Genomic DNA, 41366 nt, shown 5'->3' with positions numbered 1-41366 from the left:
AATACCCACATTATCTTCCTTCCTTAGAATATTCTTCTAGGAAGGATAACGTTTAAAGGCGGAGTATCAAAAACAATTAGCTTAGCTTGACGGCTATGGGGACAGGTACCTCGTCCCACTAAAGAAGTAAGCGTCAAAAATAATACCCACCTTCTTTGGAAGATGGGTATCCATTATGATTTAAGTAGTTTTGACTGAAGATAACATTCCGATGGCAGTTCTTTGGACCAGGTGAGTATTGCGGAACGAAAAAGCCACTTGTGCAATGTTTTGAGCCACTAATTGCGGAGAATAAAGCCAGTTAATGCAAAGAAGAGAGCCACCGGTTAGACGGCTATGGGGACAGGTACCTCGTCCCAATCAGTGAAGTAGGACAAGAAAATGATCCACTTGATTACGGCCAGTGAAATATACCACTAATGACAGTCTATTTACCACCTAGTGACAAGAAATGTATCAGCAAATGCCAAGCTGTTTACCACTATGCCTAAGTATTGCGGAACGAAAAAGCCACTTGTGCGGAATTATGAGCCATCAATTGCGGAGAATGGAGCCAGTGAATGCATAGAAGAGAGCCACTAAATTTCACCAGAGACTCTCTTCTTTAATATGGTCAACGAGGAGCGACGGGCATGGGGAAATAGGCACCTGTCCCTACGTCCCTTTACTTCAAGGTTATTAACCATTCTGCAAGTTTAGATGCATCTTCTTCAGAGATTAATCCACCTGGCATGCCGCTCCCCTTGCCATTAACAATTATTTCTTGAATTTCTTCTTGTGAATACTTACCTCCAATATTCAATAAACGAGGTCCCACAGCGCCTTCTAAGTTACTTCCGTGACAACTTATACAGCTTTGTTGAAGGATATAGCTTGCTTCTTCGTATATATCAGAAGGAGAAGGTTCCTCATAAGAATAGATCTCTTCACTCGTTGTAACTTCAAATGGCTGAGCATCTTCAAACTTTCCATTTATAGAATCGACATATTCCAGTCCCTCTTCCCCGAACTGATAAATATCTACAGCAGGAAGACGGCCTCCTGTTTCATATAAGAATTCTACCCATCCATCTTGATCTATATCATAGATAAAAAGAGAAGCATTAGATTCTGCATCAACGGAAATACCAGTTTCTTGATCATTAATCTCTATTTTAATCTCTACTTGTTCATTTAGATATTCATCATCTCTCATAGGTCCGCCCTTAAACGTAATGGTATCCATTGTACCGTCACCGTTCAAATCTATCTCCTTATTCAAGGAGAAGTCCCAAATACTCTGGGGAGATAGGGTGAAAACGTCTGAAGTTATGGTTTCACTCACGTTATCAGACTCATTGGTCGCGTCTAGATATTCAATCGATTCTACCTCGCTCTTAAGAAATTTCCACTGGCCGTTTTGCTTTTTTAGAGTATGTATGAGGATGCTCTTATTGTCTCTGAAATCAGCCCCCTCTAACAATGTGGTAGTTTGAGTTAGGCGAACCTTTGCTTCATTTTCATTAATAGATAAAAACGTCATCCCAGTTACTTCTTGATTTAAGTCAAATTCATCAAACATGGTACTTAGCAATTCCAAGGTTTGATTGTAATCATCTTCAGAGGAGCTGTCTTTGTATATCGTACTCATATAGGAGTCGATATCTTCATCTTGTAGGGCTTGAATATTATGGTCAATCAGTTTAGAGATATCAACTTTATTCATTTCCACACCATTAGAAGGTGAGGATATGTCTAACTTTGTGTTAGCATTCGTTTGTTCTTGACCTGGTAAGGTAAGAGGAGGTATATAGGTTAGGATTAATACACTTATTATTCCATAGGCCACCATCATTCCTACTGAAATCAAAAGAGACCTCCAACTTCTACCACCTTTAGTCCGGATATCATCTATTAAATTGTTAATGGTTGCGTTCCTTGCCTTAAGTTGTTTGATTCGCTTCAGGGCAAACTTTTTATAGGTGTAATTTCCTGAAACCCCTAATGAAAAAGCTATACCCCATGATAATGCAGCATCTATACGCCACCCATCTATACCCGATAAAGCCACAATAACGTCGATCAAGATAAACAATGCTGCGATTATGAGAATAGTAGAATACATTTTTCGATAGCCTAACCAAAAAAGTCCTCCGAAGAAAGCTGCCCAATTCCAAGATTTTTTTCCTTTCTTCCATTTCTCCAAATAATAATCCTGTTTTTCTTCACCAACAAAATACAGTAATAATTCTTCATCTTCAATCGTTTCTTGATTAGAAAAATCTGTTTCTAAAGGAGAGTTGTTTATTTCTTGTTTGTTGCTTAGAGTGGGATGTTCGATACGATTCCCACAAGAAGAGCAAAATTGACTTCCATCTTGCAACTGTTGTCCACAATTGGCACAGAACATGTACTCACCTCTTGTATAGTTATATATTACTATTATACAGTTAAAAAAAGGAAAAAGAACGCAATTTTTTATATAACTTTAGTACTATTTTAGTCTATTTCGGTTCATTAAGAGTTTTAAAGAGAAAAGACTATTTTTTCTGGAATTAGGGGAAGGACCCTTTCATTCACTTTAAGTTATATAAATTTAATATATATATTTGGGTAACAATTTTTTAATTAGTTGATCTGCTTTTCTTTTTTCGTGTAAGCGAGTGCATTAGAAGACCCTCCTGATGATTCCCTCTCAAATAAAGTGTATATGAAAATAATTAAAGGTTATTCCGGTATTGTATGGAATTTTTATTATAGGAAAATAGACCCCCGAATAAAAGAGTTGCGATAATAATTAAATGGGGGTTATCAAAATATATTAATGAAATGGGGGATTTAACATCTATCGTTCTTTATAATGAACGATGTTCAATAGAGATAAAATAGTCTATAGGTAATGGAGGGGTTACGAAATGGAAACTGGATGGAGAATGAACAACGAACAATATCAGAAGTTATTATCTTATATAGGGTGTGGAAATTTCCCTGAAGCGGATATAATTTTTTTCGGAAACGAAGAAGGGACTGGAGGAAATACTGTAGAAGCGAATGTTGAGGCAAGGTGTCAGTATTATGGTAGAGATGAAGATGAAAATTACTTGAATTGTATTGACCGTGAAGACTGGACAAAAGGCTTCTGGGAACCTTCTGCAAGTAAAGGTGCTGCCAAAGTTAATAAATACTTAAATGAACATGGGAAAGAGGTTAATGAAAATGATTTTACCAAAGGAACATTTTTACCAACTATAGCCAGGATGTGTCTTGCCATTGAGGGTAATGAATCTATAGACTATTGGTTTCCTAAGGATGGAGATGAAAAGGCTGGTGCAAGAGATATAATCAAAAGCTATATTGTGGAGAGCCTATTCGAGCCGAAGGAAGGAGTACAAACAGCCCTAGCTGATTGGCGCCCTCTTCCTCGACCGAATGAAGGGTGGTGGGGGAAAGAGTACTGGAATATTTATCATGACGCATCTAATAGAAATCCATATTTAAAGGCTTTTAATCAAAAGAATATGAGAAATGAATGTTCTAATCACTTTAGTGATTACAAAATAGATGCTGAAGTAAGGAGTAACATTCTACAAAATGCATTTACCACATTTCCAGCCAAAATTATTATTGGGCTAGGGGGAGTTGAGTACAAAAGAGGGATATTTGAAAAGATATTTCCCGGAATCGAGTTTCTAGAAATACCAGGTCTTGAAGAAATAACTGATATGAAAAATTTTAAAGGTGAAATTACTATTAATCACAAAACGGTACATATATTTTTATTACCATATCCAGGTACGGGGTATGGTTTTGATAATAATATTAATATGTATAAGTTCTTTTCTAGAGTTATAGAAGAACATATCAATCCAATAGTATCTAAAGGGAAAAATGTAGAGACTGACTTGCAAATGGCATACAATTTAGCTTCTAAAAGTGAGAATGAAATGATTTCTGACTCCTTTAGGTTCATCGAGTCAAAAGAAGCAATCGAAATATGTAGGGCTATAATGATAAGGACACTTAATAATCACACAGATTCTGTAAAGGAAACTGAATATGTTAAAGGATATAATCTTAATGTTAAGTACCCAGCATTAGATTTTGGGATTAGTTGCAGCCATGTAGATCAAAAGTGGTGGAATCGACTTTGGTTTGAAGATCCACAAGAAAATGGAAATGTATATTGTGAGTTTAATATAGGCTTTGAAGGGTTAAGGCAACAAGCATGTTTTGCTGAACGAGAAGGGCAATTGTTTTTACTTCACCGGGGTACCAAAGTTGCAGGAATGAATATAATTGAACGTTATCCAGAAGAAGATACAATGATTATAAGGGGAGCAAAAAGAATAGTAATAGGTGAAATCACATCCAATCATTTCCCAATTCAAATAGCAAAATTTATAGGGAACGTGAGAAGACTGAGGGATTAATTTATCGTTCGTAATTCAATAAATTAGAAAAAGGAATGGATAATCAAAGAAATGGATAATCAAAGAAATACTAGAAAAATAATTATTTGTTCAGTTGGTTTCTCTGTTTTATGTAAGCAATTGAATCAGCAGAACCGTCCCGGTGATTCAAAAGCGAATGTGGATTCACTTAAAGAGCAGGATGAAGCGATCACAAGATCTTAAAGAAGGGGTAGTCATTATAAGTGAAAGTCTATGAATCTTCAACCTTATTTGAAACGATGTCGACAAGAAAAAGGGAATACGAGACGCTACGAGAACAGTTGCTCACCCTTCAAAAGGCTTTTCAAAGTATCGTAGAACTTGATGAAGCCCTTAAAGGCAAAGGTGCTGTAGCGATTAAAGGGTTTTATCAGGCTCAACTTGATGTGTTAAGTTTATGGCTTCAGCTTGTTGATCGAAATATCTCTTTTTTTAGTGAGATTCCTGAAAGGGCTGCGTCAAAAAATCTTGAAAATGAAACCGTTGAGCTGCCTTTTTTAGAAGAGGAGCTATCGAATAGCGAAAGTAGAGCGAGAGAGATGATTGCTGATCAGCAGGAAGATTTGCAACGGATTTTCGATCGCATCAGCGATATTCAACCACTACATGTTTTTTCTCGAAACGAAGTCGATCAACAACTTGATGAAGCAAAGATGAAACGAGAAAAGACGATTGAGAGCGTTGAACAATTTGATGAAGAATTAACGAGTAAGTACACGATGTTGGAAAGTGATGAGCAGGTCCTAACCGCTTTGTTCAGTGAACTAATGAATGCCTCCACTCAGGGGAGTCAGGTTTCATCGATCTACTATGATGCGGCATCTTTTCATTCGAGTGATATTTATTCGGCGATTGCTGCGAGCCAAGCAGAAGCGGCTAGCGTGAAGAAAGAGCACACTTCACAGGAAGTTAAGTCGGCTATGGAGGAAAATGAGAATCCTTTTATTAAATCGGTTAATAGTTTTAAAGAGATTGGTACTGATTTTTGGGCTGGCTTTCAAGAGCGTGGCGAAAAGAAAATGGATTCTCTCTATGACTTTGGTAACTACCTTACCTCCGGATTGTTCGACGGCGTAAGAGGTGCTGTTAGTGCAATGGACGAACGATCTGATAAAGCTATGGATTCACCTTATGACTTTGTGAACTACTTGACGAGTGGTGGAGCGGATCTTGTGAAAGGTGCAGTAAATCCTGAAGACGATTTTTCGAAAGAGCATTGGTTGAGTAGTTTTGGGCTGGCATCGATGGTTGCTGGGGCGAAGGTTGGTGTTCCTAAAATGGACACTATGAAGATGAATAGTGTCAAGCATACGCTTCACCCTGATGTTAAAAAGAGTGCCATAAAAAAGACCTACCAAAAAGTAGTGCAGGGGCCACTATTTAACACGCGAGTGGATATGAAAAAGATTGTGCGAAAGGTTCTCGATTATAAGCTTCCGTTGCGAACGAATTATGCTTTTGCAGGAATTGGTGATGTTCCAAATGGTACTGTGAGAGATTTTTTGGAGAATACTAGGGAAACGGTTCATTTTAGTGTTGGAAAGAGAGAGGTAGTTAGTGACGAGAAACGTATAGCTAATGAAATAACAAAATTAACTGTTGATGATATACCAACTGCGAAGAGTGGGAACTTCAATAAGTTTTTCAACTCCCTGAGGAGCCATGGGGACAGGTTCCTCGTCCCACTAAAGAAGAATATGGATCAGACTCACCTCTGTCATCTTTTTGATCTATGTAGGACAAGAAAATGATCCACTCGTGCCATAAGTGAGCCACTATCAAAAAATGATAGTGGCTTTAATCTTCATTTTGCAGCTAGTGAGGTTGGAGAGACAGACTCCGTGTCCCAGTTATAAACGCTAGAATTATTGTCAGGACGGCTATGGGGACAGGTACCTCGTCCCAACCACTGAAGAAGAACATAGGTTAGACCCACCTCAGCCATCTTTTGATCCACTTAGGACAAGAGAATGAACCACACGTGCCATAAGTGAGCCACTATCATAAATGATAGTGGCTTTGTATTTGGCAAGAGTTTGTAGCCACTTCCTAACGTCCCACTTTTACTTTTGTCTAGAAAATATAGATTCTCTTAAACGCCCACTATCTCTTTTAAAAAGGACGAGATGAGAGTGATGAATCAACAGATCTACCACGGCCTCAGTTAAAATAGGGTCACCAAAAACGTGATTCCATTCACCAAATTGAAGATTTGTCGTGAATCACGGGGACGGTTCTCGTGATTCCTTTTTTTAACTAGATAAATAATATTAAGTCAATCCATATAAAGAAGGTGACTGAATTATGAATATGGTTTGTTCCCCTTCTTTTTGATCTTTTACTTTAATGAATCAACAGAACCGTTCCGGTGATTCTAGTGTTTCTTCATCTCCTTATCTATCTTTAAGTGAAACAAATTCGCTATTGTGCTCATATATCCGTAGGGTAGAGGTATAATCAAAAATTGGTGTTGGCAACTTTGTTTCTAGCTTATAAACTAATTTATCCTGCTTTCCAATCCAATAAGTGATTTCTAAATTCTTTACTAATGCACCTGTAAGAGAGGTGGATAACTTTCCGGCAGGTCCGGCGAAAAAGGAGAAAAGTGGGGAGATTTCAGACATCATTTGATCTGCATTTGTTTCAACATAGATACCGACACAATCTACCCCATCGATTGTTTCTTGACCGATTACGTCTAACTTGGTATCAATTTTCGATTCGAAATACTGATTCATTGAATTGGAAGGATTTAATGAGGTTGAAAATAAATCAATGAGTAGTTGTTCTTCAGGAAGATAACCAGTCAAATCCCAAGAATCTGTAGACTGATCATAAATACCGTACTCGGAGGTACTAAAATAAATCTGTTCTGTGGAAGGTTGTATTCCTGTTCCCTCAGCAGCAATGGTCATATAGGCTTCAATAATGATACCTTCATCCATCTTCGCCTGAGAATCATTCGTAGCGTTGTAAGTATAAGGAATTCCTGCAAGGTTACCTTCGAAATTTATCTTCCCCTCCGTTTTCATAGATTCAATCTCCATCATATTCTCTTGTGCCTCTTTCATGAGTTTCTCTGGATCGATAAACTGATTACTAACAAATGATGGCATGCTACACCCACTTACAATGAACAGACATAGAATGAGCATCTTCCCCCGCATTTGTCCATCTCCCCCTTATACATGACGTTTATACGTTGACTTGCACCAATCATTGTCAACCCTCTTAACGTATTTTAGAGAGCGTTTCTTTAGAACGTACTACTCTCTTAAATTCCATTCATCCATAAAATAAGGTATATATTTACTGTTTGATAATTATAAATAAATTATTGATTTATTTTTTTACGAGAAAACGAGAGAGGGGCTGAGGTCATGTATTGTGAAACTTGTAAAGTAATTCAAAGCGGGGGAGGGAAATATTGTGGAAAGTGTGGTACCCCCTTGGTTACTGTAGGTATTGAAGGGGAGAGTAGGTCAACTTATGAAATTGCAAATAACCAAATAACCCCATCCGGAGTGAACGTTAATCTTAGCAATATAAAGAACACTTCAAGTTCTTATTTTGCTCTATTTAAAAAGGTGTTGAAAAAACCTTATGGAGAAGCTCAATACGTTGGAGCTGAACAAATTCTTAATGCAATGATAACCGTGTGTTTATATGCTTTATTTTTACCTTTAATGGTTTACTTTGGGGCTAAAGAATACACAGAGTATATCGAAAATCCATTTTTAAATGTTGTTCTTAAACCTGCATTTGGGTATGCTATTTTTATTTTATTAGTAGGCACTTATACATTTGTGTCTATCAAACTTGGAAAAGGAAACGCGAGCTATAAAGAAGTTATATCCAGGTTCGGTGTATTTCTTATTCCATTTTTGGGTCTATTTGTAGTAGCATTTGTTATGGCAGTTTTGCAAATAAAGTTTTTTGCCGTTGTATTACTACTAGGATTTTTAGGTTCCCTCTTAACCGTTCCACCAATGGTCATCACAACGTTTAGCAAAAATACAATGTCAGGATTGGATTTGGTTTATTGTACGCTTGCCACCTATTTAGCAATGTTGATTACGCTGGGGATAATGGCCAATGTCCTTTTTTCTGCATTGGAAGAGATGCTCCAGAATTTCATGCTTTTCTAAACTTGAATCACGGTGAATCACGGGGACGGTTCTCGTGATTCATTTTCCGAGAGCCATTGGGACAGGTTCCTCGTCCCAATCAGTGAAGTAGGACAAGAAAATGGTCCACTTGATTACGGCCAGTGAAATATACCACTAATGACAGTCTATTTACCACCTAGTGACAAGAAATGTATCAGCAAATGCCAAGCTGTTTACCACTATGCCTGAGTATTGCGGAACGAAAAAGCCACTTGTGCGAAGTTTTGAGCCATCAATTGCGGGAGGGACTGGGGACAGGTACCTCGTCCCACTGGATCTGTTCAAGCAAGCGAAAATATTATACGCTGAAGAAGTAATGAAGGAAACCCGCTGAGTTAGCTGATGCAGCCGCTTGGTGGGCATTTTTGTTGTAATGAAATGTTTTATTTTGGGACAAGACGTGTCCCCACAGGAATTACCGAGCTGAAACATGACTATTAAGTTTAATCAGTACATGATTCCCCTACTATTAGCTCATTTTTTATGAAAAATTATTGATTGGAAATAAATTGAATTGGGTAAATGGTAAGATAGATATCGGGATAAATCCTTTTATGAAGAGGATTTCATATTGAAGGTATTGAGGTGAAGGCATGGGGATTTATGGTGAGTTAAGTAGTCTTCAAGGACTGTTAAATGGAAAATCGAGTGAAATAGCTGATAACTTGCGCAGGCTACGAGAAGCGAGAGCTGAAATTAATCGTGAACAAAATTTGTTACTTGGGGAAATTCGGAATTTGCGACGACCTGATTTATCAGATCAATGGGTGGGACCACTCTCCGATAAATATGATGCTAATCGAGAGGCTTCCTATCAATTCATGGTTCAGATAGGGAATGAGCAGTACGATCTGTACCAAAGGGTCATAGACTCTCGGATTCACACTCTTGAAGCGCAGCAAAGTCACTATAGCTTTCTGGGGAGTCTCGCACACGAAGCAGAATCTTTGTTACATAAAGGTGGAGATTATGCGGAAGATTTATCAGCAAAAATCAATCATATAAAAGGGAGGATTTTCTGATGTATAAAGCCGTTTCAGGCGGAGGATCTTCTACGGAGATTAAACTCAATTATTCAGAAGTGATGACGAAATTGGAAGAAGCGAAAAATGCCGTTCAACATCTCACGTTACCAGAGCCTTCAGCAGGTCAACTGGGGCGTAACAAAATGAACTATACAGATGCCTGGATTAATCGTGAACAAAACCTCCAAAGTTTAATGAAGGATTATATGACGGTTGTCCAAAAAAACTTAGAGGATACGAAAGCGAATGTGGATTCACTTAAAGAGCAGGATGAAGCGATCACAAGATCTTAAAGAAGGGGTAGTCGTTATAAGTGAAAGTCTATGAAGCTTCAACCTTATTTGATACGATGTCGACAAGAAAAAGGGAATACGAGACGCTACGAGAACAGTTGCTCACCCTTCAAAAGGCTTTTCAAAGCATCGTTGAACTTGATGAAGCCCTTAAAGGCAAAGGTGCCGATGCGATTAAAGGGTTTTATCAGGCTCAACTTGATGTGTTAAGTTTATGGCTTCAGCTTGTTGATCGAAATATCGCTTTCTTTAGTGAGATTCCTGAAGGGGCTGCGGCAAGAAATCTTGAAAACGAAACCGTTGAGCTGCCTTTTCTAGAAGATGAGCTATCGAATAGTGAAAGTAGAGCGAGAGAAATGGTTGCAGAGCAGCAGGAAGATCTGCAGCGGATTTTCGATCGCATCAGCGACATTCAACCACTACAAGTATTCTCAAGAAATAAAGTCGATCAACATCTTGATGAAGCAAAGGTGAAACGAGAAAAGACGATCGAGAGCGTTGAACAATTTGATGAAGAATTAACGAGTAAGTACACGATGTTGGAAAGCGATGAGCAAGTCCTAACCGCTTTGTTCAATGAATTAATGAATGCATCGAGTCAAAGGAATCAGGTTTCATCGATCTACTACGACGCCGCATCTTTTCATTCGAGTGATATTTATTCGGCGATTGCTGCGAGCCAAGCGGAAGCGGCTAGCGTGAAGAAAGAGCAAACTTCACAGGAAGTTAAGTCGACTGTGGAGGAAAACGAGAATCCTTTTATTGAATCGGTTAATAGTTTTAAAGAGATTGGTACTGATTTTTGGGCTGGCTTTCAAGAGCGTGGGGATAAGAAAATGGATTCTCTTTACGACTTCGGGAATTACCTCACCTCCGGATTGTTCGATGGCGTAACAGGTACTGTTAGTGCAATGGACGAACGATCTGATAAAGCTATGGATTCACCTTATGATTTTGTGAATTACTTGACGAGTGGTGGAGCGGATCTGGTGAAAGGTGCTGTGAACCCAGAAGACGATTTTTCGAAAGAGCATTGGTTGAGTAGTTTTGGGCTGGCTTCGATGGTAGCAGGGGCAAAGGTGAGTGTACCTAAAAGCGGCACCGCAAAAATGAGCAATATCAAGCATACGGTTCATCCGGATGGAACAAGGAAAGTTATGAAAGAGACTTACCAAAAAGTGGTGCGTGGGCCACTGATTAATACGCGAGTGGATATGAAAGAGATTGTGCGAAAGGTCCTCGATTATAAGGTTCCGTTTCGTACGAAGTATTCATTTGCGGGAGTTGATGATGTTTCTGATTTTGCAGTGAGAGATATGTTGAACGATGCTAAAGAAACACTTCACTTTAGTAGTGGGAAGAGGAAGGGAAGTACTGAAGGGTCTAATAAAACTATCACTGGGACAAGTGGGATTAAGACATTGGTTAAAAGTGGAGAACAGTTTACCAATGGTAGGAAAAATAGATTAAAATCCCATATTAGGTATATTACTGGGGAATATGATTATATTTATGAAACTGATAATGCCGGTAGGATTGTAAGTTTTGCAACCGAAAATTTACAATTAACATCAAGAACAGAGAGACTATCACACAGCAAAAATACTCTTGGTAAAGTAAAAGGGCAAGATCACGCCGGGCATTTAGCGGGTGATAGATTTGGAGGGTCACCTAAAATAGATAATTTGGTATCACAATTGAGTGAGGTTAACTTAATACAATATAAGAAAATAGAAGAAGAATGGGCTACAGCTTTGAAAGAGGTTCCTCCTAAAAAAGTAACGACTGATGTGGAAATTATTTACGATGGGAATGATGTGCGACCTCAGAAGTTTATTGTTAATTATACAATTGATGGTGAGTGGTACTTTAAAATTATTAAAAATACTAAGGAGTGAAAATTATTTATGAAAGAATTTGAAGATAAGTTCAGTGAATTGCAAGCAGATATGATATCAATTTGCATGGAATATGTGGAAGATAGAGCGGATAAAGTATATGTATATGCTTCGCGAGAGGAAGGGATTATTTCAAGTAAGTTTTTTTACTTGGTTAATAATAAGTATGTAAAGCCCCATAATTTAAACGATGCATTAGAAGCCGGGGATAAAAAATTTGATGTATCACCAAAGAAAGGTTTCATGGTATTACGTATAATAAGTGAAGATATTGAAAAGATTGAAGAATTGTGTAGGGAGTATAATCGAGATATACCAACAGAGATGAAGTTAATCTATGACGTTAAGAGTAGAAACTTTAAAGCAGATTATAAGTATGAATTAGTATATACGCACGATGATGTTAAAACGGCAGATCATGTTGCTGAAGAGTGGTTTGAAGAGTTAAAGAATGATCTATGAATTATATTTTCACTGACGGCTATGGGGACAGGTTCCTCGTCCCACTAAAAAAGGACATAGGTTAGACCCACCTCTGCCATCTATTTGATCCACTTAGGAGGGACACGGGGACAGGTTTAATGTCCCACTCAAGAAGGACATGTGTTACCCACGTCTGCCAACTATTTGAGCCACTTAGGGCAAGAAAATGATCCACTCGTGTCATTAGTGAGCCATTATCACAAATAATAGTGGCTCTGATCCTAGTTTTGCAGGTAGTGAAGTTGGAGAGACAGACTAGAATAGAATTGTCAGTATTTGATGAATTGAATTTACTTCTCTCATTTAACTTATGTCATAATGAAGAAAACGCAAAACGTAAGAATATTATGAACTAATTAAGGGAGATCGTTATGAAAAAGTGTGATCGTTGTGGGAATAGTAAAGCTACCATTATTTTAACTGATGTTTGGCAGGAGCGGCTATGCGATAGTTGTTTTAACGATGTGGTTGCCGATGAAGTAGGAGTTAAGTTAGATACCATACCTGAAGAATTAGAAGTGACCGATTACTCTGGAACTAGTAGGATGTTTACAGTTCAACAGCGCCTTCATCCAGAGGGTCTATTCTTGGAGGCTACTGAGAATATAGAATATGGCTACGAGTTTGCTGTGCATGGTGAGCTAGAGTGCAATCAAACTGAATTATATGAGAGACTTTTAGATAAAGTGAAGCGTGGTGTATCAAAACAGTTTACAGAGGTAGGAGTATTTCCGGATGGTCAAAAATATCAATCCATCATTGATGATGAGGTAGTTGGACGTATAGATCACGATGAGATGAGCCCTTCTTTCCCTATGGTTTTGATAGATGGACAACCTTATACATGGGAACAATTCGGTGAGATGGTGAAAAGCTTTGAAGGATTTCAAATTCAAATGAAATTTTTTGATATGACAGACGATGTGGAGTAGGTTCATAACAGAGGTACAAAGTCTTGTCCTTTGCCACAAAAGTGTTGGCGGGACACAGGCATACTCCCGCTGTCATCCTTCTTTTCATTTTATCGCAATTTAAAATTGATTTTGTTGAAGGATTCTTTGTATTCGTGTCTAATTAATAAAAGTGCTTCCGTTTAGTGATTACACAAGACACCTCTTTTCCCCTTTTGTAGAAGTACCCTCCAGTATCCAGCCACCACATTTTTTTAACTCTTAATTCCTTTTCACTATTTCCTTCCTTAGAATTCCAAACTTATTTTCAATTCTGTTCTATTTAACAGACCTATAAGAGGTGATGTAACTCTGCCAAGAAAAGCTAGATTGAAAAGTAGCTCAGGGGTCTATCATGTTGTCTTTAGAGGGATCAATCGTCAGACGATTTTTGAAGATGAGGAGGACAAGGAAAAATTTTTAGAAGTTCTTGCCCGATACAAAGTGAAAAGTGGCATTGAATTATACGCCTACTGCTTAATGGATAATCATGTTCATCTGTTAGTAAAGGAGACAGAGGAGAGTCTTTCAATGTTTATGAAGAGGCTAAGCTCAAGTTATGTGTACTGGTACAATTTGAAATACGGAAGATGTGGTCATCTCTTTCAAGAGAGATTTAATAGTGAGAATGTGGAGAGTGATGCTTACTTTGTGACGGTGTTGAGGTATATTCATCAGAATCCCCTTAAGGCAAAGTTGGTCAGAAGTGTATGGGACAGTAAGTGGACAAGTATCCATGAGTATGTACGTATCGTGAACATTGTTGATATTGACAGGGGGTTACGTTTATTCTCTAAAGATAGAAAAATGGCTCGTCGACGTTTTATCCTTTTTATGCAAGAGATCAATGAAGATCAATGCTTGGATATCAATGAGAAAATAAAGCTTTCAGATGACCAGGTCAGGGACTATCTTCGTACAATTGGTATCATGAGCAACAGTATGCTCCAGCAAATGGATAGGGAAGATCGAAATGTTGTTTTGGCAAAAATGAAAAGAATAAAAGGGGTATCCATCCGTCAGATCTCCAGGGTGACTGGTATCTCCAAAAGCGTGATTGATCGACTAAAGTGAAGGTTGGACATGTGTTTGTAACTATATTATATATCGTCTTTAGTATTTCTAATGAAATCCTCATTCGGAGCAATTTGTCAAAAAATCATTCTCTATCATACGCATAAGGAGGAATTGGTTTGTCTTCGAACGTTACCAGTATAGGACTAAGAGGTTTGGAAGGGTATCGGGTCAGAGTGGAAGTCCAAGCAATTGATGGAATGGATGCTATCGTTATTGTGGGGTTGCCCGATGCTTCTGTGAAAGAATCAAAGGAGAGAGTAGCCGCAGCTCTTCATTCCATGAATCATTCACTTACCGACCAAAAAATTATTATCAATCTGTCTCCTGCCGAGCAGAAGAAAAACGGGCCATTATTTGACCTGCCGATGGCATTAGGCGTACTCCTCAGTTTGAAGGAAATTCAAGTTAAGCTCTCAGAAGACTTTGCGTTTATCGGCGCCCTTTCGCTTGATGGTGGCATTCAGCCGGTAGAGGGAATGTTGCCTGCCATATTGGCGGCGAAGAGGCTTGGTCTTAAGAGGTTATATATGCCTTTTGATGAGGCATTACCCCAACTGGAATTTATGGGTTTGGATATTATCTATGTTTCTTCTGTCAATGAAGTGATTCAGCACCTGTCTGGCCAGACGATTCTTTCATTTAGTCCACCAAAGATTCAAGAAGAAGCGATCATCGAGAGCACGGTTAATTTTTCTAAAATCATCGGCCACTCTTACGCGAAGCGAGCACTAGAAATTGCGGCGGCGGGAGAGCATCATTTATTCATGTCAGGTCCTCCGGGGTGTGGGAAAAGCATGCTTGCGGAAGCCTTCCCATCTATCCTTCCCCGATTGACAGAAGAAGCTCGACTTGAGGTAATGAGTTTGTATCAGCTGAATACCAGTAGTCCCGCATCTTCCCGCGAGCCACCCTTCCGAAATCCCCATCATTCTGCATCTGGTGTATCTATTATAGGAGGAGGACAGAATCCGAAGCCTGGTGAAGTCTCCCTTGCCCATAAAGGAGTCCTTTTTTTAGATGAAATAGCTGAATTCACTAAAAAGACCCTCGATATGCTAAGGCAACCCCTTGAAAGCGGAAAGGTGACGATCAGCCGTGCGCATTCAACCGTCAATTATCCCGCTCAATTTATTCTGATAGGTGCGATGAACCCATGCCCCTGTGGCTTCCTTCATTCGCTCACACATTATTGCACCTGCACTCCAAAGCAAATCATCGCCTATCAAAATCGCCTTTCAGGTCCAATCCGGGACCGGTTTGACATTCACCTCTCCCTAAAACCAGTAGATCTGCAAGCAGAGCAGGAAAACGAAAAGGAAAATTCAGATTTCATCCGAAAACGAGTAACAGAAGCAAGACAAAGGCAGTACGACCGCTATGGAGAACAAATCTGCAATGGCAGAGTCTCTTACGACCGATTAACAAAAAACAATATCATCTCAAGCAGCCAGCACCAAATGATTCGTCAGCTGTCCTTAAAGCACCACTTAAGCAACCGGGCACAGATTAAAATTATCAGACTGGCTCGAACCATTGCTGACCTACAACAGGTTAGTTCTATTGCTGATGGACATATTTGGGAGGCAGTTAAGCTACAGAAGAGAGGGGAGGAGAATGTACATAGATTAAGAGTAAGGAAGGGGTTGAATTGAAAGAGAGGGAAGGGGAATTGTGCTGTCTACTTAAGAGGGGGGAAGTACCATAATAAATTATTATTGGGACGAGGTACCTGTCCCTGCGTCCTATTAGAGAAGAAAATGAACGTCACATATTTTCAAACGCTAGTGGAGATACACTTATGGTTGAATCTGCAAATGGAGATATTGTGCTTTTCTTTAACCAATAGAGTTTTGTGAACCGCTCCCACCAAACCAGATTTGGTAGTGGGGTCATTTAGCTTCATAGACGATAGCATTTAAAAAGCTACGAAGTAGGAATTTCCTACAACGCAGCTTTTTTCAATAATAATATTAGATAGTAAATGAAAGGACAAAATACCAACTACTACTCCGACAACCATTGTGGTAGTACTACCAATAGCTAGCGTTTGTATACTTTTTCTTGAGAAGCGCATTCGTGATCAGATAGGCAAAAAAGGCAACAATTGCTATCAAGAAAATAGAAAGGGAGAGACTAAAGATGGCTTTGATGATTAATGCTCCCATTAGTGATAGGAAAGCAAATTGAATTATTTCTCCTGCTGTTTTCATAATAACTCCTTCTACTATTACCTCGCTTAATTGATGTCACTGTATTCCCAGCTGTAACCATCCGAAGCTCTCACTTTATCAAGAGTGCCGGAAACATAGATATCAGAAACACTGCTACCCTGTCCGCCAGAGTAAAGAGTGTGGGAAGTCTCGAATCACGGGGACGGTTCTTATGTTTCACTTCCGAGTTTAATTAAATATCTTTGATTACAGCCATAGAATTGAACCAGGTCAGCCATCTTTTTCATCTTTTATTCTAATGAATCAGCAGAACCGTCCCGGTGATTCCCGGTGATTCCCGGTGATTCAAGGGCTCTTTTGCTATACGGAGAGACATTTAGTACTCTCTAAAAAGCTCGACTTTATAAATTAATTACTTTTCCCTGTTTTCAGAAGGTCTTCTTGATTCATTCCGATGTCCGTAAAAGTAAGCGTCAAATGATCTGACAAATTGACGCTTACTATAGTAATAAAATTGAATTACTTAGTTTTTGTTCGGTAAGACAACTAAGCTTTGCTAATATAACTCCACTTCAAAAAGGATTGCAATGCTACAAAAAGAGAATCTTTCACCTTTTTGAGTGTTCAAGAAAGCAAAAAAACTAGATAATATTACTAAGAATAAAAGCCACAGGGAGAAATAAATTTGAATTTATTATTTATGAATAATATGGATATGGGCATGATGAATTATTCCCACTTACCTTAAAGTCCTTACTTATAAATAACCCAGTAAGAAATGACATGTTCTCCCATGAGTCATGCCAGTATAGTAGACAATGACTGTCGCCTCCATATGTAGAAATATATATAGCATGACTGGGAGTATTGTCATGAGAGCCACTAATTGAATAAGAACCATCTTTATAAAGAGAACTCCTATAGTCATAATCTATTGGAGGTGAGACAGCCTTAGTTTCTACTTGCCCCCTAATCACAAATTTTTGCATAGGATTTGATACGGAATGATGGGTATCAAAACTAATTTTATCAGAGTATTTATTTATACTATGGGGATACACATCAGACATCGAAGCATGATCAACATCTATCCCTCCACCAATACGATAACCATAAGAGGTTCCAGCTTTAGTAACTGGCATAGAATAACTTATATTACTTCCTCCATAAAACTTAGCTGTTGATACAACTTTTGTTCTATAATCATCTTGGAATAAATACGGAGTATTTCTTCCGTCACCCCCGTATGCATAATATATTGGCCATAAGGGAAGATCTACTTTACTATCTTTTATCCATGTATAGTGTGTAAGAGCATAAGAAGGTACATATTGGTAACTAGAAGACGCAGATTGGCTTTGAGAAGAACTTAGAGACAACGATTTTGAACTTATTTTTTTAAATGTATTAACATTTTTCTGCAAATCTGTTTTTAAAGAGAGTACATTATGAACTAAAGAATACTCATCGTATTCCAATTTTCTTATTATATCCTCACTTAATTTAGATGAATTTTGAGCTTTTTTCAATTCACTAATTTTATTTTTAAGTTCGTCTGGATGTATTTTCACCTTTCCCTTTATTTCATATCGATATGTTTCCTCATTATTGATGTTTGAGTCAATATATTTAAAGCCATTAACCTCTTTTATAAATTCACCATTCCTATATACTTCATAAGTAGTATTATCGTTAGGGATTTTAGTCCAATCTAAAACAATTTCATCTTTAGAAACGATACTTTGAATGTACGATTCATTTATTGCCTGCTTTGAAGCTATTTTTTCACTCGTATTGTCAATATAATTTAAAGAAGTATTAATTTGTAAGAAATCTATTACTTTTCCATCTTTATTTTTTGCAACTAACTTAAAACTATATGGTTTTTGTGGATCAAGCTTACTAGTTGTAAAATTAGAAACCGTTCCACTCCATAAAAAAGTATCCACTTTTGCACCTTTTTGATAAATTTCGTATGAAACTCCCACGGAATTCCAATCCAATATAATAGAAGATCCATCACTATCAATCTCGATTTCTAATTGCTCATTGGCATTTGCGGGTTCATTAAATACTAGTGTAAGTGTTAATAGTGCCGTTAAAAAAAATATTGATTTTTGAAATTTTATAGTCAAGATGTTGCCCCTCTCTCTGTCCCTCGACTTTTAGTTGTCCCAACCCCGTTCAAATAATAATACAATTTTATTACAATTTCAATGAAATATGGTATGCTTTCCAAAGTCCTCTAATTTGAACTTAGTTTTCCACCCCAAATATTACAAATTTACTGGAGGCACATTAATGAAATATAAGAAATTAATATTACTATTAATACCAATAATGATGATTATATTAAATCCGTACGATCCTTTAGCAGCCACGGAGAGCGTCACCTATGAAAATAAGATTAAAATGGGACAAACACACAGCTATGAGTTCTCAACGACATCTACTGGAGTTGTTGAGATTGAAGCCACAAAGATACCCCAAACTGAAGAAGTGTACTATAACATTGTTAATACAGAAACCGGCGAATCCTTCAACACAGGCGAGAATCTTCCTATAGGAGATTTTGTTTTTTATGTGGTTAATAACGGAGAAGCACAGGTTGATTATGTTTACAGTGTTACTGGAGTTGCCTTTAAAGGGACACCGAGTACTTCTTTACCTAGCTTAACGTTAAACTCACCTTCTGAATATTTCACAAGGTTATTAAAAGGTGAAGAAGCGATAAATATTGCTGGAAGTACCTCTGGTAATGATATTAAATTGCATAGACCAAATTACAGTACACCACTTTCTTTAGGTACATCTTTTTCAGAGAGTATTGGCGTTTATTTTGGTAAAAACCATCTAGACTTTACTGCACAATCTTCTTCGGGTAATAAAGTCAACAGTAGCAGGGAAGTCCTGTCTCCGGGTGTAAAACGTATGTCAGGTGCAAATAGGTTTAATGTTTCTGTTACAGCAAGTAAGGAGTTTCAAAAAACTGGATTATATGAATCATCTGTAATACTAGTTAATTATGACGCAGATGCAGATGGTACCCCGGCGATTGGCCTCTCCTACAAAGAAGGAGCACCAATTCTATTCACACTCGATGATAAAATACCATCCAATGTTAGAGATGAAATAAAAAGATTAAATCCAAATAAAGTATTCATAGTGGGTGGAACCGCAGTAGTTTCTCAAGATGTAGTAAATGATCTTTCAGAACTAGGTATAGAGGATATCCAAAGAATCTCTGGATCAAACCGCTATTCTACTGCTGTTTCAGTTGCCAATAAGGTCGTAACTAAAAACAAAACTACTGCTATAATTGTTAATGGCTTTTCTTCATCCGATCAAACCAGTGTTTCTTCTGTTGCAGCACAGAGTGAACTTCCTGTTTTATTTTCAAGTCCTAAAACGTTACCTTCTGAAGTAAAACAATTTCTACAGGAAAATCAAAACATAAATAGCTTTTATGTGATCGGCGGTACTGCTGCCCTAGAAAATACTGTGGTGGAAGAACTAAATGAATATGGAGATGTAATACGAATTGGTGGTAGTAATAGATTTGAGACTGCACTAAATATTGGGAAGAATTTTATGGTTCCAGCCAGTTCATTTGTAATCGCTAATGGTTTTAGTCCTTCTGATGGAATAATTGGAAGTTATTTAGGTGCGAATAGAGGCTACCACACTCTTCTAAGTCCAGATGATAACTTAGATGCAAATGTTGAAAACTATCTTTTAAATAACAAAGATAAACTAGACAATATCTATTTAATCGGAGGAACTACTGCGATTTCTACTGAGATACAGACTAATATAGATAATATGGTACAATAAAAATTGCCTCGGTGATTTTGTTTTTGGGGAGGGAATAAGTTGCTAAAAAGAAAAGTAAAAACGGCATTACTAACCTCTTTATTTTCATGGGTGTCAATAATTATTTTGGGTGTAATTATTGGGGTAATTTATAAAATTTCAGGCGGTGCTGATAAAATATCACCGGCAATTGGATCATTATTTTTAATTATTATACTTATTGTTCCAATAGTACTCGTAGTTGGGATACCAATTTCAATGCTTTCAGATACCCTTACAAAGAACACAAGAAGTAAGTATAGACGGCTTTACTCGCTGTCAATCCATGTTGGTTCTGGCCTCCTTCTTCATGTGTTTGTATTTCCAATTTCATATCAACCAAATATACTAAGTTATTTACTGAACTATAGCTTCTACTTAGGAATAATTGTTATCATTTCCTCGATCTTTTGGATAATTGATGAAATGAGAAAGAATAAACCTTCATTTATTGAAAACACAAACGCAAATTAATGAAATAAGCAGATCCTACTAATTCTAGGATCTGCTTATTTCATTTTAAATGGTGAATTGAGGGACCTGTCCCTCTGACTCAATATCATTATTCATTAGGATTACTATAAGAGGTGTTCCCAATGAATAGACTTGTCTTTTTTTAGACCGCACTTTCATAGACCATATTATTTCTCAAACCAGCCTTATAATAGGTGCTGGCGTTTCGAAAGAAGAGTATTGGTTATTCTTTATGACATAGTTGAGGAATACAAAGATCAGACCTCATCTATTGGTATGGATATTGAATTTTTAAATCTTTAGAACGTTTAAAGAAAAAAATAGCCCACGATAAGTGAGCTGTTTTTTCATCTACTATTCTAATATCTTTTTGATTTCATTTCCTACAACATCACTGCCACCAAGTAGCGTAAATGACTTATACTTAGAAATTAAACTCTTTGTTGAATCAGGCATTTTGTTTCCATTCACTAGAAGGATAGGAGCATTGTGTTTAGCTGCCAGAGCGGATCCAGCTAGAGCATCTGGAAAGTTTAATCCGGTTGCGACATAGGCAGAGTTCGTGCCAAGCTTTAGGTTTTCAATAATCAATTTAGCTGTATCGTAACGATTATCTCCGCCATATCGTTTAACAGAGGAAACCGATAAGCTAGATTCAACCTTCTTGCTAACAACATCAGAGCTCCCGACGATAATAGCACTTGATTTTCCTTTAAGTGCGGTTTTTGTATACGTTGGTAAGCTATCTGTTTTCGTCAAAAGGATTGGAATTCCATTACGAGCAGCATAAGGAGCAATCGCAAGTGCATCTGGGAAGTTCAAACCGTATGCTAAGACCGCTTTACTTGAATATAGTTTCTTTGCAATTAAAGCAGCTGTTTCGTAGCGATCTTTACCACCAATTCGTTCCGTTGAAATCCCCATACCTTTTATTGTTGTATTAATAGACTTGGAGACTACATCATCGCTACCAAGAATAATAACTTTCTTTGCTTTTAGACGTTTCAGTTCTGTCTTTGTTACTTCTGTTAGCTTATTTTGCTGTGTTAGTAGAATAGGTGCGTTTTCTTTATAAGCGAGTGGTGCTCCAGCTAGTGCGTCAGGAAAATTTATACCTGTTGTTAGGATAACGGTATTCGAAGTGCTCCAACCCTTTTTAGAAATTGCAACTGCTGTATCATAACGATTAGGACCTTCTAATCGAGTGACAGTAGAGGATGTAGATGTTGAAATCTTAAAACGATAAGCTTCGTTTTCTTCATCGTTGTCAGTAAACTTGACGTAATAGATGCCCGCTTTAAGCTTCTTAACTAATTTTGCATCGCCTTTTTTATCTTTTTCCGTTTCAATGTAACCTACTTGACCATCTTCTCTATTAAGAATCATCACGAGCTTTTCCTTACCTTGCGGAGTGATAAGAGTTATCGTGTCATCTTTCTTTAATTCGAATTTATAACAATCATCATCATAATAATCAGTTAGAAAACCATTATAATATTGATTTAACTGTATTGGCGTAGCAGTATCAAAATCATCATTAAATTCTTTTTCGTAATAGTCGCTAGCTGTAAAAGTTACCTTAAATTCATAGGCATTTTCTTTAACATCGCTTCCGTCGATTAAAATGTAAAAAGTACCAGCTGGTAATCCAGATGTAAGTTCACTGTTACCTTTTAATAACCGATCTGTATCAAACTGATACATATAGTTTCTTTTTTCATCGTATATCGTCATCGTTTTATTGTATAAGCCATTGTTTCCAAGTGAAAAGGTATACTTTCCAGCTTTCGAATTAGTGAATTTGTAGTAATCCCTATCTACAAAATTATCAGACAAAACACCATTATACGTTTTGTTCACCGTTAAAGGTGTCGCCTCGGAAAAATCATTATTTGGCTCTTTTTCATAAGTTGAGGTGGGGGTGAAATTAACTCTGAACCTATAAGCGTCATTTGATTCCACGCTATAACCTTCAGCTTTAATATAATAAGTTCCTTTAGCAAGCCCAATAGTGGCAGTGGTTTTCCCGCTAAACTTTTCATCCGTTATGAAACTATTGATATACTCATCTTCTATGGTGGTAACATCAAAACTAGTACTGTAATCTGTGTGGTTGTCAGCTTCAATTCTGACATAACCATCAGATGGTAGAGTGAATTTAAAATAATCTTCATCTGAATAACCGTTTATTTTACCTGAGATATCCTCGTCTACATTAATAACGTCGGCATCTGTAATCCTATTATTTGGTTCACTCTCGCTTGTGGCCGCTAATGCTATGTCCAGAGAACAGAAGAATGTTATAACGAACGATGAAACAAGTACGAACAAAAAACCTAAAACTTTACTCACATTTCCACACCCTTTACCTTTTTTTTAAAACTAGAACAAGCAAAAAAACTTCCTATTACACCTCCTTGGTGGAAACGGATTACATCGGGTATGTACATAGGTAGTATGAGCTTCCATATTTAGGATTTTACAAAAAATATCATAGCATAATTGCCCAAATATACATACTATTTTCATAGGCAAGTGGATGGGTTTTGTTCGACACTTTTTTACATACGCAGAGAAGAGAATTACGGGGACGGTTCTCATGACTCACTTTGGAATGGATATCCCACATATAGTATTCAAAGAAAACCAGTGAACTTAACCATTATACGATTAGTTCAGCTGGTTATCTTTTTTAAAAGCAAGTGAATTACTAGAACCAGCCACAATGATTTAAATTTATGAAGAGGAAAAAAACGGAAGAACGAAGAATAATATAAAAATGAAAATATTTTGGCAAAACAAGAGGTCATTTTTTATTTCATTTGTCGTTCATTAAAAAGAACAAAAGGGGGTCTTTTTTGAGAAAATGGGTTGGGTTGTGTGTGGTTGTTGGGTTGTTTGTTACGGGCTGTAGTAGTGATGCATCAACAACAGAACCAGTGGATAATATGATTAAGAAAAAAGAAGTAGAAAATGTCTCAGTTGATGAATTGCTAAATAAAACAGGGATTGCGGTTGAATACAATCAGTTGTTAATAGGAGATAAGCCAGACACCTGGAAAATACTCGTAAGGGATGATAAAACGATCGCTATTATGAATTTTATTAAAACTCTACCTGGAGGAGATTCTGCCTATAAAGCTTGGATGGGAGAAGATGATATTTCTGTGAATCACGGGGACGGTTCTCGTGTTTCACTTCAAGGTGAAGAAACCATGAAGGTATATTGATGAATTATTTGTGATATTGACTGATTACATTGTAAGACTTAAAGAAAAACCAGGTGAGCTTCACCATTCTATTAAATAGCTCACCTGGTTTTTTGTTTTCTGTAAAAATATGAATCAGCAGAACCTCCACGGTGATTCATTATAATGGCTGGAGTGTATATGGCAACTCATAAGATATTTTGAGGTTTCCTTATTGTATATAATACACAGTTAAACTCAAAATCATATATAAGGATAAAGCAGATCTTTGCAAATCCATTGAATGGTTTTATGAAATGTAACTAATACACCTAAGAAAACCTCTATCTTCGTCCATCAAGTAAAAAATAAATCCAACCATATTTCTTTTTTAAATCAATCTCTCTTTTTACATCATCAATCGCATAATAAGCTGACACTGGATTGATAGGAATAGGTAAAGGAATGTTGCTTGCAATACCTTTAATAACTTTAGACTTTGGTGTTGGTCTAAACATCTCCAACATTTCTTTCATATCTTTTTGCTCTATCTCTTCAACAATTTCTTCTGATAATTTAATATCACTTGAATTGGCAGCGTCATTCAAGTGAGCAACTTTATTTCGAAAGGAATCAAAAAACGGATGGTTCCTTAAATCAATTATTTCATCCCAAGAATATTCATTAATATCTGGTAAGGTGTAACCTATAATTTCGGTGTATAAATCGTCGCTTTCAACTTCTTGCACTGCCTCTAAAAGTAACCCTTCATAATAACTAGATAAAAAATTACATCTTACTTTTTCATTCAATTTCCTCCAGGTTTCAAAAGAGCTTGCTATTGCTCCACCAACTCTTATAGCATTATGGATATGGTTAGCATTCTGTTCATCAAAGGGTTCCTCTGGGTATCTTTTTTTGAAGTAGTGTTTAGCAACTTCTATACCTGGATTAAGAAGTTGGGTGTCTTCTAATTTGGTAATCCATGGGTCGTCGATATATAAAGATATGGGTACATGAAGATTGCGTAGTACTTCATGGGTATCGTCATTCCAATTTTCTTTCTCGGCAATGGCATCTCTTATGTTACTATGAATGTCATCACTTACTTGTAAAACTATTTCATCATACCATAATGTCGCTAGTTTCCCTGGAAATTCATATAAATAAGATGAACGTCCCGTAGCTAGATTGTTCCATGATATAAAAGCGTTATTTTTCATCGAAATCATCCTTACTCTACTGATTAGAACACTTAGTATATTGTTTTTTTTTAAGCAAGTGAATCAGCAGAACCGTCCCGCTGATTCCTCTTTATTAGAATTGAAGAGAGTAGTGTGAATTGTCATCACTAAACTAGACAACTGTTTTAAGGTTCTTAGACTTGTATTCAATTGGACATAAATACCCCAAAGTCCAATTGAATATGATGTGGTTGTACAAGTGTACAGTTTTAATAACCTTGTATATCGCTTCAGCGGCATTATCATAAGGTGACCCTTTGATGAGAAGCTTAAGAAGCGTTTGACAAGCTTTTTAAGCTTTTGCGTGCCGGCACTGAAGGGACACAGGGACAGATTCACCGTCCTATTAACAGTAATTGTAATTAACTTATGATATGTATGCAGGGTTATTTTAATGGGTGCAAGGGTACTGTCCCTATTTTGGTCCTGTTTCTTACTAGTTTTAGTTTTGAACTGTTTTAGGTGCTTCTAGCTGTACGATACTTTCTATCTCATTAATAAAATGCTGTTTATCATTTAACCATACTTTTAATTTGAACATTCTTCTGATTTCTTTAGAACCTCGTTTTCTGATATATGGAATATCTACCTGGAATATCTCTTCCCCATGTTTACTATTATCAATCCTTGTAATTACTTTTCTTGCTATCATGTTAGGTAGAGTAAAAGATACCTCCTGATTCTGGTAGGTGGATAATTTAAATAAAGTATCATTCGCGGTTGTGTAACGAGAGGTTTTACTAACGCTTATATCCTCTTCATCTAATGGAAGTTTCTCATCAATTTCTTGAATCCAATCCTTGTTTCCAACTAATGCTACTGGATAAACTCCATCTAATATTCCAATTGCCATTTCTGGGTGTTTGTAGTTTGAATATAAGTCTTGTTTACTTTTAAAGTACTCCCAAAATCCACTTGTTATTTCTTCTTTAGACATTGATTTCAATTGATTATTATTTGTTAAATTACGTGTGTATCCCCATATAAAATCAACTATTGGCTTTAAAAATGGTATATCTTTAAAAGAAATAATGAAGATATTGTGTGCCCAGGCATAATTTTGAGCGGGGAGGGTAAAGCCGCTCACACTAAAATAGCAACCCATATCAGTGTATCTATTTGGGATGTTTCTTTCTCCATTGTTACCGATTATGTAATTCTCTGAAATGTCTTTAATAACTCCCACATAATTTCTAACATGTTCCAAGCCAATTGGCTTGCTATAACACTTAGCTTCACATAAGAGCCTAATAGGATAAATAAAGGGAGTAGGTATTTTCAGATAAGCATAAGCATCAATTTGGTGGGATGCTCCTCTTCCTCTTAAATCCTCTGTTTTTATCCCTACATAACCGAATTTTACCAGCAATTCTTGTATAACTGTTTCCAAGATATAACCTCTAGCTTGATGATCTTTCATTATAGTGCCCCCATTAAGCAAACGTTTCCTAGAGTTTATTTAATTTATTCTGTTCTTATACAATATAAAAAAACGAGTATCGCATTCTATGGTTTTGATAGTTGAATGGGATAAAAAAACAATTGATTGTAAGTGATTTATAAGTATTTTGTTACCGTCTGTAAGTGAAATGTACTGCTATGTGTAAATTTTACCAAATTATAACATTATTTTGTAAGGGAATCACGGGAATGGTTCGAACCTCTCGCTGATTCCCCTAAACCGTCCCCGTTATTTCAGTTTTGCAATAAGGTAAGGAGAGGAAGGTTATATAAAATAACGTGCCCTATTTTGACTGCCTGTTATCGCTACTTTTGAAATCATTGCATTAGGTACTAGTATAATTAAGTAATTCACAAGTTAGCTTCTTAATTCAAATATTCACAGATATAAAAGGTATATCAAATCTTATGACGAATTTATTTAAGAGTATTTTAAGTTGTTATAAATTTAAAAGGGGGCCTACATGTGCAATCTTACTAACTCTAACACGGACCTTTAGTCTATATTAAGAACAATATTTTCTTAATAAAATACAGTAAGGTTGATTTTTTGAGAGATATTAATTATATAAATAAAAAAACAAGCATAATAATTATATATTCATTTATTGGAATAACATTTTATTTAGTTGCACTTTTTATTCTTTTAAGCTTTTTTATTAATGAATTCACCGATAAATTTGGTAATTATGGTGATTATATTAATGGCTTTGCAATGCCGATTATAGCTCTTTTTGGGGTATTAATGGCTTATAAAGCATTCGTAAGTCAATCCGAACAATTGGAACTTCAAAAAAAAGAAGCATTAAAGCAGAGAATAGAAAATATATTTTTTCAACTGCTAAATTGTTATACCAATATTGTTAGCAACATGCAATGTGAAGACAATAATATAGTTATTAATGGAAAAGAATACTTTAAGCGGTTATATAATAAATTGATTTGTATGTATTCTGAAGAAGATGACTTATCTGATGACAAAACAAAACTATTAATGGCATGGAGAAGATTAAATGAAGTTGAGAAAGGACAACTTTCTCATTATTACCGCAATTTGTACCAAATCTTTAAATGGGTGTATCAACAGAGAGAAAATATTCCAATGGAAGAGCAGGAGGAGTTAATTGATCTCATAAAAGCACAACTATCGACATATGAAATCAGCTTACTTTATTTCAATATAGAATACTTTGGGGCGAATGATTTTAAAGATATATTGTGCCATTATAACTTCTTCCCAAATGGAGGGGAAACAATATTACAGCAATTTAAAAATCATGTCTCCCTTTTTGAAAAAAAAAGATGAGTAATAACAATGCGATTGTTGAAAGTGAAAGAGTAAAACTGATGCGGAGTAATGTTTGTTATAATGATAGTTGGAGAAAAGAAAAGTCTATTCGAAAATTAATGATAAGAGACGACTTATCATATGCTATAAATAATAGGAAATTGAAATTGGTATACCAACCTCAGTTAGATGTTAGAAAAAAAGGTATATTTGGCGTTGAAGCTCTCATAAGGTGGACGCACCCAACTATTGGTAAGATTAAGCCAACTGAGTTTATTTATCTAGCACATGAATTAAGTTTGATGTATGTTCTATTTCAATACACATTCGAACAAATGTGTGAAGATATTTCCAAGATTACAAAATCATTAAAAGATATTCAAAGTTTTTCTATTAATATTTCTATAAAACAGTTAATGGAAGAGAGTTTGCTTGCTACCGTTGATTATATAACACATAAACACAATATTAATCCATCTACCATAACTTTCGAATTGACCGAGGATATAGAAATTGTTAACTTGTCTAAGATATTAAGTATACTTAATTCTTTAAAAGATAGAGGCTACAAAATCGCCTTGGATGATTTTGGAAATGGTTATTTTTCATTTTCGAATTTAATTGATCTTCCAGTTAATTATATAAAATTAGACAAGAGTTTTGCCGACAGGGTTCATTCTAATAGGGATATTGACTTTGTTAAGGATATAATTAATTTGGTCAAAAATTTAGGGTCTAAGATTATAATTGAGGGTGTTGAAACATTATATCAGTATGAACAATGGAGCAAACTAGATTGTGATTATATACAGGGATATATAACTAGTAGGCCAATAGCTAAAGAAAAGCTAGAAGAAGTAGTTATGGGAATCAATGAAAAATTTGGTGATAGTACTTAAGAACCCATTGAATGCATAGAAGAGAGTCACCGGTTAAACTTCGCCAGTGACTCTCTTCTTTTATATGGTCAACGAGGAGCGACTAGACTAAGTGTGACCATCAAGTAGAATGACGCAAGTTCTGCTGATTGATTACAGCCAAAGAATCACAGGGACGGTTCTCGTGATTCACTTTAGGGTGTATGGACCTAATGATATAGAGGTGAATAACTAGTGATATTGACTAAGATCAAAGATAAACCAAGTGACTTAACAATTGAATTTGTTAGCTCAACTGTTTTTTTGTATTTTGTTTACAAATGAATCAACAAAACCGTCCGGTTATTCTTATGCTTTTTGTTTGTGCAGGACAATGAATCAGTAGAACGCTCCCGATTAATTCCGCAGTTTTGAAATATTTATCATCTTCACAATCTGACGGTTTTAGTGATTCACTTCCAAGTCAAATCAAATTATACAAAGATTAATACTTAAAAAAGACCAAGTGGGCTAATTATTTTTCTCCTTAGCTTATCTAGTTTTTTTGTATTTTGTTCCCAAATGAATTAACAGAACTCTCCAAGTGGTTCCTTTTCAATAAAGGAATTACATTCTTAATAAAGAATTAAATATTTATATACTTAGACTTATTAGAATGCTTTTTGTGAAAATATTTATAAGGGGGTTGTAATGTTGAAATTAACTTTAATAAAATCCTAAGCGGATTTATAGATTTCTATAAACTGTTAATCAAAAAATTCCTTAAAAAATGTAAAGCATGAGTAAATGACAACCTTTACTGAAAAGCAGCACAGTTTTAAATGATAGAGTAACACTTGTTATTTTTGAGTAAATACATGATAGCTGTTTAAAATAGGAGATGTTTAATGGAACAAAATAATAAGAAGGTTTATAAGTACAATTATTTCCCTTTGTTTTTTGATTTCTTATTAAGATGGCTAGTACTATGGGGATGGAGATCAGACTATTTTGGATCTGTATGGTTTTGGGTTATCAACATATTCATTATTCCATTTGTTCTTCATGTTTTCCTACATGCATATATAGAGTCAAAAGTAGAATTTAAAAAAGTCAAACCATACAGTACAGAAGCTGAAATAGAAATTACAGCAGCTACAATACTTTTTTTACTCTCGTTACTGATTGCGGGAACATTTGTAAGTTTTAATCTTTATGAAAACTTACATGTATTCTTGAAAATGGTCATTGCTTTTATATCTTTTGTTACTTATGGTATGCATTTGTTATTAAACAGTCTACTCATGGCAGCTAAAGCCAATCCCGTGAATACAAAAGAAAACAAAAATATGAAACTAACAAAAGAAAGAACAGCACCACTGGGTAATTTAGAAATGAATTATGATGAGAAATGGCATCCAAAGTTAAAGCAGGTTATAAAGTTCTATGATTCTGAATTGGACTGCAAAGATGATAGTGAATTTAATGTAAAGGGTAAATCCGATAAAAAAAGAAATTTAAGTATTGAAATTCCTTCTAAAGATTTAACAGATGAAGAAATTTCAGATAGTAATGACCTAGAAATTGTAAAGCTAGAAGGAGTATTAAATTACACTAATGATCGTGTTAATTCATATGTTTTGGAGAGTGCGCTTTTTAGTGGACTTGCTTTTGCTGGCTTTATTACTCTCATTACGTCTACAAAACTCGACCTTTCAATTATCCCAGCTGTTTTAGAATATGTTAAAAGTTTTGTTAATAGTTTATTATACTTTGATATGAATCTCATTGATAAACAACTGACAATCATGAACAATGAATATTTACTAGTAATAATATTAGTTGAGTCACTGCTTTGTACGTTGGCATTCGTTTCGGTTATTGCTTCGCGTTTAAGGTTTAGTGATGTTTTGGAAGAGATAGAAATATCAGTGAAATCGGCTAAATCTTTTAACGATAAAGAAGAAGAAGTAGCTTTACTTAAGTTAGAAAAACATAATTATGATTTACGAAACAAATTGATAATCAATGAAAAAAAAGAAGAAATCGCACTAATTGAACCTGAGTATAGTCATAGGCACCTTAGTCAGCGAATAAAATTTTTAAATGATAATATTTTGAAAGAAATTTCGATTTCAAATCAAAAGTTTGAAAGTATTACTCCAATACTATACACAATTCGAGTTTTAAGATCTTTAGGAATGACATTCTTTTTTAGTATGATTATTACTAGTGCTGCACTTATTAATACAGTACTAGCATTAGTAATATTCGTAGTCTCAATTGCTGTAACATTAATTATGAACATAGACCATTCAGTGAGGATTAAAAAGTTGAAGCGTCTTAACAATATTCATTTACCGATAAAACCATTTTTATCAAATAAAAAAGGATTCAATAAGGACCGTATTGGTTGATTAATTACGAATCATGGGGACGGTTCTCGTGAATTCCTTCCAAGTTAAAACAGATTTCCGCGAATAAGACTGAAAGAAAAACCAGGTGGATAATCGTTCCATAAATTAGTTCGCCTGGTTTTTTTTGTTTTGTTTAAGCAAGTGAATCAGGAGAACCGTCCCGGTGATTCCCAGGTGAATTTTCACTTGCCCATAAAGGAGTCCTTTTTTTTAGATGAAATAGTCGAAATCACGAAAAAGACGCTCGATATGTTAAGGCAACCTCTTGAAAGCGGAAAGGTAACAATCAGCCGCGCGCATTCAACCGTCAGCTACCCCGCTGTAACCGTCAACTACGAATCACTTTCCCTATATCCGTTGCTATTCCGAAGTCCATGTTTCCTTGCGCAATCTTGTTCAGGTGCCACCACCATTGGTCAGGGGGAATTTCATTTGTGTCTGATAAACGAAAGTCATATACATTGCTAATATGTTGAACAATATCCCTAGCATTTTCAATCAATTTTAAATCGTGATAAGCCAGTAAAATCTTTTCTTCAAAGTCTAACTGATCATGAACTTTATGAAGTTCGGTTCGATCATGTAACATCCTTAATGCTTCAAATGGGCTGTTATCTAAATCACCAACGTCATCTCCATAATTAAGAATGTCCTGTTTAAAATGGCTCATTTCAACACATCCTTTATTGTTCCAACATAGATATATCCGGGGTTGTTTAAGAAATAATTCTCAGGGTTTCCCTTCATGCATGTTTCCATTACGCCATCTTCACCTACAATAACGATCCATGTACCATCGTCAAAAGTGAAATACCTTTGTGAAAAATAGATTAGAAAATATACATGAATATGATTCTCTTTACCGTTCATTATATTCAAAAAAGGGAATTGTAATCAGTAAGCGTCCAATCACGAGGAATTTCATTTCTTCTTTTTCGTTTAGACAAATGCAATTGACCTGAATCTTGATTATTTTTCATCTTCCACACCACATCAAATTGGTTAAAATATAAAATGATATGATATATTTTTTCATTTAATGAAGGATCCAAACAGTTCCCTCCTAAAGTTACTCTCATAATCCTATTATACTAATAAAATGCGAAAGAATAATGGAGACGAGTACCGGAGAAGATTCATCTATTACACTTATTAATAATAAAAACACTAATCAGCATGTTAAACAAACGTTTGATTGATAACTGTTAGGAAATTTCTCAATTTAGGAACTAGTGCTAGAATATAAACATTAGCGTGAGAAAGGGGAATAAGAATGAACCATAGAAGGATTAAGATGAACAAAAACTATGATCCAATGACTAGTAATGTAGGAGATGAAATCTTTCGAAATGGCTTCTTTCATTTCAATATAACTCGAATGACAGAGGACATACATTCCGGTAATCTTGAAGTGGAAGTAGAAACGATTTATATAAAGGAATGGTTCAACCGTCATTTTCATAGTAGAATCAACGAATCCCATCTCCCGTCAATCGATGTAAGTATACCTATCATTCAAGCAGAAATGAGACCTGGATTGTATGAAATAATAGATGGAAACCACCGAATCGAGAAAGCATACCGTGAAGATCTTCCTACGATTCAATCATATAAATTAAAAGGCGAGCAACTTTTACCCTATTTTAAAGATAAAGAGAAGTATGTGGCATTTGTAGAGTATTGGAATTCGAAATTGTGTTGAAGGCTGACGATAAAGTGTTAATCATGAAAAGGAGTTGTTGGATTGAAGTCGAGTGATGATCTCAACCGTAATTCATCAAATTTTCATAATGAGATAGGATATGTATGGCTAAATAGTGAATAAGATAATTGAAAATGACTAAACCCTCTGAAAGATTAACCACTAGACTGTTATCTACTAATCACAACTCTATCGTTATCCCCAAAGATCAACCACTCCATCCCAATTTCTCTTCATCAAAGGAATGACTACGTCCTCTCAATTCCAGGTAAACTTCACCGATCTCCAATAATGAATCAAAAAACCCATATTAATAGCACGACAAGAAAACAAAATACAAAGGAGCTAATCCATGTCCGCAAAAGTCACAAGTATCGGATTAAAAGGATTAGAAGGCTACCGTGTTCAGGTAGAAGTGCAGATAACGGAAGGGATTGAGACCGTAATTATCGTAGGCTTACCGGATGCGTCTGTGAAAGAATCGAAGGAGCGGGTGTCGGCAGCGCTTTATAGTATTGGTTTTCCATTAGTTGATTCGAAAGTCGTTATTAATCTCTCGCCAGCCGAGCAGAAAAAGTACGGTCCGTTATTTGATCTTCCTATTGCGATTGGGATTCTGAAAGAAATCAAAGCGCTTAGAGACAACATCCCTCCAAACACTGGGTTTATTGGTGCACTATCATTAGATGGAACAATCTTACCGGTTGAAGGAATGATTGCTGCGATTCTGGCCGCGAAAAAGTTGCAGCTTCAAACGTTATTCCTTCCTTTTGACCTCACGATTCCTACGGTAGAAATGGACGAGCTCGAATTGGTCTACGTTCAAACCATTCAGGACGTAGTCGATCTTCTCTTCGGTCAACAGATCCTGCCAGTGACGAAGCCAAAAGAATCCATAAATGAATTCATCCACTTTCAACGAAATTTCAATCAAATATTAGGACATGACTTCGCAAAGCGAGCTTTAGAAATAGCCGCAAGCGGAGAGCACTATCTTCTTATGGATGGTCCGCCAGGCTGTGGAAAAAGTCTTTTAGCTGAAACGTTCCCATCTATCCTCCCGTCATTATCAAAGGAAGCGCAGCTTGAAAAAATCAGTTTATACCAATTAGCTGGTGCACCATACGACTCGCTCACTTTGCCATCCTATCGTCATCCCCATCATTCCGCTTCATCAGTATCAATCATCGGTGGAGGAACCAACCCAAAGCCAGGGGAAGTTTCGCTAGCCCATCGAGGCGTGTTGTTTCTCGATGAATTAGGTGAATTCTCAAAGAAGACGCTCGATATGTTGCGGCAACCTATGGAGAATGAAATGGTGACGATCGGCCTCGTGCATTCGACCGTTACGTATCCTGCGAAATTCATCTTCATCGCTGCCATGAACCCCTGTCCATGTGGGTATTGGGGCTCAAGTAACCACTATTGCACATGCTCAGAAAAACAAATCAGATCTTACAAAAGTCGCGTATCGGGTCCCATTTTAGATCGGATCGACATTCTACTCTCGCTAAAACCCGTTAATCTAAACGAACACAATTTTGATGGCATGGAATCATCAGAAAAAGTGAAAAAGCGCGTGATAGCTGCAAGAGAACGTCAGTATGCTCGTTATGGAAAAGAAGTGTGCAACGGGAGCGTTACATTTGAACAGCTCACAAGCAGTAGCCCTCTAACACCACTCCAGCAACACAACCTCCAATCATTATCAAGTGCACAAGGTTTTAGCAATCGCGTGCAAATCAAAATCATTCGACTCTCGAGAACCATCGCTGATTTGAAAGGCGACATCTTCATATCAGATGAAGCCATTGAAGAAGCCCTTCTATTAAGGAGAATATCCCTGCACTCAATCCAATCCTTCCACAAAAAATCACTCACAGGAGAAAATCTTAATGTGCACTACCAATAGAAACGTCACCGTCATTTGTCATGCCTCGTAAAGCGAGACAAAAAAGTCGCACAGGAATCTATCATATTATCTATAGAGGAGCAAACAGACAGGAGATCTTTCACGATAATGAAGATCGGCTTCAATTCCTTCAAACCCTCCAAAAGTACTCAACCCTGTACAAGGTGAAAATCTATGCGTGGTGTTTAATGAGCAATCACGTTCACCTTCTAATGAAAGAAGGGAACGAAGACATCTCTATCACCATCAAACGCATCGCCGTAAGCTTCGTCAAGTACTATCATTTTAAATACAACACAACCGGCCATCTATTTGAGGATCGATTCAAAAGTGAGAATGTAGAGACAGTGGACTATCTTCTTACCGTAATTCGGTACATTCATCAAAATCCTCTAAAAGCTAGAATGGTAAGGGCTGTGGAGAAATGGGAGTGAGTAGCTGTCGACAGTATTATCAACTAACTTCGGTAACGCGTTTGGTAGATTGTAATATGATATTAAACATGTTTGGAAAAGACCGAGCGAAGGCTATTGAGAGGTTCAAGGAGTTTAACGAGACAGTAAACGAGGATCATTGCATAGATGATTTCAAATCTGATTTATAGGGCTTGAATGAGCACGTAACATAATAGAAGATTGGTAACCTTATTAAGGACGTAAGAATGACGTGAACAATTCTCGTATATACAAAAAGAGGAAACATAGTTTACATATAATAATTGGCATATCCAGTTACAGTGTGTTACTGTAAATGCTGTTTGGAATTTAGATCTAAAGAGATCACCAATTTTACTAGAATGTAAATTTTAGAATGTAAATCATATTGGTACTTTTTATTACAATTAGTACGCTATTTTTACATTTTTCGCCAAAAAAAATGGTTCCTTTCCTTAGTTTTGAGTGATATTATAAGGAAAGTGAATAAAGGGATATTTCTTGTTGTTATTAGTCAGGTAATGTCTTATAATGAACAACGTTTGTAACTAAAACGAATTCACACATTAAGTTAAAGGGAAGAAAGGGGAAAGGGAATGCTGTTAATTCCTTTTGTGTTGCTGCTCATCCTTAGCATTGGAATATATGAGCGCAGACAACATCAGAAAAACATTGATAGTTTACCAGTACGTGTAAATATCAATGGGGTTCGAGGTAAATCGACCGTTACTAGACTTGTGACAGGTGTGCTTGTAGAGGCAAACATGCGGACGATTGGAAAAACAACTGGTACGCAAGCACGTATGATCTATTGGGACACAAGTGAAGAGAAGCCTATTAAACGGCGTCTTGAAGGTCCGAATATTAGAGAACAAAAAATGGTAGTTAAGGAAGCTGCAGAAAGAAATGCAGAGGCTCTTGTAAGCGAGTGTATGGCTGTTAATCCTGATTACCAAATCATCTTCCAGAAACAAATGCTTCAGGCGAACATTGGCGTTATTGTAAATGTTCTTGAAGACCACATGGACGTAATGGGCCCAACGTTGGATGAAATTGCAGAAGCGTTTACTGCAACTATTCCTTATAATGGGCATCTCATCATTACAGAATCTCCTTATGTAAATTACTTCACGAGAATTGCCCGTAAACGAAACACAGAAGTTATTATTGCAGACAATTCGAGAATCTCCGACGACTTCCTTTTGAAATTCGAATATATGGTATTCCCTGAGAATGCTTCGCTTGCGTTAGCAGTTGCTGAAGCACTAGGAATTGATGAAGAAACAGCCTTTAGAGGCATGCTCAAAGCACAGCCCGATGTGGGTGCTATGAGAATATTACCTCTCGGAGATGAACAATCTCCAGCCTTCTTTGTAAATGGGTTTGCTGCAAATGATGCCCAGTCTACTATTAATATTTGGAGAAGGGTAGAGCAACTAGGTTATCCATCGGATAATCCATTCGTCATCATGAACTGCAGAGCTGACCGTGTTGATCGAACAGAACAGTTCGCAAGAGACGTTCTTCCTTATATTAAAGCGGAAGCGGTTGTCCTTATTGGAGAAACAACTAGTCCAATCGTAGATGCCTTTAATGAAGGAAATATACCTGCAAATCAACTTCTTAACTTAGAAGGTTATTCAACAGATGAAATATACAAAGAGCTTGAGCCACATTTATTAAACACCGTCTTTTATGGTGTAGGTAACATTCATGGAGCGGCTGAACCTCTAATCGATAAATTTAACGAATACAAATTCAAGCAGCGAGTCAGCTAGGAGGATACACAAGTGTTTGGTTCTGATTTATATATATCTTTAGTTATTGGTGTTATTTTGAGTTTGATTTATGCTGAGAAAACAGGTATCTTACCTGCTGGCTTAATTGTACCAGGTTACCTTGCCTTAAGCTTTGATCAGCCTATTTTCATGTTGACTATGTTCATTATTAGCCTATTAACCTATCTAATTGTACAACATGGTATTACTAGATTTACAATTTTGTACGGACGTCGAAAATTCGCAGCGATGTTGACCACAGGAATCGCTATCAAGTTACTACTTGATTTTGCATACCCAATTATACCATTTGAAATATTTGAGTTGCGCGGAATAGGTGTCATTGTTCCTGGGTTGATTGCGAACACAATCCAAAAACAAGGTGTTGTACCTACGATAGGAAGTACGATCCTCCTTAGCGGTATTACATTCTTAATTATGTTTGTATACTATCTCGTTTAGGGTGAATGTAAATGGCTAGAAAACTTAATTTTAAAGAGAAGATCTTAAAGAAAATCAAATGGCACAAGAAAAGAACTCTTACGCATACGCTCATTGCGCTATTTTTATGCTTTATCCTTATTATTCCTTTTTCTTATTTATTCAAACCTGGTGAAACAGAAGCAATTAAAGATGATGCTTTGGTCACTGCTACTATGGTTGGGGATATTATGATGGGTCGATATGTTGAAAAAGCGACAGGTGAGTACGGAACTGATCACCCATTCAAATATGTTTCGACTTATTTTAAGAATTCAGACTATGTAACAGGAAACTTTGAAAACCCTGTGGTGTTGGATGAGAATACTCCAGCAGTGGACAAGTCGGTTACATTAAAAACTAGTGAGGAAAGCGCAAAGGCACTTGACCGTGCGAACTTCACAGTAGCTAATCTCGCTAATAACCACATGCTTGATTATGGTATTGAAGGATTGGAAGATACCCTCTCTACATTTAAATCTTTGGATACTGGAATTGTCGGTGCTGGGGACAATCTTGATGAAGCTAAACAAATTCATTATACCAAGGTGAACGGCATCAAGATTGCAACACTGGGTTTCAATGATATTTTTGAAGATGACAGCGAAGCAAGAGATACAAAAGGAGGCGTCCTCCCAGCTTCTCCAAAGAATTACATTCCTATGATTGGAGAAGCAAAGCAAAACGCTGACCTTGTGTTTGTCCATATGCACTGGGGGCAGGAGTATGAAAACGGAGCGCACCCTCGTCAAGAAGAGATAGCACATGCCATTTCTGAAGCTGGTGCCGATATTATTGTTGGTCATGGCTCCCATGTTTTGTCTACAATTGAACGTTATAATGACACAGTTATTTTTTACAGTCTTGGAAGCTTTGTATTTGACCAGGGGTGGTCAAGAAGTAGAGATACCGCTTTAGTCCAGTACCGTTTGTACAAGGATGGAACAGGTGAGATAGAGGTTATTCCTGCCTATATCAGAAACACACAGCCTAGACCACTTACAGATATGAATTGGTATAATAACGCCAAAATCACAAGGCAATTAACAAAGAACCTTGATAAAGAAGCTTGGACGAAAAGGGGGGGCAATATCATTCTACCAGTTGACCATTCACGTGTTTTGAAAGGGGCAACTATTGTTGGAGAGTAAAAAGTTTATTGTTCTATTATCGATAATATTCGTTGTTGGTTTCGTAGCTTTTTATAAATTTGTTGGTCTTGAGCCTGAAAACCTCCCGTTTTCAACTTCTCCTGACTATAACGTGACGACATCTGAACCTCTCAAGTCAAGTGAAGGATTTGGCGTGAGTGCTTCTCATCCACTTGCTGTAAAAGTAGGTATGGACGTGATGGAGAGTGGTGGTAATGCAGTTGATGCAGCCATTGCCGTTTCGTATGTTCTGGGTGTAGTCGAGCCATACGGTTCAGGAATTGGTGGTGGTGGCGAAATGCTTATTCACCCTAAAAACAGTAAGCCTATTTCTTACCAATACCGCGAGAATGCCCCTCTTAGTGGAAGTCTTCCTTCAAGCTATGCAGGTGTTCCGGGGCTCGTAAAGGGAATGGAAGACCTTCATGCCGATTACGGAACGATTGACATGAAGAAGCTTATCGCACCAGCAATTAACATCGCTGAGAAGGGTTTTAAAGTAGACCAGGACTTATATGATCGGTTAAAAGGTGCTCAGTACCGAATGCCTATTAGTGATATCCCTCACTTTTATCCAAATGGTAAACCGATTAACCCTGGCGTTACGTTAAAACAAAAACAACTTGCAGACACACTTCGGACGATACAAGAAGAAGGTGCCTCAGCTTTTTATGAAGGTGAGCTAGGTGAACACATCTTAGATCAAACGGATGAGATTAAAAGTGAAGACCTTCAAACGTACGCTACTCTTAAGAAAGAGCCAACGAAAGGTACGTTTGCTGGATACGATGTCTATTCAGCACCGGCACCCTTGGGTGGGATTACACTGATTCAATCGTTACAGATGGCTGAACTAATGAATGTAGAAAAATCAGAAGATGACCCGGCTGATTTCATTCACCTCGTTGGAGAGATAACGAAGAGAACCTACAATGATCGTCTTGAAGAAATCGCTGATCCAGGGTTCGTTGATGTAAATGCAGATAAATTAACAAGCTTCGACTATTCTAAGGAACTTGCAAAGGGTATTTCAATGGAACACCTATCTGAAGATTACGAAATTAATGATAGTCTTGCAGATTTCGAAGATCATGATAACACGACTCACTTTGTTATCGTCGATAAAGAAGGAACAATGATTTCTGCTACTCATACATTAAGTAATTTCTTTGGTTCAGGTACATACATTGATGGCTATTTTCTTAATAACCAATTAAAGAATTTTAGTGAAAATAATAGCTCCATAAATGATGTTGAACCCGGAAAAAGTCCTAGAAGCTATACGGCTCCAACTATTTTGTCAAAGAATGGTCGACCGGAGATCGGCATTGGGACTCCAGGTGGTAAAAGGATCCCAATGATGCTTACAGAGGTTCTTGTTCGTAACCTTTACTTTAAGGAGTCGATTGAGGAAGCCATTGAACATCCACGCTTTTATGTTGAAGATGACAAAATCATGCTTGAATCAGAGGAAGTCTTCTCTGAAGAAGTTATTGATGATTTAGAAGATAGAGGATATCGTGTCGAAATTTATGAAGCTGGCCAGTATTATGGCGGTGTCCAAAGCCTTGTTGTGAATTATGAAGAAGATTTGATGTACGGTGGAGCGGATAAGCGCCGCCTTGGATCATGGCAAGTAGAAAAATAAGCAATTAATTATGAGGAGTGTATTTTGTTGAAAACTATTATTCGTGAAGCTAAACCTTTCGTAATGTTGGCACTTGTATTTGCATTTATGGTTACATTTAAGCATGAAAAAACGTTAACTGATGATGAGTTAGCTACAATTGAAAGTCAACAGTTAAAGTTAACTGAACAGATTAGTCAGAAAGTAGAAATTGAAAATAGAGACGTAAGTACTACGTCTTATAATGTTAATAAATAAATATCGTGTCTAAAGGCACATCTTCTCACTTATGAAGATGTGCCTTTATTATTGTTTTGTAAATTTACCCCCAAAAATATTGACGAATTAACACGAATCATTATATTCTTTATTGTATAGGAGGGGGTAATTTTGGTTAAACACCCAATAAATTACATTTTTTATTATTTTGTACTTGCAACTATTTTTATGTTCGCTACATCCCAATCATTCGCATCCGCCGAAGGTCAAGTAGGAGACACCATAGTCCATGAAGCAAATAAATATATTGATGCCCCTTTTAAATCAGGTGGAGATTCACCTGAAGGCTTTAATGGTTCTGGATTTGTTAACTATGTTCTAAAAAATGGTGCAGATATATATCTCCCAAGATATTTGTCACAGCAATGGGAATTTGGTACACCTATTGAAAGGAATGAACTCCAGCCTGGAGATGTACTGTTCTTTAGTAATACGTACAAAGAAGGCATTTCTCATAACGGAATTTATTTAGGTGACGAACAGTTTATACATGTGACATCTTCTTCAGGTGTAACAATAGATTCGTTAATTGATAGTGCTTACTGGGAATCGAAATATACAGAGGCACGTCGCTATAACGAAATGTCCCTAAGTGAAATAGAAAACCCAGTTGTTAAAACGGCCCTCTCACTAATTGATAGTCCCTACAAAAGTGGAGGAGAGACTCCAAAAGGCTTTAATAGTCCAGGTTTCGTTGACTATGCTTATAAAAATGGCAATGGAACA

General features: G+C 36.7%; 35 protein-coding genes and 2 pseudogenes (1 of these 37 cut by a window edge). 27 read left to right on the top strand and 10 right to left on the bottom strand.

The window, feature by feature from the left end; all coding sequences use genetic code 11:
* Positions 1-664 precede the first annotated feature (664 nt).
* Entirely contained in the window at positions 665-2389 is a 1725-nt protein-coding gene (locus JI666_RS14035) for a c-type cytochrome (protein ID WP_206892919.1), read from the bottom strand.
* A 505-nt stretch (positions 2390-2894) separates the two neighbouring features.
* Between JI666_RS14035 and JI666_RS14030 the strand changes: the two genes are divergently transcribed.
* Genes JI666_RS14030 through JI666_RS14020 form a run of 3 tightly spaced genes read left to right on the top strand, consistent with a single transcriptional unit; the run spans position 2895 to position 6181 of the window.
* On the top strand, positions 2895-4409 hold the full coding sequence (locus tag JI666_RS14030; RefSeq protein ID WP_206892916.1) for a hypothetical protein: 1515 nt from the start codon (positions 2895-2897) through the stop codon (positions 4407-4409).
* A 51-nt stretch (positions 4410-4460) separates the two neighbouring features.
* Complete coding sequence (locus JI666_RS14025) at positions 4461-4613, top strand: hypothetical protein (RefSeq protein ID WP_206892914.1); 153 nt, start codon at positions 4461-4463, stop codon at positions 4611-4613.
* Between the two features lie 20 nt (positions 4614-4633).
* A complete protein-coding gene (locus JI666_RS14020) occupies positions 4634-6181 on the top strand; it encodes a T7SS effector LXG polymorphic toxin (RefSeq protein WP_206892912.1) in 1548 nt (515 codons plus the stop codon).
* Positions 6182-6493: 312 nt separating this feature from the next.
* Here the strand turns inward: JI666_RS14020 and JI666_RS14015 are convergent.
* Positions 6494-6649, bottom strand: a pseudogene (locus tag JI666_RS14015) (ATP-binding protein); the annotation flags it as partial.
* Positions 6650-6823: 174 nt separating this feature from the next.
* Positions 6824-7597 carry a hypothetical protein gene (locus tag JI666_RS14010; protein WP_206892911.1) on the bottom strand — a complete coding sequence of 258 codons (774 nt, stop codon included), beginning with the start codon at positions 7595-7597 and terminating at the stop codon, positions 6824-6826.
* 213 nt (positions 7598-7810) lie between these two features.
* Here JI666_RS14010 and JI666_RS14005 point away from each other — a divergent pair, with 213 nt between their 5' ends.
* The 8 genes from JI666_RS14005 to JI666_RS13970 all read left to right on the top strand — a co-directional run bounded on the left by JI666_RS14005 (position 7811) and on the right by JI666_RS13970 (position 15977).
* A complete protein-coding gene (locus JI666_RS14005; protein ID WP_206892910.1) occupies positions 7811-8578 on the top strand; it encodes a hypothetical protein in 768 nt (255 codons plus the stop codon).
* Positions 8579-9192: 614 nt separating this feature from the next.
* On the top strand, positions 9193-9621 hold the full coding sequence (locus tag JI666_RS14000; protein ID WP_206892909.1) for a hypothetical protein: 429 nt from the start codon (positions 9193-9195) through the stop codon (positions 9619-9621).
* Positions 9621-9917: a YwqI/YxiC family protein gene (locus JI666_RS13995; RefSeq protein WP_206892908.1), complete on the top strand. Its 297-nt coding sequence runs from the start codon at positions 9621-9623 to the stop codon at positions 9915-9917. Before JI666_RS14000 ends, JI666_RS13995 begins: the two co-directional genes overlap by 1 nt.
* Before the next feature lie 20 nt (positions 9918-9937).
* Complete coding sequence (locus JI666_RS21935) at positions 9938-11815, top strand: T7SS effector LXG polymorphic toxin (protein ID WP_206892907.1); 1878 nt, start codon at positions 9938-9940, stop codon at positions 11813-11815.
* A gap of 9 nt (positions 11816-11824) precedes the next feature.
* Positions 11825-12277, top strand: a complete 453-nt coding sequence (locus tag JI666_RS13985) for an immunity protein YezG family protein (RefSeq protein ID WP_206892906.1) — start codon at positions 11825-11827, stop codon at positions 12275-12277.
* 392 nt (positions 12278-12669) lie between these two features.
* Positions 12670-13230 carry a DUF7686 domain-containing protein gene (locus JI666_RS13980; RefSeq protein WP_206892905.1) on the top strand — a complete coding sequence of 187 codons (561 nt, stop codon included), beginning with the start codon at positions 12670-12672 and terminating at the stop codon, positions 13228-13230.
* A 348-nt stretch (positions 13231-13578) separates the two neighbouring features.
* Positions 13579-14322: a transposase gene (locus tag JI666_RS13975; protein WP_286170828.1), complete on the top strand. Its 744-nt coding sequence runs from the start codon at positions 13579-13581 to the stop codon at positions 14320-14322.
* A 119-nt stretch (positions 14323-14441) separates the two neighbouring features.
* Complete coding sequence (locus JI666_RS13970) at positions 14442-15977, top strand: YifB family Mg chelatase-like AAA ATPase (RefSeq protein ID WP_206892903.1); 1536 nt, start codon at positions 14442-14444, stop codon at positions 15975-15977.
* 378 nt (positions 15978-16355) lie between these two features.
* Here the strand turns inward: JI666_RS13970 and JI666_RS13965 are convergent, their stop codons facing one another.
* On the bottom strand, positions 16356-16535 hold the full coding sequence (locus JI666_RS13965) for a hypothetical protein (protein WP_206892898.1): 180 nt from the start codon (positions 16533-16535) through the stop codon (positions 16356-16358).
* 659 nt (positions 16536-17194) lie between these two features.
* Positions 17195-18631: a hypothetical protein gene (locus JI666_RS13960; RefSeq protein ID WP_206892897.1), complete on the bottom strand. Its 1437-nt coding sequence runs from the start codon at positions 18629-18631 to the stop codon at positions 17195-17197.
* A 166-nt stretch (positions 18632-18797) separates the two neighbouring features.
* Here JI666_RS13960 and JI666_RS13955 point away from each other — a divergent pair, with 166 nt between their 5' ends.
* Positions 18798-20330 carry a cell wall-binding repeat-containing protein gene (locus tag JI666_RS13955; RefSeq protein WP_206892895.1) on the top strand — a complete coding sequence of 511 codons (1533 nt, stop codon included), beginning with the start codon at positions 18798-18800 and terminating at the stop codon, positions 20328-20330.
* A 39-nt stretch (positions 20331-20369) separates the two neighbouring features.
* Positions 20370-20822, top strand: coding sequence for a hypothetical protein (locus tag JI666_RS13950; protein WP_206892891.1), 453 nt, complete (start codon positions 20370-20372; stop codon positions 20820-20822).
* A 354-nt stretch (positions 20823-21176) separates the two neighbouring features.
* Here JI666_RS13950 and JI666_RS21930 read toward each other — a convergent pair whose 3' ends face one another.
* Positions 21177-23174, bottom strand: coding sequence for a cell wall-binding repeat-containing protein (locus JI666_RS21930; RefSeq protein WP_206892890.1), 1998 nt, complete (start codon positions 23172-23174; stop codon positions 21177-21179).
* Positions 23175-23680: 506 nt separating this feature from the next.
* On the opposite strand from JI666_RS21930, the gene JI666_RS13940 reads away from it, so the two are divergent.
* The gene (locus JI666_RS13940; RefSeq protein ID WP_206892885.1) at positions 23681-24052 is read left to right on the top strand and encodes a hypothetical protein; all 372 of its coding nucleotides are present in this window, start codon (positions 23681-23683) and stop codon (positions 24050-24052) included.
* A gap of 302 nt (positions 24053-24354) precedes the next feature.
* On the opposite strand, the gene JI666_RS13935 is transcribed toward JI666_RS13940, so the two are convergent.
* Positions 24355-25233, bottom strand: coding sequence for a hypothetical protein (locus JI666_RS13935; protein WP_206892883.1), 879 nt, complete (start codon positions 25231-25233; stop codon positions 24355-24357).
* 463 nt (positions 25234-25696) lie between these two features.
* Entirely contained in the window at positions 25697-26674 is a 978-nt protein-coding gene (locus JI666_RS13930; protein WP_206892882.1) for a restriction endonuclease, read from the bottom strand.
* A gap of 591 nt (positions 26675-27265) precedes the next feature.
* Here JI666_RS13930 and JI666_RS13925 point away from each other — a divergent pair.
* From JI666_RS13925 to JI666_RS13910, 4 genes and pseudogenes are all read left to right on the top strand, one after another.
* On the top strand, positions 27266-28021 hold the full coding sequence (locus JI666_RS13925; protein ID WP_206892879.1) for a putative phage abortive infection protein: 756 nt from the start codon (positions 27266-27268) through the stop codon (positions 28019-28021).
* Between the two features lie 41 nt (positions 28022-28062).
* The gene (locus JI666_RS13920) at positions 28063-28902 is read left to right on the top strand and encodes an EAL domain-containing protein (protein ID WP_206892878.1); all 840 of its coding nucleotides are present in this window, start codon (positions 28063-28065) and stop codon (positions 28900-28902) included.
* Between the two features lie 866 nt (positions 28903-29768).
* Positions 29769-31277 (top strand): hypothetical protein, encoded by a 1509-nt coding sequence (locus JI666_RS13915; protein WP_206892876.1) that lies wholly within the window; start codon positions 29769-29771, stop codon positions 31275-31277.
* A 170-nt stretch (positions 31278-31447) separates the two neighbouring features.
* Positions 31448-31598 (top strand): annotated as a pseudogene (locus JI666_RS13910) (ATP-binding protein); the annotation flags it as partial.
* 7 nt (positions 31599-31605) lie between these two features.
* On the opposite strand, the gene JI666_RS13905 reads toward JI666_RS13910, so the two are convergent.
* On the bottom strand, positions 31606-31947 hold the full coding sequence (locus JI666_RS13905) for a hypothetical protein (protein WP_206892873.1): 342 nt from the start codon (positions 31945-31947) through the stop codon (positions 31606-31608).
* Positions 31948-32152: 205 nt separating this feature from the next.
* Entirely contained in the window at positions 32153-32329 is a 177-nt protein-coding gene (locus JI666_RS13900; RefSeq protein ID WP_206892871.1) for a hypothetical protein, read from the bottom strand.
* A 221-nt stretch (positions 32330-32550) separates the two neighbouring features.
* Here JI666_RS13900 and JI666_RS13895 point away from each other — a divergent pair, with 221 nt between their 5' ends.
* The 9 genes from JI666_RS13895 to JI666_RS13855 form a co-directional block, all read left to right on the top strand.
* A complete protein-coding gene (locus tag JI666_RS13895; protein ID WP_286170826.1) occupies positions 32551-32979 on the top strand; it encodes a hypothetical protein in 429 nt (142 codons plus the stop codon).
* Positions 32980-33331: 352 nt separating this feature from the next.
* Positions 33332-34891 carry a YifB family Mg chelatase-like AAA ATPase gene (locus JI666_RS13890; RefSeq protein ID WP_206892869.1) on the top strand — a complete coding sequence of 520 codons (1560 nt, stop codon included), beginning with the start codon at positions 33332-33334 and terminating at the stop codon, positions 34889-34891.
* A 20-nt stretch (positions 34892-34911) separates the two neighbouring features.
* Positions 34912-35325, top strand: a complete 414-nt coding sequence (locus JI666_RS13885) for a transposase (RefSeq protein WP_206892865.1) — start codon at positions 34912-34914, stop codon at positions 35323-35325.
* Positions 35326-35921: 596 nt separating this feature from the next.
* On the top strand, positions 35922-37103 hold the full coding sequence (pgsB, locus tag JI666_RS13880; RefSeq protein ID WP_206892863.1) for a poly-gamma-glutamate synthase PgsB: 1182 nt from the start codon (positions 35922-35924) through the stop codon (positions 37101-37103).
* Between the two features lie 12 nt (positions 37104-37115).
* Entirely contained in the window at positions 37116-37565 is a 450-nt protein-coding gene (pgsC, locus tag JI666_RS13875) for a poly-gamma-glutamate biosynthesis protein PgsC (RefSeq protein WP_206892857.1), read from the top strand.
* Positions 37566-37576: 11 nt separating this feature from the next.
* Positions 37577-38734 carry a CapA family protein gene (locus JI666_RS13870; RefSeq protein ID WP_206892856.1) on the top strand — a complete coding sequence of 386 codons (1158 nt, stop codon included), beginning with the start codon at positions 37577-37579 and terminating at the stop codon, positions 38732-38734.
* Positions 38724-40382 carry a gamma-glutamyltransferase gene (gene ggt, locus JI666_RS13865; protein ID WP_206892855.1) on the top strand — a complete coding sequence of 553 codons (1659 nt, stop codon included), beginning with the start codon at positions 38724-38726 and terminating at the stop codon, positions 40380-40382. Before JI666_RS13870 ends, ggt begins: the two co-directional genes overlap by 11 nt.
* A gap of 27 nt (positions 40383-40409) precedes the next feature.
* Complete coding sequence (locus JI666_RS13860) at positions 40410-40619, top strand: hypothetical protein (protein ID WP_206892854.1); 210 nt, start codon at positions 40410-40412, stop codon at positions 40617-40619.
* 132 nt (positions 40620-40751) lie between these two features.
* On the top strand, positions 40752-41366 hold the 5' end (the start) of the coding sequence (locus JI666_RS13855; protein ID WP_206892852.1) for a C40 family peptidase. Its footprint extends 3318 nt past the window's final position; the window shows 615 of its 3933 coding nt (coding positions 1-615); it begins with the start codon at positions 40752-40754; the stop codon falls past the right edge of the window.

This window comes from Bacillus sp. NTK071 (genome assembly GCF_017303315.1).
In the GTDB taxonomy this organism is placed as follows: domain Bacteria; phylum Bacillota; class Bacilli; order Bacillales; family Guptibacillaceae; genus Guptibacillus.
Note: the sequence above shows the minus strand (reverse complement) of the source record. Positions and strands in the feature narration are given on the sequence as shown.

Excerpts from the sequence above, each read along its gene's own strand:
- JI666_RS14035 (WP_206892919.1), bottom strand. The coding sequence starts at position 2,389 with ATGTTCTGTGCCAATTGTGGACAACAGTTGCAAGATGGAAGTCAATTT.
- JI666_RS14030 (WP_206892916.1), top strand. The coding sequence starts at position 2,895 with ATGGAAACTGGATGGAGAATGAACAACGAACAATATCAGAAGTTATTA.
- JI666_RS14025 (WP_206892914.1), top strand. The coding sequence starts at position 4,461 with ATGGATAATCAAAGAAATACTAGAAAAATAATTATTTGTTCAGTTGGT.
- JI666_RS14010 (WP_206892911.1), bottom strand. The coding sequence starts at position 7,597 with ATGCGGGGGAAGATGCTCATTCTATGTCTGTTCATTGTAAGTGGGTGT.
- JI666_RS14005 (WP_206892910.1), top strand. The coding sequence starts at position 7,811 with ATGTATTGTGAAACTTGTAAAGTAATTCAAAGCGGGGGAGGGAAATAT.
- JI666_RS14000 (WP_206892909.1), top strand. The coding sequence starts at position 9,193 with ATGGGGATTTATGGTGAGTTAAGTAGTCTTCAAGGACTGTTAAATGGA.
- JI666_RS13995 (WP_206892908.1), top strand. The coding sequence starts at position 9,621 with ATGTATAAAGCCGTTTCAGGCGGAGGATCTTCTACGGAGATTAAACTC.
- JI666_RS13985 (WP_206892906.1), top strand. The coding sequence starts at position 11,825 with ATGAAAGAATTTGAAGATAAGTTCAGTGAATTGCAAGCAGATATGATA.
- JI666_RS13980 (WP_206892905.1), top strand. The coding sequence starts at position 12,670 with ATGAAAAAGTGTGATCGTTGTGGGAATAGTAAAGCTACCATTATTTTA.
- JI666_RS13965 (WP_206892898.1), bottom strand. The coding sequence starts at position 16,535 with ATGAAAACAGCAGGAGAAATAATTCAATTTGCTTTCCTATCACTAATG.
- JI666_RS13955 (WP_206892895.1), top strand. The coding sequence starts at position 18,798 with ATGAAATATAAGAAATTAATATTACTATTAATACCAATAATGATGATT.
- JI666_RS13935 (WP_206892883.1), bottom strand. The coding sequence starts at position 25,233 with ATGAAAAATAACGCTTTTATATCATGGAACAATCTAGCTACGGGACGT.
- JI666_RS13930 (WP_206892882.1), bottom strand. The coding sequence starts at position 26,674 with ATGAAAGATCATCAAGCTAGAGGTTATATCTTGGAAACAGTTATACAA.
- JI666_RS13920 (WP_206892878.1), top strand. The coding sequence starts at position 28,063 with ATGCGGAGTAATGTTTGTTATAATGATAGTTGGAGAAAAGAAAAGTCT.
- JI666_RS13915 (WP_206892876.1), top strand. The coding sequence starts at position 29,769 with ATGGAACAAAATAATAAGAAGGTTTATAAGTACAATTATTTCCCTTTG.
- JI666_RS13905 (WP_206892873.1), bottom strand. The coding sequence starts at position 31,947 with ATGAGCCATTTTAAACAGGACATTCTTAATTATGGAGATGACGTTGGT.
- JI666_RS13895 (WP_286170826.1), top strand. The coding sequence starts at position 32,551 with ATGAACCATAGAAGGATTAAGATGAACAAAAACTATGATCCAATGACT.
- JI666_RS13890 (WP_206892869.1), top strand. The coding sequence starts at position 33,332 with ATGTCCGCAAAAGTCACAAGTATCGGATTAAAAGGATTAGAAGGCTAC.
- JI666_RS13885 (WP_206892865.1), top strand. The coding sequence starts at position 34,912 with ATGCCTCGTAAAGCGAGACAAAAAAGTCGCACAGGAATCTATCATATT.
- pgsB (WP_206892863.1), top strand. The coding sequence starts at position 35,922 with ATGCTGTTAATTCCTTTTGTGTTGCTGCTCATCCTTAGCATTGGAATA.
- JI666_RS13870 (WP_206892856.1), top strand. The coding sequence starts at position 37,577 with ATGGCTAGAAAACTTAATTTTAAAGAGAAGATCTTAAAGAAAATCAAA.